Here is a 57,671-nt window from a genome sequence, read left to right on the forward strand (position 1 = left end):
TTGGTTAGGGAATGTGTCATCAGGGGCAGCGCTTTCATTTGCGGGATTTCCTGACACTAACGCTAATACCGATATACCCTACAAAATTTATACGGGCCATCTAAATAGTACACTTAGTGATGTCGTGGTTTGTAATCTCAATAACAGTCCAGCGCAAGATGCGATTGTTGGCATGTCTGGTGGCGGTCTGTATCACGTGTACGACGGTTACCCTTACCTGATGGGTGTTGAGTTTCGAATGGATGATGAAGAAGAGCCACTGCGATGGGGCCGCATACGTTGCTTCTCCATGGCTATCTTCGAAGAAATTATTGCTCAGCATGATCTTGCCTTAATGGCTCCTAGCTTCATGGCGTGCTTTTCACAGCTTAAGGATGATATCTTTAATTTCAATGCCGCAAATCCAGCCAATGTAGTAAAACTTCACAAAAAGCTGCATGAGTTTGCAGATATGCTTATAGATCTGGGATTGCCACCTCCGCATGAACTAATGACGCGCTACAACAAAAAGTTGTTAGTGGGTCATGAAACACAAGCTGCTGTATTGGATAAAGATCTGTGGGTTGCATATTTTGAGTTTATAATCGTTTGTGCCTTGATTGATGAGCAAAAAAATATTGATGAGGACTACATTAAGGATTTGGATAAGCGGCGAAGGTTTGTCTACTCTGGCAGTAATGCTCACTGGATTAGACATCTTTCGGAGATTTTGAAAGCAGCAAAGTCCACGTTGGATGAACATGGCATAATGATTATTAGCTCTCCTCAAGAGGAGGCTCCCTGTCTTCCGGACGAGGAAGACTTGGAAGAGGTTATTGACGATATTGCCTCAGCTCCTATTACAGGAACCGGTGGAAGAATTGACGATGTTCACGGCGAGGTATATAGGACTTATACGGTCGCGCATATGAAAGGGTTGCGCAATAAGTATGTGCTAAAAAAGCATCGCGAGTATGGGCATGCCCGTGCGAGCGAGCAGCTGAAAATATTCAGGGATTATTATAATGAAGTTATTAAGTAGGGCGCACGACTTTAGCTTCCTGACCTCCGAAGTCGATGGGGTCAGGTTTGAGTTGTTTGCCTCTAGCCAATCCTTCTTAACCTGTATTGTTTGTTGGTTTGAATCCTCCACGGACGTCATGATGAACTGGCAGGCAATTCAAAGCATAGTATCAGTTAGGTTTAAGCCAGAAGGAGGGCATTCAAAATGGAATGTATATTTGATTTTGATGTGCCCCGACAGCCTTAAGCTTCGGGATAAATATGTAGTTCAAAATGACCGCTACGCGGCTAGGAAGATCATTTTGGATGGGCTCGGTGAGCTACCTGACTCTCCGGATGTTGAAAAATTGGTAAACGTAGCGTTATTGGGCACGGATCTCGAGCTAGCACCAGTTTCGGATAATTCCAAAGATGACATAGAAACACCCATTACGGCAATTGTAAAAGGTGTACCCTCAGGTTCCAGTGTTGATGCGAAAGAAGCGCGCAGTGAAATGATCAACAAACTAATCGAGTTTTTGTCAGAAAATGAAAATAAAAAAAGTTGAGATCGAGGGCTTTCGCGCTTACAAGAACAAAAAAGACGGGACTTTTGATTTTACAAATGAGAGTGGTGAACCGTCGAATTTTGTTGCTATTTATGCCCCTAATGGATTCGGCAAGAGCTCTTTTTACGATGCCGTAGAATGGGCTTTTACTGATAATCTTGAGAGGTATACCAACAGTCACAATAAGAAAAATAATGAGCTGGCGGCAAAAGGAACAAAGCAACTTCAGGTTCCTCAAAAGATACTTCGAAATACAGAGGTGTTGGATGACGTGCCTACGCACGTATCTGTAATCACAACCACGAAAAAATTCGAACGAAAGCTGAAAAAGCCAAGGTCGAACTCAAGCGATCTCACTTTTAAGGCAACTAAGAAAAGTGAAGATGTAGAAGTCTACAAGAGAGTTATACTATCCCAAGACGCAATCGACCGTTTCCTTCGCGAGGCAAAACCTCAAGAAAGATATGATCTTTTCATGGTTTTTTTTGGTGGAAGTGCAGAAACACTACGCCAAGAAATGACCTTGCTAATCAATGAGAACGAATCGAAAATCCTTACGCTGGTGGCTGAGCGTTCAAGAATCGAGTCTCAGCTAAATAATCCAGTCGACTCCCGAATATTCGAAGACTTTAATACCCTTGCAGCCGCCCTTAACTCTCAAGGTGAAGGAATTGTCTTCGTTGATGAGAACTTTGATACGCATGCTGAACACCAAATACTGTTATCGATCGTCACTCGGACGCTAACGCTTAATGCTGAGCGGGCTGCGATTCAGCAACGACATGCTGCGTTATTGCTACAATTATCAGGGCTCCCTAGCTTTAAGCGTAACCTAGAGCTGTTGCCGCAGCAGAATTCGTATGTCAACAGTGTATCGAAAGGCTTGCAGGATTCAGTCAAATATCAACAGCTCACTGCAGCACATAGTCGCGGCCTTTCTGAATGGCAGTCAATTAGTGATGAGTTGAAAGTTCTGGAGGAGGTTATTGCCCAGGTTCCTTCATTTATTGCTGATGAAAAGGTTAGAGTACAATCCGTTGGTCAATTGCCTGCTTTAACCGCAGAAAAAAACCGATTAACCGCGGAGCTTAAAACGGCCGAAACATCGGTAGCTGACACCAAGAAATCAATTGTAGATCTCGATCAAAGGGCGTTGGAGCTTCAGTCATTGATCGCAACTAGTCCAGCCATTTACTCCGAAATTGCTGTCAACGAAGCCGGCCTGATTGGGCTGAAAGTGGACTTAAGTGCCAAGATCACTTCCCTCCAGCTCACTGTTGCGGAGCGGGACGCCATTGCTTTGCAACTTAACAACATCCCCACCTTGCCAATCACTGCTGATACCCTGCTGTACGGTGATACCAGCTACCTAGGCCTGCCAGATGACTTCATCGGCAAAATTCAGGTTGCTCATGAAGAATTAGCTGCATTGCGCTTGCACGACCAGTCGATTAAAACGACTCAAGTAGCTCTTACTCAGCAAATGGAAGTTGTGGAGAGCCTTGTTTCACTCGGTATCTCTTACCTCTCAAAATGGCCCAGCTCTAACTGTCCACTGTGCCGACTACCCCACCCAACATCTGATGACTTAATTGCAGCGGTCAAGAATAATGACCTGCTAACGTTAGTTGCAAAGCAGAATGCACAGGAGTTAGAGAGAATCGCGCTTCGCATCCAGTCGCTTTCAGCAGAAATTGATTCTCATGTTGCTGCAGCCCAGAAGAAACATTCAGAACACTTATCGTCGTTACGACAGAAGCTCAATGATTTTGGTTCACGGGTCACTGAGCTAGAGAATCAAAGAACACGTCTTGCAGCAAGTGTCGACACAGCTGAGCGTACGCTTAAGTCATTGAAAGCGAGGGTTTGGGATGTTGACTCGAAAGAATTGAGAAAACGCGTCGATGCGGAGTTAGCTGTTGCATCGGAGCGACGACCTTTTTTGGCGCAGCAACTGGCCTCAGTCGAACATTCGGTTACTTCGCTCCGCTCCCAAATTCAAAATCTCGAAAATCAGATCTTGGGATTAGTAAACCTGATACACGAGATAACGTACAAAACCATGTACGAAAAAGTTAAAGCCTTTATCTCCAAAGAAGCTGTTGCTGAAATCAGGACTCTTGCCTCAAGCTGCGATAGAAAAAAAGCTGAGCTAACGACAAGAATTAATGAGCTGGGTGAACAACTTGGTCAACTATTAGGCGAGTGTGACGACCTTCAAGGCATAATGAGTTCAGAAGGTAATTGGATTGATTTTGCGGTTTTAGCGTCTAATAAAAACGAAGCAGTCAGGCACCTGAATGATACTCAGTCTGCTATCACTACATTTGTTCAAACTGTTGATCGACTAGTCGGAAAGCCTCTCGGAAAAGATTCTGATCTAATCGAACGGGAGATCAATGAACTGACACCAGAGCTACTTCGTCGCGATGACGCACTGGCCGCTAAAATTCAATCATTTGATTTGCTGACGGAGCAGCTTAAGGCGTTCAAACCTTACTTTGATGGATTGAAGTTGCGAGACCAGCTAAAAGTGGTCGAGCATGATCTTTCTCTGCATCGATTAGTAGAAAGCAAGCTCACAGCTGAAAGAGAGAGCGTTATATCGAAGCTGAAGGAGAGGGTTAAAGAGTTCTTTTTTACCGACTTGATTAATGCCATTTACAGCAAAATTGATCCGCATCCTTCATTCAAAACTGTTCAGTTCGTAGTTGACTTTGAATCTTATGACAAGCCGGGATTGAATATTGTATTGCAAGATGAGAGAGGTGACATAATTTCTCCAATGCTATATTTCAGTGCTGCACAGCTCAATATTCTTAGCCTGAGCGTTTTTCTTGCTAACGCTTTACACGCGACGGACAAATCTGGAACACCTCTGGACGTGATAATGATTGATGACCCTATTCAGTCAATGGACTCCATTAATGTTCTGGCTACTATTGATTTGTTGCGAAACGTCTCGGAAAGATTTAATAAGCAAATCATTATTTCCACACATGATGAAAACTTCTTTGGTTTACTCAAGCGTAAGATTCCTACCGATGTCTTCAATTCAAAATTTTTGCAACTCGAAAGCTTTGGAGTTGTGAGTCAAGGCTAGCGAGTGGAATTGAGATGATGCTCCCCGAGCGGCTTCTTAGAAAGCAGTATTAGCCGCTATGGGTAATAAGGATGGTCTGATGAAGTTCGGTGAAGAAAGAGCAAAGAAAACAATAGAAAGACTATATTCTAATCCTAAAAATTGGAGAAGAAAGGAGTTCCGAAAAGCTTACTATGTTCTTACAGGTCAGAAACAGGTTATGTCGGAGGAGATTGCTAAGGAAATCATCAAGGCGTGTATCGATGATGACAACCTTAAAGAAAGAGTCGAATATGTTGCAGCACTACTCCTAATTACGGGCAAGTGGATATTGCCAACGGTTGTAATCCCAAGTGGAATGTCTAGCCAAATTAAGGCTAGGTACAGTAGTGGAGACTTACGCTCTTGTTCTAGCCCATTAGCATACAGAAAATAAACATTACAAATAAGGATAGGCCGCGCGTAGCCGCGACCTTAACTCCAACGTTACCCCATAGAAATTTTTATCCGAAATTCACCTGACACAGCCGACGTTCTAACGCGCCCTTGTCCAAAACCTTGCCGTTTAAGAAATTTAAATCAACAGGTTATGTCAACACCAAAAAGGTGCGCCATGGTGATTTGTGAGACGACCGTCCGCCCCATGGCCGCTTTTTGGCATCCATGCCGTCGCGGCATTTGTGGATCCTTTCACATCAGACGGGGCGGCCCTGCATCCAGACGGACTTGAACAACATCCCTGTTTAACTGCCAGTTCGCCATCTGATAGGCAGGACGCCTGAATGTCGTGCAATGCAGGGGGGCATGAGAACGACCATGGCTCTCGTTCATAAGCTCAGAAACCCTAGGTTTCTATTCACCGTGTCGGTGAGTGAATGCCATGGCAAGCCATTATGAAAGGCTTGAGCAACAGCTAAGCATACAAAGACTAAATTAACTGCTCATCCCGCTCAATTTTCATAAAAAAACCAAATAAAAAAGGCGGCAGGTGAAATTCATCCTGCCGCCCTAATCCTTGATGACTTTCTTTCTAGCCTCTAGATGGATTCTCTATGCCTTTTATATTGCTAGTAATTTCGAGGCTAATCGCTTCGCAAGACATTGCGAAACCTAAAGCCGTCTTGCCTCGATCACGCTTTCGACCTGTGTCAGTTTAGATAACACCCGCGATAAACCATCGAGATTATAAAGCTCCAGTTCCAACTCAATCGCGGCGGTCTGGTTTTTAGTATCCGATGACGAACTCATGGCCAGTACATTGGATTTTTCGGCAGCCAGCACTGAGGTTAAGTCACGCAATAAGCCGCTGCGATCGTGGGCCAATACCCGCAGACGCATCCGATAACCGCCGGAGTAATTTTCGCCCCAGACCACATCGACACCGCGCTCTGGGTGAACCCGCATTAACTCTTTAACTTGTTCACAATCAGCGCGATGCACAGAAATGCCACGGCCTTTCGTGATAAAACCTAAGATCTCATCACCGGGAACCGGCTGACAGCAACGGGCGATATGGTTAAGCAAGTTACCCACACCGTTGACTTCAACCTGACCACGGCCACTGGAGGTCGGTTTATGTTGGCCTTTCTTAACTAACTCTTCGACCGCATCTTCTTCTGACACTTCGTCGAGTCGCAGACGGCTTTGAATATGGTTAACCACTTGATGCAGACGCACATCACCGCCGCCAATGGCCGCCAGTAAGTCATCCATGCTCGCCATATTAAAGCGCTCGACCGCGATGGCCGCGTCTTTAATTTTAAGGCTCACCCGCGCGAGTTCTGACTCGAGCATTTCTTTGCCAGCGACAATATTCTTGTCTCTGTCCTGCTGCTTAAACCAATGCTGGATTTTAGAACGCGCCCGTGAAGTACGGATATAACCTAAGTTAGGGTTAAGCCAGTCGCGCTTAGGGTTGGGCTGTTTCGAGGTGATGATCTCGATACGCTCGCCCGTTTCAACCTGATAGGTGAACGGCACAATACGGCCATCGACCTTAGCACCAATACATTTATGCCCTACTTGGGAGTGAATGTAATAGGCAAAGTCGAGCACGGTTGAGCCCAGTGGCAAGTCGACGACTTCACCGCTTGGGGTGAACACATAGACTCTATCTTCAAACACTTGGCTGCGCACTTCTTCGACCAAGTTACCACTTTCGACCACGTCTTCCTGCCATTGCAGAATTTTACGCAGCCAGTTAATTTTTTCTTCGTAACCGCTTTGCTTACCGGAATGATTGCCTTCTTTGTATTTCCAATGCGCGGCCACACCCAGCTCTGCATCTTCATGCATATCTTGGGTACGAATTTGAATTTCAACGGTTTTGCCCTCAGGCCCCACCACCACGGTATGAATCGATTGATAACCGTTAGGTTTAGGGTTAGCAACATAGTCGTCAAATTCCCGTGGAATATGGTGCCAAAGCGTATGCACTACGCCTAATGCACCGTAGCAGTCCTGCAAACGCTCAGTCACGATACGCACGGCGCGCACGTCAAACAACTCATCAAATTTGAGGTGTTTGCCCTTCATCTTGCGCCAAATACTGTAGATATGTTTCGGCCGGCCGTAGACCTTAGCGCGAATGTGATCTTCATCTAATCTTTGTTGCAACTGGCTGACAAACTTGTCGATAAAGACTTCACGATCCAGTCGTTTGCCATCTAATTGCTTAGCGATGTCTTTGTAGGTATCTGGATGCAGATAGCGAAAAGAAATATCTTCCAGCTCCCACTTCAATTGGCCAATCCCTAAACGGTTGGCCAGCGGCGCATAAATATCGGCAATTTCACGGGCCAGTAGCACACGAGTTTCTTCATCGGCATTTTTCACCGCCCGTAGCAAACACACACGCTCGGCCAGCTTGATGACCACAGCGCGCACATCTTCAACCATAGCCAATAACATGCGGCGGATATTGTCGATTTGCGGCTCGGTGGAGCGGCTGTTGGGATTGATTTTTAAGGCGCCAATCGCATTCATGGTCACGACACTCGCCACTAAACGCGCCAGCGGCTCACCAAATTTTTCTTTTATGGCTTCTTCGGTCAGTAACCCAGCATCGAATACCACAAACAGAATCGCCGCTTGCAGGGTTTCAATGTCCATGTTCAGCGGTGCGAGGATTTCGATCATCTCTCGAGCACGTTCGAGCAGTTCTCTCTTCGCAGCGGGACTCTTAGCAGGCAAAGCATCAATCTGCCCAATCAGGGTGAGCAGCATCTGCGCTTCATCGACATTGCCGACATAGCGAGCCACCCAATCTTCTAACTGAAAATCGGGATCATTAAAGTGCGCTTCGCGAACAGAGACCATCTAATTTATTTCCTTATCCGTGCTCAGGGAGAAAGTGGGCACCACTTCCGCTCTCCTATCTTCAGCATTGGCGCGCACTTGTCAAACCCAACCGACGTAATAATCACATTTTTTACGTTATTCAAACGCTTTGCTTACTTTGCCAACGCAAATTACTTGGTTAATTCAAACAGTGCCATAGCTTCGATATGGTGTGTTTGTGGGAACATATCGATAAGTCCTAGCTTTTGTAGCTTGTAGCCCCGTTCTAATAAAACCGCGCTATCGCGGGCCAAGCTCGCAGGATTACACGAAACATACACGACTTTGCGCGGCTTCATTTTCTTCAGCCATTGCAAGCTTTCAAAGGCACCCGCACGGGCGGGATCGAGCAGTAATTTATCAATTTTGCCCATCCAAGGCTCAAGGGATAAATCCGCACTTAAGTCGCCGTGGTAAAAGGTCAAATTATCCAGATTGTTGGCTTTAGCATTCACGCGCGCCTGCGTCACCATCTCGGCAACCCCTTCGACGCCAATCACATCCGCGCCCATTTTCGCTAAGGGCAAACTGAAATTCCCCATGCCGCAGAACAAATCTAAAATGCGCTCGTCTGGCGCTGGCGCTAGCCAATCCATCGCTTGAGCGACCATAGCCTTGTTGATTTGGCCGTTCACTTGCACAAAGTTACCGGGAGTGAAACTTAAACTCACCGCATCCGACTGCGCATTTTCATCTAACAGCTGATACACAGGTAACACTAACTCGGTGCCAACGCCTTGGAATTGGCCTTCGTTGTCCTGCAAACAAATATGGATTTGATGCTGCTCGGCAAAGGCTGACAGCTTAGCGAGATCTTTATCGTTTAACGCCTTAGTGATCCGCAGCACGGCGAAGTGACCATTATCGGCGGCAATCAACTCAAGGTGACCTAAACTGGCTTTAGCCGACAACTGATTCAGCAACTTAGCAAAGGGGACGATCAAGTCAGATAACGGCTTAGCTAACACCTGACACTGGCTGATTGGCACCACATTGCTGCTACTGGCCGCGCGGAAACCTAAGCTTAAGTGTTTGGTATTTTTATCAAATAAAGTCGCAAGACGGGCACGGCGACGATAATGCCAACCTTCCCCCGTTAATGCGGGCGATAACGCGCCGCCTTCGGCACCGGCAAACTTCGCCATAATATCCAGCAGCGCGGCTTCTTTATGCTCACGCTGGCCCGCTAATGACATATGCTGTAAGTCGCAGCCGCCGCAGGTGTGATAGTGTGGACACTCAGGCTCGACGCGCTCAGGGCTGGGCGTATCGACTTTAATTAACTTGGCACGGGCGTAATTTTTCTTTTGCTCGGTGAGCTGTACCGTCACGGTTTCATCGGGCAACGCGCCGGGGATAAACACGACTTTACCTTGATGTTGTGCTATACCAGCCCCTAAGTGATCGAGCTGATCCACGCTCAGCGATAACTTAGCCGACAACTGTTTGGAACTATTTGGTTTTGCTTTAAAAAATTGCGCCATTTCGGCCTCTAAATCAATAAAATACTGGCAAAGACCGCCCTCTTTCTGGCAGTCTTATAAAATTATCTTAGTCTTTGTCACAGGAAACACCGCCGCTGCTATGAACCCAGTCAACAACATGACCAAATACAGCCTACGTTCTTGGGTTCTTGTACTGGCACTCGCGCCAACAATCTTGGTCGGTATCCTTCTGGGCAGCTACTTTACCATAAACCGCTTTTATGAACTCGAAGATACGCTCATTGAGCAGGGCAGTAACATCATTGAGCCGCTCGCCATCGCCAGTGAAGGGGGATTAGTCAGCAACGATCGTGAAGCCACCAAACGTTTACTCGCCGCGGCGCAGCTCAATAAATCCACCTTAGTGAAATCCATCGCCATTTTTGATATTCACAACCAACTGTTTGTCACTTCCCATTACCATAAAGACTTTGAGATCATGCGCTATAAAGAGGCGCTCGGCAATTTACAACAAACAGAAATAGAACATGTCGGCGATAGTCTCATTTTACGCACGCCCATTTTTGCCACAACGCCCACCGCAGCCCCCGCCAATATGGAGACTCACACGGAAAATGGCGAGTTATTAGGGTATATTTCCGTCATTATCAATAAGGAGCGGGCCTTACTCGAGCAGCACAGGGCCGCCGTTGCCGCTTTTATTATTGTGCTGATCGGGGTGCAATTAAACCTACTGTTCACTTTCCGCTTAGTGAAAAACGTCACCCAACCTATTACCGAAATGGTGCGTGTGGTCGCCAAAATTCGTGAGGGGAAATTAGACGCGCGTTTAGATGGCAATCTGATTGGGGAGCTGGATTTACTCAAACGCGGTATCAATGCCATGGCGGGTTCGCTGTCGGAATACCACGATGAGATGCAGCAAAATATCGATCAGGCCACTTCCGATCTGCGGGAAACCTTAGAACAGATTGAAATCCAAAACGTCGAGTTGGATTTAGCCAAGAAACGCGCCCTAGAAGCGAGCCGGATAAAATCTGAATTCTTAGCCAATATGTCCCACGAGTTACGCACACCGCTCAATGGAGTGATCGGCTTTGCTCGCCAGCTGGTAAAAACCCCCTTGCATTCGAGCCAAGTCGATTATATCAATACCATTGAGCGCAGTGCCACCAACCTGCTAGCCATCATTAACGATATCCTCGACTTTTCTAAACTCGAAGCCGGTAAAATGGTGTTAGAAAACATGCCCTTCGGTTTACGGGAAACCATAGGCGACACTATGACCTTGATCTCGGGTAGCGCCCAAGCAAAGGGCCTAGAACTGGTCGTCGATATCGCCCCCAATGTGCCCGATAGTGTCAATGGCGATGCCATGCGTGTATGTCAAATCATCAATAACTTGGTCGGCAATGCGATTAAGTTTACCGACTCGGGTAGTGTATTGGTCAAACTCGAATTACAGAGTCAATCGGACGAACAGGTCGTGCTACGCTGTGATGTCATAGACACGGGCATTGGTATCGATGAAAGTCAGCAGGACTTTTTATTTCAAGCCTTTGGCCAAGCCGATTCATCAATATCGCGCCGTTTCGGTGGCACTGGGCTCGGTCTAGTCATCACTAAACGCTTAGTCAATCAAATGGGCGGCCAAATTGGTTTTACCTCCTCCGTCGATAAGGGCTCAAATTTCTGGTTTACCCTGCCATTAGGGCTCGGTCAATTCCAGCTTGGCGACTCGCTGCCGCTTGAGAAACTCAAACATAAAACCATACTCTTTTATGAGCCTAGGGTACTGACACACTCAGTCCTCAGCCGTCAATTGCAACTCTGGGAGACCAAAGTCACCCACCATCAGCATATTCCAAGCTTACTCATCACCCTCAGCACCACCGAGGGCAACTTCGATTATATTCTGTTGAGTTGCCACGGTTTTAGTGATGCAGGCCAACTGGTTAATACCTTAAATCTAGCCAAAACAAAAACCGATTGTTTAATTGTGCTATACGATTGCCAAGAGCAAGATGCACTCAGTCAATTTATCCGCCCCAATGCCGATGTTGTGCTTTCACTTCCGGTCAGTGAACATCAACTCGCTCGCAATATGCTTTATCCACCAATGGAATACGACATAGTCGCTCCCATTGCTATTGCAGCCCCTGCCGCCCGTCAATCCTTAACGGTACTGGCAGTGGATGATAATTTTGCCAATTTAAAACTGATAGAAACCTTACTCAAGGAGCTAGTGACCACGGTTGTCGCCGTTAACAGCGGTGAAGATGCCGTAAAACAGGCGAAGAGCCGTACCTTCGATCTGATTTTTATGGATATCCAAATGCCAGGAACCGATGGAATTAGCGCCACTAAGCAAATCCGCCAAGGATCGATGAACCGCAACACACCGATTATTGCGGTGACAGCCCACGCGATAGCCGAAGAGCGCGAACTGATTTTAGGCAGTGGCATGGATGGCTATTTACCTAAACCTATAGATGAAGCCGCGCTTAAGGTAGTGATCAACCGCTGGATCACGCGGCCCAAGTTTACCCATTTTGATCTGCACACCTTAAATTGGGATCTGTGTTTAACCCAGGCCAATCATAAGTCGGACTTAGCCCTAGATATGCTAAGGATGCTCTTGGACTCACTCCCCCAAACCGTGGAGACGATTCAAACCTCACTGAATCAAAATGATCAAGCCACTATACTCAGTACCATACATAAATTACATGGCGCGAGTTGCTACTGTGGGGTGCCGACGACACAGCGTTTATGCCAAGAGATTGAATCGGCATTAAAACGTGAAACCCCAGTGGCAGATCTCGAACCGGAAATACTAGAGTTACTTGATGAGTTAACTAAGGTAGAATCGGCGGCAAAACAAGTGCTATCACAGCTATCAGCGGAAATAACAGATGACCAAGAAAACGGGCTTCTTTAAGCGTCTAAAGGCGCTAGAACTACCACAAAAACAACTCTTTGCCATTGCGCTCTGTCAACGCATGTTGCCCAACTACCAACTGTTTTCAGAGGTCTGCGAATTTGGCGATCCGGCGGTATTAAGCACTGTGTTAGAGTTACTGTGGCAATCCCAATACGACAATAAACTCAAGTTTAATATCGATGTTCATCTGCAGCGATTGGAAGACAACACGCCGGATCCCGCTGACTTTGAGGCCTATGGCGTTTATCCCGCTATGGATGCCGTCGTTGCCCTATCGACATTATTAGGCGCCATTCAAGGTAAGATTGAAGAAGATATAGTGAATATCAGTAAGTTATCCTCAAGCACTGTCGCTAACTATATTGAGGCTATCAGCGACGTCGATCTCGTCGACGACGCACTGGATGATTTCATCTTCGCCCATGAAGTCATGGAAGAAGAAAAAGCCTTACAAAATACCTTACTCGAAATTATTGAAGAAAATCCCAAGATCACCGCAGAACTCGTGAAAGGTTTACGCAAAGATATTATCGAGGCAGGTGTATCTAATATCGGCATTAGTGTTGCCTAAGTCTTAACCGCGGTAATTTCAATCTGTGTTATCTAGGGTATTTGACACTTAGATAACACCAGGTGAAGCACGCCAACTATTCTTTATCCTGCGTAAATTAGCCGATTTAGCCTATGAGAAAAATCGTTTACCAAGGCTTTATCCTCACAAACAATGAGGGCCGTACCGATACTTGGAAACTCACTATCGGTCAGCAAAGCCGCATGGGATCCCTATTTGAACTGCGCCGTCTGCTCGGTTATTACCTTGAGTTAGGCATTTTACCTGCGACAAGGGCGAGCCTTCAGGAGGTAAAACAAACCCAAAATGCCATGGGGAAAAACGCGATAAAGTCCCGTCAACACTAATATCAGCTCATCGAAAACAGTTCTGCCGCCTTTGACTGCATAAACTCAATAAAGACCCTGACCTTGAGCGGTTGTTGGCTGCGTTGATGATACAAAATAGAAATCCGCCGCTGCTCGCCTATCCATTCAGGGAGTAACACTTGTAGTCGCCCCGCTTTAATCTGCTGTTTAACAAATAATTCCGGACCATACAAAATCCCACCGTGATCTAATGTTGCCTCAATCGCACCGTGCAAATCCGTTAAGGTCAGCTTAGTCGGGCCATTAAAGTAAAAGGACTCACCATTGGGATGTTTTAGATGCCAATTAAATAAGGGCCATACCTTTATCAACTGATGGTCCTCTAAATCGTCAGGGTGTGTTAATTTGGGGGCATGGGCCAAATATTCCGGTGTTGCAAACAAGCAATAATCCAATGCCCCTAAGGTACTCGATACCCACGAAGAATCGGGCTGCGCGCCCCCTACAATCGCCACATCAATTCCCTTATCAATCAAATCGACCAACTCATTGCTTTGGGAAATATGCAGCCGAATATCGGGATAGAGACGACCAAACTCGTTCAGTGCACGGATAAAGATAATGGAAATAATCGAGATCGGGGCCGCGATGCGTAACGTGCCTTCGGGTTTATCACTTCCCACCCCACTAAGTTCATCAAATTGAGCGATAACACTCTGGTAGCGCTGAAATAATGCTAAACCTTCCTCCGTCAGTCGCAATTTACGGGTGCTGCGCATAAAAAGTTGCTTATCGAGCTTCTCTTCCAACTTCGCTAATTTGCGGCTCACGGTAGCGATGGGCATGTCTAACTCTTTCGCTGCCTGAGAAAAACTCCCCGCATTGACTAAGTGCACAAACAGGTAAATAAGCTGTAATTCACCACCTAAATCATCATTCATCTTAGTTCCTAATGCCCCTGTGCGCTGTTTTTTCAATCACAACCTTAACGCTAAGTCACTGTGTTTTTAACATAGAATTATACGACCATAGCGCAATAGCCTTACCGATAAATGGTATGCTAATTTGCAGACAGTTTTACTGCGCTAGTTCGAATAATATTAAATCAAAAGGATGAGTGAGGGACATGACTATTTTAACCCCTCTGTTTGCCGTCTTCGGGATCATGTTACTGGGTACGCTAGTACAAAAGTTGCGCCTCCTTCCCGTTGAAACAGACCAAGTGCTAAACCAATATGTGTACTATATTGCCTTCCCTGCTATCTTACTGATTGCCCTCGCACAGCAACCGATTAACGAGATTTTGCAATGGGGATTTATTGCTGGCTATAGTGTTGCAATGGTCATTATTTATCTGATCTGCCTAGGTATATCTCTTATCGCACACCCCAAAAAGCATGCCATAGCCGCGATTAGAGCCCTCAATGCAACCTTTGGTAATACCGCATTTATTGGGATCCCACTGCTCATCATCCTCTTTCCACAGCAACAAGATGCCTTAGTTGCTGCGGCGATTGCGAGCCTCTTATCCGTGTTGATGTTTGCCGTAGCCTTAGTCTCATTGGAATTGGCCACGAATACTCAGAGACAACAACATGCTGCCATCATAATGCTTATGGCCGTAGGTAAAAATCCCATCGTCATTGGCTGTTTGATTGGCGTTGGGATTTCAGCATCCGGCATTAAGCTGCCCTCGGGGCTGGCAATGATGATCCAGCAAATAGGCAATACTTCTAGTCCCTGCGCTCTCTTTGCCGTGGGTATGGTATTAGCAAAAGCGATGCGCTATCAAAAGGACAGTTCCCTTTTTAGCATGGCAAATTTTGTCGAACTCAGCGTAATAAACCTCTTTAAACTCGCAGTCCAGCCCGCTCTAGTCTTTATAATGTTGAAATGTTTTGGAGTCAGCGGCGACTATCTGGTGATGGGGGTTATTCTCAGTGCATTACCGACGGCGGCGAGCGTGTATTTGCTTGCCCAGCGCTATAATACTCAGGCATCAACCAGTGCCCAGGGCATTCTATTTGGCACCTTAGTCACTTTCTTTAGTTTGCCTATCTTAGAAAGCTTAGTAAGAACCCACGCATAATCAGTCAATTAAAAATATTACCGTCAATAATGTCGATTATTTACCCAAGTCACTTTACTGTATATAAAATCAGTATATACTGTTTATCAATACAGTGGTTTGGTATGTTTTTCGACAGGAATTCACTATGCTTTGCCAACTCAGCATTAATAACTTCGCTATCGTCCGTTTTCTTGAGCTAGATTTTCGCCCCGGCATGACCAGCATTACCGGTGAAACCGGTGCAGGCAAATCGATTGCCATCGACGCCCTTGGACTCTGTCTTGGCAATCGCGCCGATGCCAGCAGTGTTCGCCCAGGCGCCAATAAAACCGAGGTTAGCGCCCGTTTTTCCTTGGATGATATTCCACTAGCAAAACGTTGGTTAGAAGATAACGATCTTGAACTCGATGATGAGTGCATCCTACGCCGCACTATTGGTAGCGATGGCCGTTCGCGCGCCTACATTAATGGTAATCCAGTGCCGTTGACACAGCTCAAATTACTGGGTCAGTTGCTTATCGGTATTCACGGTCAACATGCCCACCATGCAATGTTAAAGAGTGAACATCAACTGACCCTGCTCGACAGTTATGCCAACCACAGATTACTTATCGATACGGTTGCCGCCAGTTTTCAACGCTGCAAGCAAATTGAGGCAGACCTAAAACAACTCGAAGCTTCTCAGCATGAACGTATTGCCCGTAAGCAATTAGTACAGTATCAAGTAGAAGAACTCGATGAGTTTGATCTTAAAGCCGATGAGTTTGATGAAATTGAGCAAGAGCACAAACGTCTGGCCAACGGCACTGAGTTGATTGATACCTGTCAGGCAAGCTTAGAGTTACTCACCGAGGGCGAAGAAAACAACATAGAATCGCTGCTCAACCGAGTCGTTTCCCTCGCCGAAGATCTGCAAAGCTACGATCCTGCATTAAGCAATATCAACATTATGTTGAATGATGCCTTAATCCAAGTACAAGAAAGTGCAGGTGAATTACAGCATTATTTAAGTAAGCTTGAACTCGATCCGACCCATTTCGCCTATTTAGAAGAACGGCTATCAAAAGCCATGCAACTGGCGCGTAAGCACCATGTCAGCCCGAATAAACTGGCCGAACATCATTTAGCATTAAAAGCAGAGCTGAGCACCTTAGACAGTGACGAAAGCAAGCTCGAAGAAATTCAATTACAGGTCGATGCCAGTAGAGCCGCTTACCTTAACAATGCACAGAAACTCAGCCAAAGCCGCGCTAGATATGCCAAAGAACTCGACAAACTAGTGACTCAGTCTATCCACGAACTGAATATGCCTAAGGGGAAATTCACTATTGATGTCAGTTTTAACCCAGAGTTAATGTCTCCTAACGGCAGCGATCATATCGAATTTATGGTCACAACAAACCCAGGGCAACCTTTGCAGCCCATTTCTAAGGTGGCGTCGGGGGGGGAATTGTCACGTATTGGCCTTGGTATACAAGTGATTACCGCTAAAAAAGTGGCAACCCCTACGCTGATTTTCGATGAGGTCGATGTAGGTATTTCTGGGCCGACTGCCGCAGTCGTTGGCCGAATGCTGCGCAGCTTAGGTGAATCAACCCAAGTACTGTGTGTAACTCACCTGCCACAAGTTGCAGGCAATGGTCATCAACATATGTTCGTCAACAAGCAAAATAAGGCAGGTAGCACCGAGACAACCATGACCCAGCTAGATAAAGAACAACGCATTCAAGAGCTTGCTCGATTATTGGGTGGCGATACTATCACGACTAATACCTTGGCTAATGCGCGGGAGTTATTGCAGTCATAGTTGGCACTATCGAGCGCAGCAGTATCCATAATACAAAAGCCAGCTCGGCAATGATGTCCATATACAAGAGTCTGTTCTGCAAGGATCTATATGATGCTCAGTAGCTTACTGGCTCCTCCCTAACACTTTGACACAGGGCAGATTAACAATATTGAATACGAATAAAATCGTATATTAAACATATTTTTAGGTATAAAGGGGAAATAACGAGTTTCCACCATAAAGTAATGATTTGAATTTAAAAGCGTTAATTTACATAGATTATTATTACCTAAATTGCAAATTTGATAGCGATATTTAATATTACTCTATTATTAGGCTTCTCCTAGACTTAATAACCCAAAGGAAGTAGGAGAAGAACATGTCCTTTCAGCATATTCTCGCCGCGATTGATGATGTCATCTCGCCTGCGGCTGTGCTTAAAAAAGCCGTTATTTTAGCCCAAAAAAGTCATGCATCCTTAACCGTCCTAAAGATTAAACGAACCCATAACTTCAACTTGAGTCTGCTTTTTCACCAGGATAACTATATTGAAAATAAAGAAAAAAAACGAAAGTCTCTGCTGACGTATCCAAATAAAGAGCATCCTATTGTCATAAAAGAATGTCAGTCTCATTCTATCCACAACGCTATCGTCAACGAATGTAAACAACAACCCTATGATCTTATTGTGGTGAGTCACAAATTCTATCCACCCTTTTTCAGTGAATTTTTAATTGCAGATGAATGGCTATTACTGCGCATGCCAGATATTCCGGTGATGTTTGTCAACCTTGTTGATTGGCATGAAAATGGACATATTTTAACGGCACTCGAACTAGATAATGAGAATGTCTCACATACGATTTTTAATGAAACCCTAATAGCAGAAAGCAAACATATAGCGAATATTCTCTCTAACGACCTCCATTTAATTAACAGCTACCTACCCGATCCATTCTATATGAGCTTTAATGCACCAGACGCTAGACTACTGATATCAGAGCGAGATAAATACCAAGAAAAGCTAACAAATGTCGCTCGATATTATAATCTCGATACCGATAATCTTCATGTCGTCGAGGGGTTACCTGAGGATACTATTTCCATGGAAGCTCAAAAACTTAATGTGAATATGCTTATTATGGGGAGTGCCGAACACAAGGGATTGTTGAGTCTATTGAAAGGAAATGCTTCTCGAAATATTATCAATCAATTGAAAACCGATCTTTATATTGTAAAACCGAAATTACAGCATTGAATAAGACGATAACCTTAACGAGAATACTATAACAATGCCTTTATCAATATTATCGTATAAAGGCATTTTATTTATCAGGCAAGGTATTCGGGGAATAAGCATGAATATGCGGCGTATTATACCCGCTATAAGAGGAACATGGCTAAGATTTGTAGACCGATAAAAGCAAAAACGCCCGCTAGCACATCATCGATCATAATCCCAAAACCGCCTTCGACTTTGGCATCGAGCCAGCGGATTGGCCAAGGCTTGATAATATCGAAAAAGCGAAATAAACCAAAACCAACGGCTAACCAAATCCACCCCGCTGGTGCCGCTATCATAGTAATAAGCAGTCCTGCGACTTCATCCCACACAATTGCGCCATGGTCATGCACCCCCATATCTTTAGCGGCTTTATCACAAATATAAACACCCGCCAATACGCTAAGCAGGGTTAACCCCAGATACCAAGTCAAGGGCAATTGTGCCATCAACAAATATAAAGGAATAGCCGCGAGTGTCCCGAAGGTACCGGGGGCTTTGGCTGCGAGTCCACTGCCAAAACCGAGTGCCAAAAAGTGGACAGGATTTTTTAATGACAGGCGAGCTAGGGCCTGATCCTTTGAAAGCCAATTCATTAAAAGTGCTCAAAACCGTGGTAAGGCGGTGTAAAAGGTTCACCATTGAGTTGTAACTTAAGCTTAGTGCCCGCGCTGATTTGCCCAACTCGGACAAATTTAGTCCCCGCATGGCTTAACGCCGTTTCTAGAGCCCCTTTTTGCGCCTCGGGGACAGTAAACAACAGTTCGTAGTCTTCTCCCCCAGTCAGTGCATACCCTAAGGCATGCTCTTCACTCACAGTATCTTTCATCGCACGGGACAAGGGAATATTCGCCACATCGACAATGGCACCAACCTGTGACGCCTTAAGGATATGACCAATATCGGAGATAAAACCATCGGAGAGATCGATAGCACTCGATGCTAATGAACGCAGAGATTGCCCTGCCAATACCCTAGGCGTAGGGCGATAATGGCGGTTGATCAGAAACTCTTTATGCTCTGCTCGCGCATGTTGATCTCCTCGAATAATATCCAGACCTAAGGCAGAATCTCCAAGCGTACCAGTGACATAGATCCAATCCCCAGCCTTAGCACCGTGGCGGGTCAACGCTTTACCCTGCGGAACTTGGCCGTGTACTGTGATATTAATGGCCCGTGGCCCACGCGTCGTGTCGCCGCCAATTAAGGCGATGCCATAATAATCGGCTGCTTCAAATAAACCTTCGCTAAAACCACTGAGCCAGGCCTCATTGACTTCTGGCAAGGTTAAGGCAAGTGTCATCCACGCAGGCTCGGCGCCCATGGCAGCTAAATCAGATAAATTGACCGCTAAGGCTTTGTAACCTAAGGCAGCAGCAGGTATATCGGGGAAGAAGTGGACATTTTCGACTAAGGTGTCACAGGAGATAGCGATCGACTTGTTTTCTGCGGGTTGCACTAAGGCGCAATCGTCACCGATACCAAGCTTCACATCACGGCGAGTGGGGCCGCGGTTGCTAAAATAACATTCAATTAATTGGAATTCTTTCACTGTACAGTTTGGCACGACTTACATCGGCCACCTTTGTTAGCAATGAAAAACGGTATCCTAGGATACCGTTTGTCTTTATTACTTACGTGCAACCAGTTTGTCGAGTAATCCATTAACAAACTTATGACTGTCATCCGCACCGAAAGCTTTAGCCAACTCGATTGCCTCGTTAATGGCAACCTTGAAGGGTACATCTTTACGGAAGGTCAGTTCATAGCTCGCTAGGCGAACTATGGCCTTTTCCACTGGCGACACCTCATCAATTGGGCGGTCCAGAAACGGGATAATCAGTTCATCCAGTTGGGCTTTCTTAGTTGCAACGCCTGCAAATAGCTCACGAAAATAAGCTACATCAACACCGTCGAGACTCTGCTCAGTTAAAAACTCATGCTCGACATCGGCAATATTATTCCCGCTTAGTTGCCATGAATAAATGGCTTGAACGGCTAAACGGCGGGCCTTGCGGCGCTCAGAAGGCTTCATTATTTTTCCTACTATTACAACTGTTGTTCAAGTTCTTGCAGAACGTTGACCATTTCAAGCAAGCTTAGGGCAGCTTCGCCGCCTTTATTACCCGCTTTAGTACCTGAACGCTCAATCGCTTGTTCAATGGTATCAGTGGTCAACACACCGAAGGCAACAGGCAGATCAAACTCAAGGGCAACTTGGGCTAGACCTTTGTTACATTCGCCTGCAACAAAATCAAAATGGGGAGTACCACCACGGATCACCGCACCTAAGGCGATAATGCCGTCGAACTTACCACTGGCAGCCACACGGCGGGCAGCTAGCGGTAACTCAACCGCACCGGGTACACGGACGACGGTGATATTGTCGTCGCTGACTTGGCCAAAACGCTTCAGCGTGTCAAGTGCACCTTCCAGCAGGCTCTCAACTAAAAAGCTGTTGAAACGCGAAATTACAATCGCAACTTTGGCATTTTTCGCTTCGATATTACCTTGAACTACGTTCATTATCTTACCTAAATTTTGCTAAAGCACCCAGCTCGGGGCGAAAAGTGGCGATATGATATCACAGCCATTTGCCCAGAGCCCTATGCAAATTATCAGAAATAGTTAATTTTACCTGACTGCAACTTCATCCCTACTTAGTGAGTGACTCAGTCGGCCAAATACTCGGTCACTTCGAGGCCAAAGCCCGAGAGTGAATGATAACGCTTAGGTGAGCTAAGCAGGCGCATTTTAGTCACGCCTAGACTGGCGAGGATTTGCGAGCCCACACCGACACGGCGTGACGTTCCCTGCCATTTGGCGCAGGCAGGCGCTTGGCCTTGGTCTTCCGCCTCGAAGGCTTTGACCTTAGCAAGGATCTCATTTGGGTGTTCTTGATTACCGAGCAACACCAACACGCCACCTTCAGCGGCAATGCGTTCCATGGCTTTTTCCAGTGGCCAGCTACGTTGCTGGTCGCGCTCTGAGTGGAGTAAATCGTTGAAAGTATTTTGCAGATGCACGCGCACCAAACAATCTTCTTTCACCTCACCTTTGACTAAGGCGAAATGCAGTTGATTGTCGATTGTGTCCCTAAAGGTCACCATATCGAACTCGCCGAAACGGGTCGGTAGTTTACATTTAGCTTCACGCACAACCGTGGTTTCTTTGGTGTTGCGATACTCAATTAATGCTGCAATGGTGCCAATTTTAACGCCATGTAATTCTGAGAAAATCTCTAAATCGGGGCGACGAGCCATAGTGCCGTCTTCATTTAAAATCTCAACAATGACCGCCGATGGTTCAAGTCCCGCAAGACGAGCTAAATCACAGCCCGCTTCGGTGTGGCCCGCACGGGTTAATACGCCGCCGTCCTGCGCCATCAAGGGGAAAATATGCCCTGGTTGCACTAAGTCCGACGCTTTAGCCTCTTTAGCCACCGCCGCTTTTACCGTCACGGCGCGGTCGTGGGCCGAAATACCGGTAGTCACGCCTTCCGCCGCTTCAATAGAAACCGTAAAGTTAGTCGAGAACTGAGCGTTGTTATTCGTGACCATCAAGGGCAAATTTAACTGCTGGCAACGGGCTTTGGTCATGGTCTGGCAAATGAGTCCACGACCGTATTTCGCCATAAAGTTGATCGCTTCTGGCGTGACCAGCTCGGCCGCCATGATCAAATCACCTTCGTTTTCTCTGTCTTCGTCATCCATCAAAATAACCATCTTACCTTGACGAATATCTTCGATGATCTCTTCTATACTGTGCAGCGCCATTGTAGGACCTTTATGATTTTGCTGTTGTTATGGAATTTTATACCTTAGCAGTACGATTGCCAGTGCTCTAACGCACAAAGCCGGCACGGGCTAACATTTCCAGGGTGACGCCAGCGCTCTTATTGTCTTTGCTATCAAAATTCATCAAGCGTTCTAGATAACGGGCGATTAAATCCACCTCAATATTAACCTTATCACCCGCTTGTAGGTCGACCAAGGTGGTTTCCCCTGCGGTATGCGGCACTATGGTCAAACGGAATCGACTGCCGTCCACTTCGTTAACCGTCAGGCTCACGCCATCAATAGTAATGGAACCTTTGTGGGCAATGTAACGCCCAAGCTCTGCGGGTGCGGCTAACCAGAACTCGATGGCTTGGCCACGGGCGTGACGCCGCTCAACCGTTGCGATACCGTCCACATGGCCGCTGACCATATGGCCACCTAAACGCGTGGTTGGAGTAACGGCCTTTTCAAGATTCACCTTAGTGCCCACTTTATAGTTGGCAAAACCGGTTAGACTCACGGTTTCGGCTGAAACATCGGCCACATAGCCATCGGCTAGCTGTTGTACCACAGTTAAGCACACCCCATTGGTGGCAATACTGTCGCCTAAGCGCACATCGCTTAAATCCAGTTTGCCGCTCGCCACCGTTAAGCGAATATCATCGCCCTTGCGTTCAAGCTTTCGCAGTGTGCCAACGGCCTCAATAATCCCAGTAAACATGGTTAACTCACTTATTCGATAAAGATGGTTTGGGCTTAAGCCTTAATGTTAAACGGGTATCCACACCCACTTTGCGCTCATCGACCAAAGTTAATGCAGGAATTTGCGCCATGGTTTGATAATCGGGTAGCTGCAGCAGATTGTGCCCTTGCCCGCCGAGGATTTTCATCGCTTGGTACAGCACTAATTCATCGGCCAATCCTGCGGCGACAAAAGCCCCCGCCAAGGTTGCACCGGCTTCCACCAGCACTTGATTACAGCTTTTACCTAGATAGCTTAATAGTGCGGCTAAGGAGATTCGACCTTCGATGGCCGGTAATTGGAGGCAAGTCACATGGGCAGGTAATCGCGCCATAAAGTCTGGCGAATAAGGCACTGTCGAAACTAATAAAATAGGGAATTCGGTCATAAACAGCGCGGCCGTGATAGGCATACGGGCGCGGCTGTCTAAAACGACCCGCAGTGGCTGTAAGACCTGCGTTTCACTCAATTGAGTGGTTAAGCTGCCAAGCTCTGGGTATCGCACATTCAGTGACGGATCATCGGCCAGTACAGTTTCAATCCCAGTGACCAGCGCGCAGGAACGTAAGCGTAATCGCTGCACATCGTGGCGGGATTCTGGGCCGGTTATCCACTTAGACACACCGTTTGATAATGCAGTTTTACCATCGAGGCTCGCGGCTAATTTTACCGTCACCCAAGGCATTCCCGATTCCATGCGCTTCATAAAGCCTAAATTTAAGGCATAGGCCTCATCGCGATGTAATCCCACATCCACTTGAATACCCGCATCCCGCAACATTTGAATGCCGCACCCGCCGACCTGTGGATTAGGATCTTCCACCGCCACCACCACACGTTTTACGCCGATATTGATCAGCGCTAAGGCGCAGGGCGGCGTGCGGCCATAATGGCTGCAGGGCTCTAGGGTGACATAGGCCGTTGCACCGCGGGCCAGTTCGCCAGCCATACGCAGTGCATGCACTTCGGCGTGGGGTTCACCCGCTTTTTGATGATAACCTTCACCGACAATGTGATTATCGTTAACGATAACGCAGCCGACGCTGGGGTTGGGCCTAGTGGTATAAAAACCTTTGCGCGCCAATTGGATAGCACGGCTCATCATTTTAATGTCGAGTACGGACCAACTTATGTTCAAGCTCATGTTCAACCTGTTGTTAAAGGTTTTAGCCTTGAGGCAGGATAAAAGGCATCTAGCCTCTCCCTTCAATTGCCCTATACAAGGTGATTATTTTTGCAATTTCGCAATCGCCTCACCAAATTCAGACACATCCTCAAAGGCGCGGTACACAGAGGCGAAACGAATATAGGCAACCTTATCGAGATTCATCAATTGCTCCATCATCAAATTACCAATCATCTCCGATGGCACTTCCCGTTCTCCCGTGGCACGTAGGGTCGACTTGATCTTACTGAGCGCCTGTTCAATTTCATCCATTGACACGGGGCGTTTCTCAACGGCGCGCAGCATGCCACCTTGGAGCTTTTCTTCATCGAAGGGTTGGCGTGTGCCATCGCGCTTAATCACTCTAGGCATGACTAACTCGGCGCCCTCAAAGGTGGTAAATCTTTCATGGCATTCGGTGCATTCCCGGCGACGGCGCACTTGATGGCCTTCCGCCACTAATCGGGAATCGATCACTTTCGTATCTGTCGCGCTGCAAAATGGACAATGCATTGAGCCTCCTGCCAGTGAATGGCGTAAAGCCGTTGGCTTTACGATGTTATCTAAGATTAACCTGTTTGGTTTAAGTCTAAGATTTTAGCAATAAAAATGGCCGCTTAATGCGGCCATGGGATTTTATCCTATTTATGGGCTGAGGTTAACCACCTGATGCTTGTTAGGCTCAGCACCACAAAAAGGCGGCTATTTACAGATTAACCGTAAACAGGGAAACGGGCGCACAGTGCCAATACTTGGCCCTTCACACGCTCAATCACAGCAGGATTGTGGGCATCGTCGAGGATGTCACAGATCCAACCAGTTAACTCTTTCGCTTCGGCTTCTTTAAAGCCGCGGCGAGTGATCGCTGGCGTACCGATACGCACACCCGAGGTCACAAAGGGTGAACGTGGGTCGTTTGGCACAGAGTTTTTATTAACAGTAATGTTGGCGCTACCTAAGGCGGCATCGGCTTCTTTACCCGTTAAGTCGCGACCAATCAGGTCAAGTAGCATTAAGTGGTTGCTGGTTCCGCCAGAGACGATTTTGTAACCGCGCTCAAGGAAGACTTCGACCATAGCTTTAGCGTTGTTAACCACTTGCTGTTGGTAAACTTTGAACTCTGGCTCTAGGGCTTCTTTGAACGCCACCGCTTTACCGGCGATAACGTGCATCAATGGGCCACCTTGACCGCCTGGGAATACCGCAGAATTCAACTTCTTGTATAAGTCTTCATCGTCAGCAGCAGACAGGATCACACCACCACGGGGACCGGCTAAGGTTTTGTGGGTCGTTGAAGTGACAACGTGTGCGTGTGGTACTGGGTTTGGATAAACGCCCGCAGCGATAAGACCGGCAACGTGCGCCATATCGACGAACAGGTAAGCACCAATTTTGTCTGCGATTTCACGCATTTTTGCCCAATCAACGATACCAGAATAGGCAGAGAAACCGCCGATCATCATCTTAGGCTTGTGTTCTACGGCCAGACGTTCCATTTCGTCGTAGTCAATTTTGCCAGACTCGTCGATACCGTAAGGAATGATGTTGTACAGTTTGCCAGAGAAGTTAACCGGTGAACCGTGGGTCAAGTGACCACCGTGGGCTAAGTTCATGCCCAGTACGGTATCACCAGGTTTTAACAATGCCATGTAAACCGCGCTGTTTGCCTGTGAACCTGAATGAGGTTGCACGTTAGCATAAGTTGCGCCAAACAGTTGTTTAGCACGTTCAATCGCTAAGGTTTCCACTACGTCCACATACTCACAACCACCGTAGTAACGCTTGCCTGGATAGCCTTCGGCGTACTTATTGGTTAACTGTGAACCTTGCGCTTCCATCACGCGTGGACTGGTGTAGTTTTCAGAAGCAATCAGCTCAATATGCTCTTCTTGACGCAGAGTTTCGTTCTGAATTGCGTTGAACAGTTCCGGATCATAATCTGCGATATTCATATCTTTTTTCAGCATTGCTTACTCCAGCTGCCAATTCTTATAGGTAGGGTTGCGCGGTATTCTACTCGGAACGCGGCCACAATCCCAGTATTTGAAACATGAAATTCCTATGGATTGTGCTTGAACTTGGCTCATTGCCGAGTTGAGTTCGGCGCGCAATCGAGTAGAATTAGCCGCATCATTAGTCACTTAAGATAGAGAAAAATGGCTCAGTTTGTTTATAGCATGCTGCGGGTGGGCAAGGTTGTTCCGCCTAAGAAGCAGATCCTTAAAGACATTTCTTTAAGCTTTTTCCCCGGCGCCAAAATTGGCGTATTAGGTCTCAACGGTTCAGGTAAATCCACCCTACTGCGCATTATGGCGGGTATTGACACCGAAATTGAAGGTGAAGCGCGCCCAATGCCGGGGTTGAAAATCGGTTACCTACCGCAGGAACCTAAACTCGATCCAACGCAAACCGTGCGTGAAGCGATTGAAGAAGCGGTCTCTGAGGCAAAAAATGCCCTGACTCGCCTCGATGCCGTTTATACCGCCTACGCCGAGCCGGATGCCGATTTCGATGCCTTAGCAAAAGAGCAAGGTGAACTCGAAGCCATTATTCAAGCCCAGGATGCCCATAACTTAGATCATATCCTTGAGCGCGCCGCCAACGCCCTGCGCCTGCCGGATTGGGATGAGAAAATCGAAGTGTTATCGGGTGGTGAACGTCGCCGCGTGGCGATTTGTCGCCTGCTGCTTGAAAAGCCTGAAATGCTGCTACTCGACGAACCGACCAACCACTTGGATGCTGAATCCGTGGCTTGGCTTGAGCACTTTCTGCAGGAATATGCCGGTACTGTGGTTGCTATTACCCACGACCGTTACTTCCTCGACAATGCCGCTGGCTGGATTTTAGAACTCGACCGCGGTGAAGGTATTCCGTGGGAAGGTAACTATTCTTCATGGCTTGAGCAGAAAGATGCCCGCTTAAAGCAGGAATCTGCCGCAGAAAGCGCCCGCCAAAAAACCATTGCTAAAGAATTGGAATGGGTTCGCCAAGGCGCGAAAGGCCGTCAGTCTAAGGGCAAGGCCCGTATGGCGCGCTTTGAAGAACTGAACACTAACGATTACCAAAAACGTAACGAAACCAACGAGCTGTTCATTCCGCCCGGACCACGTTTAGGTGACAAGGTTATCGAAGTGAATAACCTGACCAAATCCTACGGTGACCGCGTCCTGATCGACAATCTGTCGTTCTCTGTGCCTAAGGGCGCGATCGTCGGTATTATCGGTGCCAACGGCGCGGGTAAATCGACCCTGTTCCGCATGTTATCCGGCGCTGAAACCCCAGACAGCGGCAGCATTGAGCTGGGTGATACTGTGCAATTAGCATCGGTTGAGCAGTTCCGCGATTCGATGAATGATAAGAACACCATCTGGCAAGAAATTTCCGGTGGCCAAGACATCATGCGCATCAACAACATGGAAATCCCAAGCCGCGCCTATGTGGGCCGCTTCAACTTCCGTGGTGGTGATCAGCAAAAGGTCATCGGCACTCTGTCGGGTGGTGAACGTAACCGAGTGCATTTAGCCAAACTGTTGCAAGCGGGCGGTAACGTTTTATTACTCGACGAACCGACTAACGACTTAGACGTTGAAACCCTGCGCGCACTGGAGGAAGCGATTCTGGAATTCCCAGGTTGTGCTATGGTGATCTCCCACGACCGTTGGTTCCTCGACCGTATCGCGACCCACATTCTGGATTATCGCGACGAAGGCCAAGTGAACTTCTACGAAGGTAACTACACCGAATACTCGGCATGGTTGAAGAACACCTATGGCGCCGATGTGGTTGAGCCACACCGCTTGAAATATAAGCGAATGATTAAATAGAATCTAGAATCTAGAATCTAGAATCTAGAATCTAGAATCTAGAAAGTGTGTATCTGAGGAGTTTAACTCGAAAGGGTTAAGCTCCTTTTTTATTCCATTCGATTACGTGGAGCTGGCTTTGGCACTATTTCAAACTGGCACTATTTCAAACTAGCAAAATAGGCCACCAGCATATCCATCATCACCCTGAGTGCGGGCTGCATATGTTTGCGGGATTGATACACGCCATACACTCCAAGGGACTGCGGCTTAAATTCAGTTAATAAAGGCACTAACTGACCCGAGTCTAAATAGGGTTTCGCCGCCCATAGCGGCTGCATCGCAATCCCCTCACCCGCCAGCGTGGCATTGAGCACCACCATGGAATCATTGGCGCTGAAATTCCCATTCACAGGCACATTAAACGCCTGACCTTGGTTTAACGTAGGATCGGAATTCAGCGCTTGAGCCTGTTTCGCCCCTACATCGGTTTTATAAAAGCGCCACATCACATCGCCAAAATAGGAATAGGTTAAACAGTTATGCTGAGTTAAATCCTCGGGATGCAGCACGGCGGCGCGCGCGGCGAGATAACTCGGCGCGGCGCACACCACAGACTCACACTCCCCTAAGCGCCTCGCGATAAGATTGGGGTCAAGTTCATTGGTGATGCGAATGGCCAGATCAATCCGCTCTGCGATCAGATCGACGGTTTGGCTACTCACGTGGATATTCACACTCGCCTGCGGATAACTGGCTAGGTATTGGCGCACCACGGGCGCTAAAATCTGATGTGCCATAAATTGTGAGCAGCTAATGCGCAGTAATCCCCGCGGGACCGCCACACCAGCATGGCTGACCGCCGGCACTTCATTAGCCAGTTCGAGCAATCTGTGGCAATAATCCAGTACTTGCTCACCCGCTGGCGTTAAGCTGAGGCTGCGCGTCGAGCGATGCAGCAGCCGAGCGCCAGACCATTCTTCCATTTCACTCAAGTAACGGGTCACCATAGAGCGTGACATATCTAAGGCATTGGCGGCGCTGATCATGCTGCCACGCTCAACAATCGCCACAAACACCTTAGCCGCTTCGAGTCTGTCCATTACTTATCTCCACTCACGTTCAACCACTCACTTGTAATCACTCAAAGGCTCATTCACATACTTTCGTACTTTCATAACTAGGAGTGCAAGAGTGCATGCAGTCATTCATCCGATTTATGCAACAAATATGGGCAATTGTACGCATTTATCCAGTGATTTTTGCAACTTATACTTTACTCACTTTTGCAACAACTGCAAAGCAACGACTTAAATCTTGAATATAAGTGAGCCCCAAATGAACACATCGAGCTATGCAATACGTAACATACTGAAAGCCACCTTTAAGGCTTCGTCTAACATCAACCTAGCTGCCACTCTGCTGCTTGCGGGGCTTAGCGTGGGACTTGGCGCGGTCAATGCTGCGCCATTGCAAGTGAGTCATTTTAATCCCGGCGAAAACAGCATCTTTGCCGTGTCATCGAGCTTTATCAGCGGCGAACACGAAATGATGTTAGTCGATGCACAATTTCAAAATAACGATGCCCAAACCTTGGTTGATACCATCAAGGTCAGCGGTAAAAAGCTGACTCAGGTGTATATCAGTCATAGCGATCCTGACTTTTATTTCGGTTTAGCCGTGATTAAAAAGAATTTCCCCGATGCACAAATTGTCGCGACTCAAACCACAGTCGATGCGATTAAAGCCTCAATGGAAGGCAAGCTCGCCTACTGGGGGCCGATTTTAAAGGACAATGCGCCAAGGGAATTAGTGTTACCTAAGGCCGTTCACAGCGACACTTTCACTATCGACGGTGAGCAAGTGATTGTCGAAGGTTTTAATGACAAACGCCCTAAACACACTTTCCTGTGGGTACCCTCGGCAAAAACCATCACAGGTGGCGTAGAAGTATTTGATAACACGCATGTTTGGATGGCAGACACTCAAACTGCCGCAGAGCGTCAGGAATGGTTAGCCCATTTAGATGCGATGGAAAAACTGCTGCCGACCACAGTGATCCCAGGGCACTACTTAGGCGAAGCGCGATTTGATACCCGTGCCATCGGTTTTACCCGTGAATATGTAAAGGCCTTTGAAATCGCAGCAAAAGCATCGAAAGATTCGGCCGAATTAATCCAAAAGATGCTGGCGCTATACCCACAAATGCCAGCCGATGCCGGGCTTGAGATCAGCGCCAAAGTCATCATGGGCGAAATGAGCTGGCCGATGTAAGCCCTACACATTTTGTAGATATAGGCACGTCAGCAATTCCTTGTCTCTAACACTGTACCAACCTAACTATTTTAATCGATGATCTCAAAGGGCTTAACTCACTAATTTAGCGACTTAAGCCAAAAGGTTTAACTATGACTAATCCAACAACTCATTTTGATAAAACGACCAACAGCACTTCGGAAACCAAAGTGCGCACCCTGCACGCCATTATCGACCCTTTATGTGGTTGGTGTTATGCCGCAGCACCACTGCTCGACGCCGCAGCCAAAGCTGGTTTTACCATTCAGCTCCACGGCGGCGGTATGCTCACAGGTTCTAGACGCAAACAAATTGATGCTAACTGGCGCGACTATGTGATGCCCCACGATCTGCGCATTGCCGAGTTAACCGGACAGCCTTTTGGGGAAAGCTACTTCGATGGTCTGCTGCGCGATACCACTATCGTGCTCGACTCGGCGCCACCCATTAAAGCCATGCTCGCGGTCGATACTATGGGTGGCGACGCTTTAGCCTATCTACACTCAGTGCAACTCGCCCACTACCGCGATGGTCACTGCGCCAGTGATGAAGGCAATCTCGCAAGGTTAGCCGTTGAACTTGGGCTCGACCCTATAAGCTTTGCACAGCATTATGCCCAAGGAGATGACAAGCTGTATAAGCATATCCTTGGATCCAGAGCATTACTGAATCTGATTGGTGCCCAAGGCTTCCCCACGATGGCAATGGAGACAGAGGATGGCAAAATAACCGCCATTAATATCAACCGCTACTACGGCCAACCCGCGCAATGGGTAAGCTACCTTAAAACACAATTTACCGGGACAATGGCTATACTCAATCCAAATGCGACTCACTAAAATGCTGGGGTGTATATGGAGACAACCTTACCTCTGATAGCGAGCTTAATACTACTGCTATTAAGCTATATTCCTGACGCTTTTGCGGGCCGTGAACTTCACTTAGTCGCCACTAACTACCCTCCTTTTTATGCCGATGCCTTACCCGAACAAGGGGGCGTTGCCCAAGTTGTGAAGGAGGCCTTTAAGCGTCAAGGGTACGATGCCAGCCTCAAGTTTTATCCCTTCGCCCGCGCGGCGCTCTTAGTCAGGACAGGCCAAGCCGATGGTATAGTTGGACTCTGGTATCGTAAGGAACGCGAACAATGGGCGCAGTATTCTGCGCCAATCCAACCCGTACAAATCGTATTTTATAAGCGTAAAGACCATTCCCTCAGTTTTAGCCAACTGTCCGATCTCAAACCCTATACTATCGGCATTGGCCGCGGTTATGCCAATCCACCGGAGATCTTCGCTGCAGGGCTCACGACCGAAGAAGGTAATTCAGATGAAATGAATCTTAAAAAGTTATTTCTAAAACGTATCGATTTAGTCTTGATTGGCAATAACTTAGCTAGATACTTAATCAAAAAAGGCCCCGCTGAGTATGCCAATGTTTTCGAACCAGTAGGCCAACCCATAGCGACAGAGATCTTTCACTTAGGCGTATCCTTAGCCGTAGCAGATCATCAGCAATTAGTGGCCGATTTTAATCAAGGCCTTGAAAGCATGAAAAACGATGGCCGCTTATCCACTATCTTGAGTCAATATCCACAGATAGAACTGACACAGGCGCCCGCAGAGAAAACCCGCACTGAAGTGCATCCTTAATATCCCGCCGTAAATCATTGCGCCTAAATATGCTACACCGCAGGGTATATTCATCCTTCAGCTATTCTAAGCCGCGATTTAGAGGTCACTTAGCGCAAAATCCCCTGTGCTCCATCTAGCAAAAACACAATTTCTTTCACTTTCGAGTGCTTAACTTTACAAATTTTTACCCTATTGGCATAGGTTGTTCACTAGAATAGCGCCATTAGTAGTATCGCCCTCTTAACTGCCTTTGTGCGAGATAATCATTCCAATGAAAAAAACCATTATTGCCATTGCCTTAATAGCGGTGATAGCCACAGCCGTAAGCTTTAGTTATGCCATTCAAGCGGCTAAACCCGAAAATGCCCCACATCTGATGCGCACCGTTCCCGTGGTCACGGGGACTGTGGTCGAACATCCACTGACGCAATCTATCGCATTAATTGGCAAACTGGCGGCCGAGCGCGCCGTGGTGATCGCGCCACAGGTAACGGGTAAAATTAAACACATCGCAGTGACCTCCAACCAAGCGGTTAAAAAGGGTCAATTACTTATCGAACTCGATGATATGAAGGCCCAGGCTGCCGTTACCGAAGCCAATGCCTTCTTAAACGATGAAAGACGTAAACTCAAAGAATTTGAAAAGCTTATTAGCCGTAACGCCATCACCCAAACCGAGATTGACGCCCAAAAGGCCAGTGTCGATATCGCTCAGGCACGGTTAGCTTCTGCCCAGGCGGATTTACATTACCATTCACTCATTGCCCCTTTTGCAGGTAAGACAGGGCTAATCAATTTTAGTGAAGGTAAAATGGTCAGCATGGGTACAGAGCTGATGACCTTAGATGATTTGTCCAGTATGAGACTAGACCTGCAAGTCCCCGAACATTTTCTGTCACAGCTGAGTATCGGCATGCCAGTGTCCGCCAGCAGCCGCGCCTGGCCGGGGGAGCTTTTTAACGGTAAAGTGGTCGCAATCGATCCCCGCGTCAATGAAGAGACCTTAAACCTTAAGATCCGCGTTCAGTTTGATAATCCTAAAAACCGCTTAAAACCGGGGATGATGATGTCATCCACCATCACCTTTCCGCCAATTATTGCGCCGATTGTGCCAGTACAGGCCTTAGAATATTCAGGCACTAAACGCTATGTCTACGTGGTGGGTCCCGATCATATCGCCCAGCGTACCGAGGTGATCTTGGGCGCTCGCGTGGGTGATCAAGTACTTATCGATAGCGGTTTAAAGATTGGTGATAAAGTCGTCGTGCAGGGGCTAGTAAATATGCGCGACGGTTTGAAAATCAATGAAGTGTCCCTCGATACCCAGCAAACGGGCACGAATTCCAACGACGTTTCTGATCTGAAAGCAACGGAGACCAAATAATGTGGTTATCCGATGTTTCAGTTAAGCGCCCCGTCGTCGCGATCGTTTTAAGCTTATTGCTGTGCGTCTTTGGCTTAGTGTCTTTCACTAAACTCTCGGTGCGGGAAATGCCCGATGTCGAGAGCCCAGTGGTGACTGTAAGTACTAGCTATTCTGGCGCCTCGGCCGCCATTATGGAAAGCCAAATCACTAAGACCCTCGAAGATGAATTAACGGGGATCAGTGGTATCGATGAGATCACCTCAACGACTCGCAATGGTAGTTCACGGATCACAGTGAAATTCCTCCTCGGCTGGGACTTAACCGAAGGCGTGAGTGATGTGCGTGACGCCGTGGCCCGTGGTCAACGCCGTTTACCCGAAGATGCAAACGACCCCGTCGTTTCTAAGGATAATGGTTCGGGTGAGCCTTCTGTCTATGTTAATTTAAGCTCAACCGTGATGGACAGGACTCAACTCACAGATTACGCCCAGCGGGTATTAGAGGACAGATTTAGCCTTATCAGTGGCGTAAGTTCCATCAGCATCTCAGGTGGTCTGTACAAGGTCATGTACGTCAAACTTAGGCCCGAGCAGATGGCGGGACGCAATGTCACAGTCACGGATATCACCAATGCATTGCGTAAGGAAAACGTCGAAACCCCAGGCGGCCAAGTGCGTAACGACACCACTGTGATGTCGGTGCGCACTAAGAGACTCTATTACACCCCGAAAGATTTCGACTATTTAGTGGTACGTACCGCCAGCGATGGCACACCTATCTATTTAAAAGATGTGGCCGATGTGGCCGTCGGCGCCCAGAACGAAAACTCCACCTTTAAGAGTGACGGCATAGTTAACTTAAGTTTGGGGGTGATCACCCAATCCGATGCCAACCCTCTGGTGGTTGCACAGGAAGTGCATAAAGAAGTTGATCGTGTACAAGACTTCCTGCCCGAAGGCACTAACCTAGTGGTCGACTTCGATTCTACCGTCTTTATCGACCGCTCGATCAACGAGGTGTATAGCACGCTTTATGTGACGGGCGCCTTAGTGGTACTGGTGCTGTATATCTTTATCGGTCAAGCGCGGGCGACACTCATCCCTGCGGTAACCGTTCCGGTATCGTTAATCTCGGCATTTATTGCCGCCAATATGCTAGGTTATTCGATTAACCTACTGACATTAATGGCGTTAATCCTCTCCATTGGTCTAGTCGTCGACGATGCTATTGTGGTGGTCGAGAACATATTCCACCATATCGAAAAAGGGGAAGAACCTTTACTCGCCGCCTATAAAGGCACTCGCGAAGTCGGTTTTGCGGTAGTGGCCACCACGGCCGTATTAGTCATGGTATTCCTGCCGATTTCCTTTATGGAGGGTATGGTTGGCCTCTTGTTTACCGAGTTCTCCGTGATGCTAGCGGTATCGGTACTATTCTCGTCCTTAGTGGCACTGACACTCACCCCTGTACTGAGCAGCAAACTGCTGAAAGCTAACGTCAAACCGAATCGCTTTAACCGTTGGGTCGACTGCGGTTTTGCCCGCATGGAAAGCGTCTATCGCGTCGCCGTGACTCGGGCGATTAAACTCCGTTTACTCGCGCCCTTAGTTATCCTTGCCTGCGTGGGCGGTAGTGTATGGTTAATGCAACAAGTACCATCACAACTTGCTCCGCAGGAGGACCGCGGCGTGCTCTACGCCTTTATTAAAGGTGCCGAAGGCACGAGTTACAATCGTATGACGGCCAATATGGACATAGTCGAAGACCGACTGATGCCATTGCTGGGTCAAGGTGTGCTGCGCTCCTTCAGCGTGCAAGCCCCAGCTTTTGGTGGTCGCGCTGGCGATCAAACGGGCTTTGTAATCATGCAATTAGAGGACTGGGAAAATAGAAATGTCACGGCGCAGCAGGCCCTTGGCATGATCAGTTCGGCCTTAAAAGATATCCCCGATGTGATGGTTCGCCCTATGATGCCGGGCTTTAGGGGGCAATCGAGCGAACCAGTACAATTTGTGCTTGGCGGCTCGGACTATACCGAACTGTTTAAATGGGCACAGGTATTAAAAGAAGAAGCCAATGCCAGCCCACTGATGGAAGGTGCGGACTTAGACTATGCCGAAACAACCCCAGAGCTTATCGTCTCCGTCGATAAAGAGCGTGCGGCAGAACTGGGCATCAGTGTCGATGAAGTCTCGCAAACCTTAGAGGTGATGCTGGGCGGGCGTAAGGAAACCACCTATGTGGATCGCGGCGAAGAGTACGATGTGTATTTACGGGGTGACGAAAACAGCTTTAACAACGTCGGTGACTTAAGCCAGATCTACATGCGTTCCGCCAAGGGGGAGTTAGTGACGCTTGATACCGTTACCCATATTGAAGAAGTCGCCTCGGCACAAAAACTCAGCCATACCAATAAGCAAAAATCCATCACCCTCAAAGCGAACCTCAGTGAGGGCTATACCTTAGGTGAAGCACTTAAGTTCCTGGATAATAAAGCCATTGAACTATTACCTAAGGATATTTCCATTGGTTACACCGGCGAATCTAAAGACTTTAAAGAAAACCAAAGCAGCATTTTAATAGTATTCGGCTTAGCACTGCTGGTCGCCTACCTAGTATTAGCAGCTCAATTTGAGAGTTTTATCAACCCTCTGGTGGTGATGTTCACTGTGCCTATGGGGGTATTTGGCGGCTTCCTCGGCTTGCTTGTCACTAGCCAAGGGATCAACATCTACAGCCAAATAGGCATGATCATGTTGATTGGCATGGTGACCAAAAACGGTATCTTGATTGTCGAGTTTGCCAACCAACTGCGTGACCGCGGTTTTGAACTCGATAAGGCGATTATCGATGCCTCGACTCGCCGCTTACGCCCAATTTTGATGACGGCCTTCACCACCTTAGTCGGGGCGATTCCACTGATTTTCTCGACGGGCGCAGGCTCAGAAAGTCGTATCGCTGTGGGTACTGTGGTGTTCTTCGGTATGGCATTCGCCACCTTTGTGACCCTGTTCGTGATCCCCGCCATGTACCGTTTAATTTCGGCCGCCACCCATTCACCGGGTTACGTTGAAGCGAAACTCGAAGCGGCCATTAAAGCCCAGGAGTTAGCGGCACAAGAGGCCGCCAAATAGCAGGAACAAACGGCAAAAGCCTAATTTATCGCAGTGATGGAAAACGGCGTGAAATAATGCTTTTACTTAAATCATAAAAGCTAAGGGATTATCCCTTGGCTTTTTCATTTATGTTTGAGAAGAGTTCCCCCTCCGCACTGTGCAACTGAGTCCTATACATAACAGTGCCGCGAAGGTGATGACGACCCCGAGATGGTTAATTATGCCCGCGCCGCCCAAACCTAGTCCCAACAGAATGTAATAAAACAACCCAAAGAGCGCACCAGCAGAGCCCGCATAAGCGCGATAGTTTGCCAGTGCCGAACTCAGGATATTGGGGATAGCAATACCGTAAGCAATCACAATCAATAACATAGGCGCCAAAAAGTAGATGGGGTTCCATCCCGTCCAACCGACTTGCACCCAAGAGATGCCCGCCCCACCCATGAGTGCAATAAGGCTCGCGAGCCGAACCAAGCTAGCACTGGAATTCCCTTGGCCCAACAGCACTTTATTGAGATAGCTCCCCAGAAAAGCCCCAAATCCTAACAATAAGCCACTGGCACCAAAGGCCAAAGTCGATAGCCCCTGCGCCTCAAACATAAAGGGCGCGAGCGAGAAGTAGCTAAACCACATCAAATTAAACATGGCCACCAGCAAGGTGCTTTTTAAAATATGCCCATCTGTGAGCATCTTTATCGCCAATTCGATAAGTGCAATTTTTTGCGAGAAAGCGGGTTTCGTTTCGGGTAAGGCATTAACCGATAACCACAGCAACAGCATTGCCGATAGCATTAAGGCGATAAAGACCCCGGGATAACCCCAATAGGCACTGAGAACACTGCCCAATAGCAATCCGATAACAGGGCTAATTCCAAGTGACATGCCCATTATCGAAAAGACTTTAGCTAACTCGTCGCCACTGTAACTGTCACGCATCATAGTTTGAGTGATGACTGACCCCACAGCCGCCCCAAAGGACGATACTACGCGTGCCAGTAACAACAGGCTAAAATCGCTCACCATCAAGGCTAACGCTGAGCCAATGGCATAACATACTAATCCCGCGAGCATAGCTTTGCGGCGACCAATAATGTCGGCTAAGCGGCCCCAGCAAAATACGCCGATAGCAAAGGCAATAAAGTACACAGATAAGGTTTGCGATGCGCCAGCAATCGACACTGCAAAGTGTTCTGCAATATTAGGCAACGCTGGGCTATAGATAGTTTCCATAATTTGCGGAAACATCATTAACAGCACAGCGAGCCCTAAAGGGGGTTTTATATTCATGATTTTTAGTCCATTTCAGCACTCCAACAAATGAGTTGGTTTACCGAAATGTCACTCCATACTTGTCAAAGATGGCGCAGTATAGATAAAATCCAAATGTGACAATTAACAACACTTAGACAAAAAACATCAAAAATAGGACAAGATGGCCTTTATTCAACCCGAACAGCTATTTAATCCAGATCTGCTGGATAATCTGGTTATTGGCATTGCCGCCGATATGGGCGAACACGATTCGGGAATACATCACCACAGAAAGGCACAACTGCTTTATGCTCCAACAGGATGCATGACATTCACCCTAACCCAGACTCAAGTGGTATTACCGCCGACGCGAGCCGCTTGGCTACCAGCTGGCGTTAAGCACAGCGTCACCATGCGTAATGTCGTCGCCTATCGCTCACTCTACTTTGAGCCAGAAACCGTCAGCTCATTGCCCGATAAAGTCACTATTTTCCATGTCAATCCGCTACTCAAAGCCTTAATCGACACTATGTCGTTTTGGCCTTGGGACAAACCAAGAAGCACTCAACACAATGCCTTTTTGCTGCTCTGCGAAGAATTGGGCAATGCCACGGAAGAAAATCTGGCTTTACCCCTCCCACAGGATAAACGTTTAACAACCTGGCTAGCGCAACTGCAGCAAGATCAAAAACCGCCAGCCAACCTTAAGGATATGGCAGTAGAAATCGGAGCCAGTGAACGCACAATTAGTCGCATTTTTAGCGCACAAACGGGAATGGCTTATCAAGCCTGGCGCCAGCAATGGCGTTTACTCTCGGCCATTGAACAATTAGCAACGGGAACCTCGGTGGCGCAGGTGGGCTTTAATTTACAATTTTCCAGCGACAGTGCCTTTATCAGCTTTTTTAAGCAATATACCGGCACTACTCCGGCACAATATTTCAAATAAGTACTGGCTCGACTGACTTACAATCATCGAATCGAGCCTTGCCTCATATGCACTTTCATGACGCTAGCTGCGACGTTAAGCTTTCACCGCTGGCGTGGCAGAAGACTTAAACCAAGCAAGCGGTTTTTGGCGGCGCGTTAACATGTTTCCGAGCGCGACCAGCAAGAGTCCCACGCTTGAATACCAAGTCCACTGATAATCCTCAAACACACTCGATACACTTAACGCCACCACAGGGGTAATCACCAACAGATACGCAGCGGCATTAGCGCCAATTCGCTCAACCAAGATCAAATAAGCGGTAAAGCCAACCACAGAGGCGATAACGGCTAAGTAGAACAAGCTGCCAAGATAGCGGGTTGTCAGCGGTAAACTAAAGCTTAAATCTTTAAACCAGATGATGAGCAGTAACGCCGCACTGCCATAGCACATGGCATACGCTGTTGAGGTAAAGGGCGACACATTATCGCGCGAGTTGCGCATACTGATCATGTTACCAATCGAGAAAAACCAAGTACCTAACAGCGAAAACAGTAAGCCCCACACTAAGGTTGGTGACCACTGAGTCGCGAGCAAATCGGCGCCAAAGAGCAAGAGAATGCCACCCAGACCGACACTGACTCCTAACCAAAAGTTGCGGCTGGTGGGCGTGCCGTAAAAAATGCGACCATGTATCGCATTAAAAATGGGTGCAGTGGCCATAATTACCGCCGTTAAACCGCTGGCGATATAATGGGTTGCGGAATAAAACGCGATAAAATTTAAACAAAATAGACACACGCCTTGCAGTAACAACCAAGGATGCTGCCTAAGTTTTACCGCTTGCAGCTTGTTAAAGGCAAAGCCGATGGCGAACATCAAGAGACTCGCAATCGCAAAACGATAAAAAATCGAGACTTCGGTCGCCACCTCACCGTGCTGCCACTTAATGGCAATCCACGAAAAACCCCACACAAAAATCATCAGCAAATACATCACAGCAGCCATAATGAGCCCCCTACACCTTCATAAAATGCTTAATGAGGCGAACTATACAAGGATGGCTTTCGTCCTTATGCCACTATCTTGTTGGTCATAACACGATATTGCGGTTTTAATCGCGAGCGAGCGTTGAGCCACACCCATAAGTGCGATAATTTGGACAGACAAAACCCTTAGCCAGTGAGATCACAAGGCCCCATGGAGCCCAAATACGTCAGTTTTGATAAATCCGCTAAAACCTGTATTCGCAAGCAAGCGATTACGGAGGAGTTATCTTGGGCCCATTATCAAAATGCGGGCGAGCGTTTGTATTACCAAAACGATGCACAACACACGCTGAGCATGTATCTGGATGGCGGCTACGAAACCCACAGAACCGATATCAAGGCCGACTATGGCGCGCCCAGCAAGTTTTGCCTTATGCCCCAAGGCTGCCAAAGCCATTGGCAACTGGGACAACCGCAGCAATTTATGCATCTGTATTTTAGCGATGAACATCTGAAGAAATTGGCCGTGCGAGTCTTCGATAAAGATCCACGCCAAGTGCGTTTACCCGAGTTAACCTTTGTCGATAACCCGACGTTAGAAGCACTATTTCGGCATCAAGTTGCCGGGCTCAATTGGCAGACCAGTGATAACCATCTAATGATGGAACAGGTCACCGACACTGTGCTGGTGACGTTACTGCAAAGCTCAGGCTTTAATTTGTCCGTGGGGCCAATTAAGGGCGGGTTAGCACCTAAAGTGGCCAAAGCGATCAAAGAGTTTATTTATTGCCATTCACATCGGCAGATTTACTTGTCTGAGCTGGCCGAGATTGCCCAGCTTAGTGAGTACCATTTTTGCCGCATGTTTAAATGCCAATTTGCGATGACACCGCAGGAGTATTTGCTGCAAGTGCGCATCGAAAAGGTCAAACAAAGCTTGAATCATTCAACGCAATCCTTGACCGATATCGCCCTTAATAATGGTTTTGCCAACCAAAGCCATATGGGGCGTTACTTTAAAAAACTCAGCGGCATGTCACCGGGCGAATATCAGAAATATCATAGAGGCTAACCCGCATTAGAGTCCCGTCGCCTGCTATAGTGGCACTCTTTATCTAGCCGTTGAGAAATGTCTTGAAAAAAATCGCTTTATTTGTCGATGTACAAAACATCTATTACACCTGCCGCGAGGCCTATGGTCGCCAATTTAATTACCGTAAATTATGGCAACACTTAGGTTATGAGGGAGACATAGTGTTAGCTGTGGCCTATGCCATCCACAGGGGTGACGATGGGCAGTTAAAATTCCAGGACGCGTTAAAGCACATAGGCTTTGAAGTGAAGTTAAAACCTTTTATTCAGCGCAGCGATGGCTCGGCCAAGGGCGACTGGGATGTGGGGATCACTATCGATATTATGGAAGCGGCGAGTGAAGTGGATACTGTGATCTTGTTGTCTGGTGATGGCGATTTCGATTTATTGCTACAAAAAATCCATCAAAAATATGGCGTTGAAACCCAAGTCTATGGCGTCCCTACCCTGACAGCGAAATCCTTAAGGGATGCAGCGTCTCAATTTCATCCCATCGATGAGGCGTTACTGCTTTAAGTGAACGCAGTAAGTGCATAGCCAGCAGATGACTTAACACTTATAAAGCAAAAAGGCCTGTTTATACAGGCCTTTAACTGGATCGCTTTATATCTGAATCCTATGTATTTGCATGCTGTTGACCTGTAGTAATATCCACCAACGGCTCGACATTTTTACCGCCCCGCTTTGCTAAGGCATAGTAGAACAACGGCGTTAGGATAAGACCAAATACAGTCACCCCAATCATACCGGCGAATACCGCCACGCCCATGGCTTGGCGCATCTCGGCGCCCGCACCAGTGGAGAACACCATAGGCACCACTCCCATAATAAAGGCGATAGATGTCATCAAGATAGGTCGTAAACGTAATCTTGCCGCCTCTAATATCGCCTCCATAGGCGCCATACCGTGATCTTGTTTCTCCTTTGCGAACTCGACAATCAGAATCGCGTTTTTAGTCGCGAGCCCCACCAACACTATCAGGCCAATCTGGGTGAAGATGTTGTTGTCGCCACCATAAATCAGCACCCCACTGAGGGCTGAAAGTAAGGTCATTGGAATGATTAAGATAATCGCCAATGGCAGGCTTAAGCTCTCATACTGGGCGGCTAACACCATAAACACTAAGATGATCACCAGCGGGAAGACTAACAAGCCCGTGTTGCCCGCTAAGATTTGCTGATAAGTCAGCTCAGTCCACTCGTAGGTCATACCGTTTGGCAGCGTCTCGGCGAGGATTTTCTCAATCGCTGCCTGCGCTTGGCCGGTACTGACTCCAGGGGCTGGACCACCGTTGATTTCAGCGGTCGTGAAACCGTTATAGTGCATCACCCTGTCTGGGCCTGAACTTTGGCTGACGTTGATAAACGAACCTAGCGGGATCATGTCACCATTTAGATTGGGCACCTTCAGCTGACTTATCTGCTGCGGGCTTTGACGGAACGCCTCATCGGCTTGCATATTCACCTGATAAGTTCGACCGAAACGATTGAAATCGTTGACATAGGTCGAGCCCATATAGGTTTGTAATGTCTGGAAGATTTGATCGAGCGACACTGCCTGCTGTTTCGCTTTAGTTCGATCTATATCCAGTTCAAGTTGTGGCACGTTCACCTGATAGCTGGAGAAGATCCCCGCTAATTGTGGATCGGCCCACGCCTTGTACATCACTTGTTGGGTCACCTGATACAAGGCCTCATAACCAAGGTTGGCTCTGTCTTGAATTTGCAGACGGAACCCTCCTATAGTGCCGAGGCCTTGCACAGGTGGCGGCGGGAAGATGGCAATAAACGCGTCTTGAATACCGGCAAATTGCTGATTCAATTGTCCTGCAATGGCATTCGCCGACAGTTCAGGACTGGTACGCGAGTCAAAATCATCGAGCGCGACAAACACGACGCCTGAGTTAGGACTGTTAGTAAAACCGTTGATGCTAAGGCCAGGGAAGGCAATCGAGTGCGCCACACCCGGGTGATTAAGGGCAATCTCAGACATCTTTTTGATAACGGTATCGGTACGTTCAAGGGACGCCGCATCGGGCAACTGGGCAAAAGCCACTAAATACTGTTTATCTTGGCCGGGCACATAACCCGTTGGAGTATTGGCAAATTGCACACCCGTTAGCGCTACCATGCCTAAATATACTAGGCCGATAATGCCGCCAAAACGGATCACTTTGCGCACTAACCAACCATAGCCATCGGAAGCGCGGCTAAATAAGCGGTTAAAAGGCGTGAACAACCAAGCACCGAACAACTTGTCCATTAGACGGGTTAAAGCATCCTTCGGCGCATCATGGCTCTTGAGCAATAATGCGGACAATGCTGGACTCAAAGTGAGTGAGTTAATCGCCGAGATAAAGGTCGAAATAGTGATAGTCAAGGCAAACTGTTTATAGAACTGCCCGGTTAAACCGCTCATAAAGGCCGTTGGAATAAACACCGCCGCCAGCACTAAGGTGGTTGCCACAATTGGGCCGGTCACTTCTTTCATCGCCTTTTGCGTTGCCGCAATGGGGCTTAAACCTGCGGCAATATTACGCTCGACGTTTTCGACCACCACAATCGCATCATCCACCACGATACCGATGGCGAGCACGAGTCCGAATAACGACAGGGCGTTGAGCGAGAAGCCGAGCAGATGCATAAAGGCAAAGGTACCAACCAAAGATACAGGCACTGCCACCAGCGGAATAATCGAGGCGCGCCAGGTTTGCAAAAACAGCACCACCACTAACACCACCAGCAACACCGCCTCGAGCAAGGTTTTTACCACAGCCTCAATCGAACCGCGCACGAAGACCGTTGGGTCGTAAACGATTTCGTATTCTAGCCCTTCGGGGAAAGACTGAGACAATTCCGCCATTTTGGCACGCACATCGTCGGAAATTTGAATCGCATTCGAACCCGATGCTTGGAATACTGGAATCGCCACCGCATCTTTGTTATCCAGCAGTGAACGCAGCGCATAACTCGTCGCGCCCAGTTCGATACGAGCCACATCCTTCAAACGATTCACTTCACCGTTTTGGCCAACTTTGACAATGATATCTTCAAATTCAGATAATTCAGTTAAACGGCCTTTCACGTTGATCAAGAGTTGAAAGTCAGCATTGCCACTGGGCTGGGCACCTAAACTGCCCGCTGCCGCCTGTTGGTTTTGCTCACGCACGGCGGCAATAATATCCGCTGGCGATAAACCCAGCGCCGAGACTTTATTCGGGTCGAGCCAAATTCGCAGGCTATACTCGCCAGCGCCAAACAAGCGCACCGCGCCGACGCCATTAATCCGCGCGAGTTCGTCTTTCACGTTTAGCGCCGCATAGTTAGACAGATACAACATGTCATAACGGTTATCCGGTGACAGTAAATGCACCACCATAGTCAAGTCCGGCGATGACTTTTCGGTGACTATGCCTAGGCGTTGTACTTCCTGCGGCAGACGCGGCATAGCGCGATCGACACGGCTCTGCACTTGGGTTTGTGCCCTGTCTACATCGGTGCCAATCGCAAAGGTAATGGTTAAGGTCATGCGCCCATCGGACGTCGCCTGGGATGACATATACAACATGTCTTCGACGCCGTTGATTTCCTGCTCCAGCGGCGAGGCCACAGTTTCGGCAATCACCTTAGGGTTAGCGCCGGGATAGTTAGCGGTCACAACCACAGTCGGCGGTACAACTTCAGGATATTCTGTAATAGGCAACTGCCAAACGGCAATCGCCCCTGTGATAAAAAACAGCAGTGAGAGTACGGCTGCAAATATCGGTCTCTTAATGAAAAACTGCGACAACATAGTGTTTTGTTCCTTAACCGCGGCTAGCCGTTTCGACCGCTTGCGCCGTCAAATGATCTTGGTTTTTATCGAGCATTAACTGGGCTTGACGTAATGCTTCGAGCTTGTCGCTGTCGACCATGTCCACCATGTTTGGCTCAATTTGCATCCTTGGGCGCACGCGCTGCATGCCGTTGACGACAATCTTGTCCTCGGCTCCTAAACCTTGAGTGACGATACGCAGTCCTTGGACTTTCTCACCTAAGGTCACGCCGCGATATTCGACTAAACCATCGGTACCCACCACCAACACAAACTTATTGTTTAGATCTGTGCCAACGGCTTTATCGTCGATCAAGATACCCTCATAGGCGCCGCTGCCTGCGGTGCGCAGGCGGGCAAACAAACCTGGTAATAAGTTATTGTCTTCATTGTTAAAAGTAGCTCTAACTCGAATGGTGCCGGTCTGTTTATCCATCGCATTATCGACAAAATCGACTATGCCGATATGCTGATAATCACGCTCATCGGCTAAGGCCATGTACACGGGATTATCCCCTGCTCGCGGGTCGTTACGTTTCTTTTCGGCCGTTAATTTCACGTATTTAAGATAGGTTTGCTCATCCACATCGAAATAGGCATACATGCTGGCGGTAGACACTAAGCTGGTCAGCACACTCTGTCCTGCAGTCACATAGTTACCGGTGGTGACATTGGCATAGGAGACGCGGCCATCAATCGGCGCCCGCACTTGGGTATAATCCAAATCGAGTTCGGCCCGCAGCAATGCCGCTTTTACCGACGCCACAGCCGCTGTGGTTTGGCGTTTATTCGACTCACGGGTGTCGAGTAATTCTGCTGACACCGCTTTTTGGGCAAATAACTTACGGGCACGCTCTAGATCGTTAGTGGCCAGTTGCTCGGCAGAAAGCGCGCTAGCAAGATCTGCTTTTAACCGGGCCACTTCCACCTCAAATACGCTCGGATCGATGCGGAATAACACCTCGCCTTTTTTCACTAAGGCGCCTTCTTTAAAATTCACCGACTCGATATACCCCGATACCCGAGGCACTAAGGTCACACTCTCTGGCGCCTGTAAACGGCCGGTAAATTCATCCCATTCGGTAACTCGCTCGTGCAATACTTGGGCGACATCCACTTTAGGCGCACTCGGCCCAGGCCCCTGCTGCGCGGTTTGCTCACCACAAGCGGAAAGGACGACTGCGGCAATGGCCGTTAACATCATGGTTCGTAAGGGGTTGTGGCTCATCATATTCGTGTCCTCAAAGTGGTGTGTATTTTGTGCAGCCCTAATAAATACCGACTGGTAAAAAATATTCTGTACTGGACGGTAATATATAGCGTAAAATGACTCTGTCAACAAATTTATGTACCGATTGGTATTAAATTAAAAGCGCGCACTAACCTTCACTTTGCAATGCGCCCTTAGGCGGAAAGCCACAAGTTTGATCTTCAACGCATTTTTATGAATATTGAGGCGAACACTGACTGACACGGATTGAATGCTGAACTTAGGTGATAGCTTGAATGACTAAGTAGCCAAATCCCCTTAGTCGATCATCAGTCAGCAAGTGTGGCTGGACACGGGCTAAACCCATGTCTATCCTAGGGGCAATTGAGAATTGAGGAGCCTAATGATGTCAACCGTCACCCAGACGCCCTGTGTAGGTCGCCCACGTGCCTTCGACACTGACGATGCATTAGCCAAAGCCTTAGAAGTCTTCTGGCGCAAAGGTTTTGAAGGTACATCGTTAACCGATTTAACCCAAGCTATGGGCATTAATAAGCCAAGCCTTTATGCCGCCTTCGGCAATAAAGAACAGTTATTTCTCAAAGCGATAGAATTATATGAACAACGCCCCTGTGCGTTTTTCTATCCCGCGCTTGAGCAGAAAACCGCCTATCTGGTGGTCGAGTCAATGCTGCTCGGGGCTGCGAGCTCTTTGGTGGATAAAAGCCATCCACAGGGATGTTTGATTGTTCAAGGGGCATTAACCTGCAGTGAAGCAGGGCAAGCGATTAAAGACACCTTAATTAATCGTCGCCGCGACGGTGAAATCGCCCTGTGCGAACGACTGCAACGCGCCAAAGATGAAGGTGATTTGCCCGCTGATGCCGATCCCTTGCTGCTTGCCCGTTATGTCGGCACTGTATTACAAGGCATGGCTGTACAAGCAACCAGTGGGATTTGTCCGGATGAATTGCGCAAAGTGGCTGAACTGGTGTTAGCGAATTTTCCAAAAAGTAACCGCTAATTTATCCACTTAATTAAATACCCCCTGTTAAGTCATCGCCTAACAGGGGGTTATTTTTTGGGGAGACTATTTGGGGGAGATTCACTATCAATCGTTAGTCATTAACCCTATGGGTCACGAGTGTTGGTTGTAAAAGATTGTCATGTACAGGGCAACGATTGCACACAGTATCTAAAAATTCACGCTTCTGCTCCTCTGAAAGATCGGCATCGATACTGGCGTTGAGTGCAATGTGTTTAAAACCGACCGGATCTTCGGAAGGCTGACCTAATAAGCCTGCGGAATTCATGATGGCACGGACATGCACATCAAACTGACGTAGTTCAATATGACGTTCCCTTGCAACCATTTTCGCGATGGCAGAAATACAGCCTCCCAGCGAGAATAGGAATGTCTCCAAGGGATTAGCCCCCTCGTTGGTGGCACTCGGTTGATCTATCACTAAAAGATGCTCTCGAACCTGCGCGGTGACTTTCCAACCACTTGCCATATGGGTGGTAACTTCGACAACTTTTTCAGCCATTGAATAATGCTCCATTAGTTTTTTTTCAATCAGATTATTCTAATAGTTGATTTGGCAAAAATCACGGAGAAAGATCACAGTCTGCTGGAGTTTATTATGCTATCGAGCATATTTAAGCTCCCATAAAATAATTAGCCTAGCGACAGAGACTTATGCTATAAACGCCATATATCAAGGTAGGTATAAACGGACGCCAAATGCGTGTAGGGACTCAAGCAATTATAAAAATGCCCCAATTATTTTATTTACCCCGGTCATTTTTGCTTGGTGTTATTCTGTTATTCCTGTTGACGGGTTCCCCCCTTACCTCTGCCCAAGAAAGTCTCCCCCTCGCTAGCACAGTTCCCCAACAGGCGATCACTCTGGCGGCGGAGGATAGCTGGCCTCCCTTCGCTAATCAGTACGGGCAAGGTATTTCCCACCGTTTAATCCAAGCCGCCTTTAAACAGTCGCATATTGAAGTGAATAGCTTAGTCGTGCCCTATTCCCGTGCATTAATGATGGCGGAAAAAGGCACTGTAGACGGTGTTTTTAATGTGACACGCGAGGCGAGTACTGAGCAGCGTTTTGTGTTTGGTACGACGCCCTTATTTATTGCTACAGCCTCTTTTTACCATAAAAAAGAACAGACTATAAAAGCGGGTAATAAATGGGAGCTGCCTAAGGGCACAGTCGTTGGGGTGATAAAAAGCTACGAGTATGGCGATGAGTTCCCCCTATTAGTCAAACAAAGGCAGCTCAACCTAGTACAAGTCGCCACACAACAGCAGTTAATTAATTTATTGCTGATAGGACGCATAGATACCGCATTAATGTTCGACCTCGTCGCTAAAGAAAATTTACAGAAGATGGGGGTGAACGATGAAGTCGTTCCCGCCTTTAGCAATCACAGCAGCAATATTTACCTCGCGTTTTCCAAGGCAAATCCCAAATCAGTTCTGCTCGCTCAGGCACTGGATAAAGGATTATTGCAACTCAAAAGTGATGGGCAATACCAAAAACTCTTCGCCACTGGGCAGTAAGATATATACTCAAGCTACTTGAAGGCATATTCGCTATTTAAGACTGTTGAGAGCGGATAATCTCTTGATTTACCCAGTATAAAAGCTGTTTTATCGCCTTAGAAAGAATTTGGTTTTGCCGCACTATATAGCCCAAACTTGTGCTTGGAAATTGCGGCAGAGGCGTCACCTTAGTCGTCAAGTTAGCCTTAGTGTAAATCGAAAACTCGGGCACAATCGCAACCCCAAATCCGGCTTCAGCCCAATCAATTTGCGCATCAACACTGCCCACCTCCATGATCCTGTAACTGGGCAGGTTTAAGGATGGGAGCGCAGGATCCAATAACTCACGGGTACGGGTATCGTGGCCGAGTAAAATCAACGTTGGTTGCTCGGCAATCGGCGTGTCTGCTGACAATTTAGCCTGCTGCCAAAGTTCAAGATTATCCCCAAGGGCACACCATTTAATTTGCTGTAATTCAGTAAAATGCAGCGGTTGGCTCTCCTTCTGCGCGATCACAAAGCCTAAATCCGCCTCGGCATTGGTCACTAACTCCGAAGCCTGCGAAGAAGTAGTATTAAGTAGTGAAAAGTCAATTCCCGGAAACTCCGCTTTAAATAGCTGGAACGGTTGGATCAACAATAACCGCGAAATAATATCACTCGCCGCGATGGTCAAGGTGCCTTGGCTAAGATCGTTAATGGCATTCAGATCCGCCTGGCAAATTTGCAATTCCATCAGGGTCTTTTGGCTGCTCTCTAACAGACGAAATCCCGCCTGCGTCAATCGAAAGGGATTACGTTCAATCAACTTCACCCGAGTCGTTTGCTCTAACTGCTTAATGTGTAAACTCACATTAGGCTGTGTCATATGCAATGCCGCCGCAGCCTTACCAAAATGCTTATGTTCAGCGAGGGCGACAAAGGTTTTTAACCAATGAAGATCGAGCATAGTGCACCCCAAGACAATAAAAATGTATTAATTATGGGATAATGATATATGAAATTCTTATCAGCACGATAACTATAATTAATTTCTCTTATTTCTATTGGAGGTCTAGCATAACCGCTTAATCAATGTGGAGATGATGCTATGCCGTCTATCGTGGTTGTGGGTGCAAATTGGGGTGATGAAGGCAAAGGCCGCATCGTGGATTATTTAGCCGCGGATGCCGCTGCCAGTATTCGCTTTCAAGGTGGTAACAACGCAGGCCATACGGTAGTCAACGACTATGGCACCTTTAAATTACACCAATTACCGAGTGGCATTTTCAACCCTAACTGCATTGCAGTATTGGGCCCAGGCATGGTCATCAGCCCAGAAAAACTCAGCGTTGAAATTGCTGAAGTTGAAGCGACAGGTGTTGAAGTCAAATTATGCATTTCTGACCGCGCAACTCTGTGCTTACCGCTACATGCATTAGAAGATACCTTAGAAGAACAACGTCTTGGCGATTTAGCCTATGGTTCAACCCGTCAAGGGATTGCGCCAGCCTATGGCGATCGCGTGATGAAAAAAGGCATTTTAGTCGGCTGGTTAAACCAACCCGAAGTGCTGCAAGAACGCATTCAATTTATGCTCGACTGGAAGTTGCCACAATTAAAGGCTCTTTATCCAAGCTGCGATTTTAATCAAACCGCCGCCGAGATGACCGCATGGTTATTAGAAGTGACTGCGCCTTGGCGCCCCTTTATTTGTAATGTGACTGAGCCATTAAAAGCATTACAAAAACAAGATGCAAACCTATTGTTTGAAGCACAATTAGGCGCTGGCCGCGACTTAGTCTACGGCGAATATCCTTATACCACCTCTTCAAACGTGACTGCGGCTTACGCGGGTATCGGCAGTGGTTTACCCGCACTGCGCCCAGAGCGTGTGATTGCCGTGGCGAAAGCCTTTAGCTCCTCTGTGGGTACGGGCACGTTAGTGACTGCGATGGAAGAGCAAGATGCGTTTCGTGAAAACGCCAACGAGTTTGGTGCAACCACGGGTCGTCCACGGGATATGGGTTACTTCGACGCCGTTGCCACCCGTAATGGTGTCGAGCTGCAAGCGGCAACTGAAATTGCCCTGACTAAGATTGATTGTCTATCGGGCATGAAAGATCTGAAAATCTGTGTTGCCTATGCTGGTGAGCACACTGAGAACCCCATTTGGCCACAAACCGCCGCATTGAGCCCAGTGTATGAGCAAATGCCAAGTTGGAGCGAAGATATTACTGGTTGTCGCACCTTCGAAAGCCTGCCCGTGGCCGCGCAGCAATATGTTGAACGTATTGAGGCCCTAATGGGTGTGCGCGTCAGCATGGTGTCCGTTGGACCCGAGCGTGATCAAATGATCATCCGTTAACGCATCGATTACCCTACAAAAAAGCCATATTCGCTAAAACGAATATGGCTTTTTACTTTGTGCTGTCGATGCAATTTCCCCCCAATATGCAGGATTTAGCCTGCATATTGGGTTTTGTTTAGCCCCATAAACCGCTAGACTGCGCTCAAACAAAACCAGTCCATATCGAAAACACCATGCCGCAATTTAGCCCGACTTATGCTTTCCCAGTGCAAATCTACTATGAAGATACCGATTTTTCCGGCGTGGTTTATCACCCTAACTTTTTGAAATACTTTGAGCGCGCCCGCGAGCATGTGATTGGTGCCGAGCGTTTAAGTGCCCTGTGGCAACAAAATCAACTGGGGTTTGCCGTATATCGCAGTGAAATGGTATGCCACGAGGGGGTGGAATTTGCCGATATTATCGATGTGCGCACTAAGTTTTACTTTGAGAGTAAGTACCGGACTGTGTGGCAACAGGAAATTTGGCGACCACAGGGCAAAAAACCTGCCGTCACAGCCACTATCGAAATGGTGTGTATGAATCAAGCCCGCCAGCTAGCCCCAATGCCTGCAGAGTTAATTGCTGTCCTCAGTAGCGGATTTGAACTGAACCAATAAGCATCCAAGTAAATCTAAAAACGCGGCTGTAACTGAGCCCAGTTCATTTCCAGTTCTGCGGCTCTCATGGGTTTAGCGTAATGCATCCCCTGCAGAGTATCTGCGCCCATTTCCACTAAAATATCACGTATTTCAGGGGTTTCTACACCTTCGACAGTCACATCATACCCGAGCTTTTTCGCTATATTGATACTAGCCTCGAGAATGTATTCCGCCGATTTATTCTGCTCAAGATCCCTTAAAAAAGCCTTATCAATTTTGACCTCATTGGCGGGCAAATGTTTTAAATACGCGAGGGACGAATGGCCAGTGCCAAAGTCATCGATAGCGAGTTTAATCCCCAGCTTGCGAATTTCCTCTAAGGTTTCCACTGCCTTATTAAGATCCGCCATCAAGGCACTTTCGGTGATTTCGATCATTAAACATTCTGGGGGCAATTGATAATGGGCAAGACGCGCCGCCAACTCCTGGGGCAAGGTTTCACTGTCAAGATCCCGTGTCGATAGATTGATCGCAACACAAAGCCTCATCCCCATGGCCCGCCATTCTACCTGCTGAGCTAACACCTGCTCCAACGCCCAGCGGCTCACTAAATCAATCATGCCTGCGTATTCGGCCAAGGGAATAAACTCACTAGGGGAAATGAATCCCAAGGTTTCGTGATCCCAGCGTATTAATGCTTCAACTTGGGTGCACTGCCCCGTCTTTACATCCTGCTTAGGCTGATACACCATATACAAGTGATTACGCTGTAAGCCTTTGGGTAAGCTGTCAATAATCTGTAGTTCCCGCAGTTGCCTAATATCATCATTCTCACTGTAATAGGCGATGGCACTGCGTGTCACGCGCGCTTTGTTAAGGGCAAGATCGAGCCTGCGTAGCATATTGCTGGTATCGGCATGGTGCTGCTCTAACTGTACGCACCCCACCTGAACTCGCACACTCACGGGTGTGTCTTTTATCCTAAAGGGCACCTGTAGGCGACCACGTAGCTGCAATAATTGTTCTTCCGATAAGCTCTGCTCATAGTACAGAAAAAACTCATCGCCATTTAAACGCGCAATGAGTCTAGGGGCGACATTGAGGTTGGTTAACCGTTCGGCAAATTGCTTGAGCAAGATATCACCAAACACAAAGCCGAAAAGATCATTGACGTAGCGAAACCGATAGATGTCGAGCAACACCATAGTACCTTGGGTGAGCGGCATCATTGAGGCTAAGGTGCGTTTCAGCCCGAGGCGGTTGCTCAGCCCCGTCAGTTTATCCTTACCCGTTCCCGCGGGTAAGACGGCTAACATCTCGTTTAATGAGTGATAGAGAGGAGCAAACTCCTGCGGGACTATGGGGATATTCAGGGGCTGACGTTCAATCTTTTGCTGGTCAAGCTGCGGGCAAAGCTGTACTAAAAATCGTTGTTGTTGTCGCAAAGAGCGATATTTTTCTAACAAAATGTACAGCACACCTATCAAGATGATAAACAGGGCTAACCCAATAAATCCCAACATAATCATACCTAGGCCTCAATCTTACCGCATAAGCTTATTTCCGATGGCGACTCTGCGAGAGTCATCATTTGAGTTCCATTTAGGCCGACTATTGGTAACTTTCTCTAATAGAATGGAATTTATCCATAAACTCATCACTGGCTAAATCGCTAGCCGATACAGGCAATCCCCGCTCAACAAATACATCTAGACGCTGCTCTAACTCTGTGCCAGCCCGCAATTCTCCCGAATAAAATGCCGCGGCGCGGATAAAATCTAAGTAAGTCACTTGCTCGGGCAAATAAGGAAGATCCGCCCAACGCTCGACCACTTCCATCACTTCGGGGGCAAAATCCCAACTCTTTAATACGGCCCGCCCTAATGGCCCCTGCATTTTACGCACTAACGCACGCAGTTGATCTATGCTAGTAAACAACTCAGGATGCGCTTCAGCCTCGGTTAATACGGGCAAAGCCCCGATGTTATGTACCAGCCCAGCCAAGGTTAAGGTATCGAAGTTTAACCCACTGCCATGGCGACGCTTATTGTACATCTGCAATATGGCACAAGCCGCCGCAGTAACATCGATGGAGGTACGCCATACTTCATCCATCACTTCCCATACCATTTCATTGGTGGAAATAAATAACTGTTCCATCGCCACTGACGTGGCAATGCTCTTGATCTGAATGAGTCCAATACGTGAAACGGCGCTGTTAATGCTCTCAGCGGGAATACCGCGACTATATAAAGCACTGTTGGCAACCTTAATGATCCGAGCAGAAATCGCCGCATCTTGGCCAATCACTTCCGCCACTTGTTTAAGACTGGCTTCGGGGCGTCCCACGACTTCCTGCACCCGCATTGCCACTTCGGGTAAGGTTGGCAATACTAAGGCATCATCTTTTAGTTTTTTTAATAAGCCGACTAACAGTAGATGTTCGGTAGACATCTTAGCTCCCATCAATCTATCAACATGAACATTGGATAGTTGGAGTATATCAGTTGGCCGTGATAAGAAGGGTAGAAAAAGCAGTAGAGGTTAATAATTTGTATGATTGCGTTATCAATTTCGGCCATAGGGCCGTTTTCTCATCTTATATTCGCAAAGTGTGAAGTACCGCTAAAGTTAGCTGCCGCTATTTGCATAACCCTACTTTCATTGTGTAAAATCCCGCCCCCGCGCACTGCGCCTTTATAGACCAACTAATTCGAGAGTTATTATGTTTAAACCAGAGCTATTATCTCCCGCAGGGACGCTGAAAAACATGCGCTACGCCTTTGCCTATGGCGCAGATGCCGTGTATGCCGGTCAGCCGAGATATAGCCTAAGGGTACGTAACAATGACTTCAAAATGGAAAACCTTGCCACAGGGATTGAAGAAGCCCATGCGCTCGGTAAAAAGCTGTATGTGGTGAGCAATATCGCGCCCCATAATGCCAAACTTAAAACCTATATCAAGGACATGGAGCCCGTAGTGGCGATGAAGCCAGACGCACTGATCATGTCCGATCCGGGTTTAATCATGATGGTGCGTGAAGCGTTTCCCGATCAGGTAGTGCATTTATCCGTACAGGCCAATGCCATCAACTGGGCCTCGGTCAAGTTTTGGCAAACCCAAGGGATCAAGCGCGTGATCCTGTCCCGCGAACTGTCCTTAGATGAAATCGAAGAAATTCGTCAGCGCTGCCCAGATATTGAACTCGAAGTCTTTGTGCATGGCGCCCTGTGCATGGCTTATTCAGGCCGTTGTTTACTCTCGGGTTATATCAATAAACGCGATCCAAACCAAGGCACTTGTACTAATGCTTGTCGCTGGAAATACGATGTACACGAAGCGCAGCAAAACGACAGCGGCGACATCATTGCCATGCCTAATGCAGTACAAATCGAAACTCCGACGACTTTAGGTGCGGGTGCGCCCACGGATCAAATCTTCCTACTGCAGGAAGCCAATCGTCCCGGCGAATACATGCCAGCCTTTGAGGATGAGCACGGCACTTATATCATGAACTCTAAGGACTTACGTGCGATTCAACACGTTGAGCGCCTGACAAAAATGGGCATAGACTCACTTAAAATTGAAGGCCGCACTAAGTCTTTTTATTATGTCGCCCGCACCGCACAGTTGTATCGCCGCGCGATTGAAGATGCGTCATCGGGTAAAGATTTCGATCGCAGTCTGATGAACCAGCTAGAGGGACTCGCCCACCGTGGTTATACCGAAGGCTTTTTGCGTCGCCATGTGCATGATGAATATCAAAATTATGACTATGGCTACTCAGTCAGTGACACCCAACAATTTGTGGGTGAACTGACGGGCAAACGCAACCTGGCGGGATTGGCAGAAATCGAAGTGAAGAATAAGTTTTCCGTTGGCGACAGTGTCGAGCTGATGACGCCGCAGGGTAATATCAGTCTGACGATTGAACAACTCGAAAATCGTAAGTCAGAAGCGGTTGAAGCGGGCTTAGGTTCGGGGCACACTGTGTATCTACCCGTGCCAAAAGAAGTCGATTTGAGCCACGGTATTTTGCTACGTAACCTGTCCCAGGGTCAGGATACTCGCAATCCACATGAACTAGGTTAAGGTATGGCATTACTGATCGACGATAGCTGCATCAACTGCGACATGTGTGAGCCTGAGTGTCCCAATCAGGCGATCACTATGGGCGAGGAGATCTATGAAATCGACCCAGACCGCTGTACCGAGTGCGTGGGTCATTACGACAAACCGACCTGCGTGTCTGTCTGCCCTATTGATTGCATCGACCCCGATCCAAATCGCGTCGAATCCAACGACGAACTGTTAGTGAAATTTGCCGTGCTAACGCAAAAAGCTTAATCACATCACCGGACCGAGTGGCAATACAGCCTCTCGGTCAAATTCACCCCATACCCGCCTAAAGCGATCACAACACTTGCATATAAACAGTATGCAACACCATTTAAGCGCATAAATCCGGGCATTCATTACCAGCTTCATAAAAACACTACTTTAGACTGATTTTGGTTTAGAGCTGTCAGCCAAAAAACTGACCGACGGTATTTATTACGTCTTCGCAACCTATAGCTCAAGACATAATGTCGCTTGATAAATCACCATTTTTACAAATGCTGTCACTTTAATGGACTGAGAGTTATTATTTTGACACTTATTTGTACAGTTCAATAATCATCCCAGTAAAAACTCACTCAAGCCCAAATTGTAAATAAAGTGTTACATTTTAGCTTTATGAATTAGGCAAGCCTTAAGCATTAAACTGGGCAGGTTGAAAATACCTTCTACATTGGATTATGTCTCGAAGTCCGTGGAGACATAAAAAGAAAATGGAGTTCAACATGCATAAGAAACATTTAATAGCAGTCGCGGTCGCAACTGGACTTGCTTACTTCCCTGTTAACGCTAATGAATACCAAGCGAATATGGTAAGTGTCCCACAATCTAAAGCCATCAAAGATACTTACATCGTGGTATTCAATACCCCAAGTGTTCTTAATCTCAGTAATAACAATGCCATATCTGACTTTGCTACTCAGCAGGCCGAGAGTTTAGTCAATCAATATGATGTCAGAGTGATGAAAAACTTTGGCAGCGCCCTTAATGGCGTATTAGTTAATGCAAGCCCCCAACAGATTAAAGCCTTGCGTAGCGATCCTAAGGTGAAATACATAGAACAAGATCAAGTGATGTCAGTAACGCCCATGATGGAAGCCAATGCGGACCAACCGAGTCCGACCTGGGGCATAGACAGAATCGATCAGCGCAACTTGCCATTGGATAGCAACTATCACACGGATTACGATGGCTCGGGTGTGACCGCCTTTGTTATCGATACTGGCGTGCTAAATACACACAATGAGTTCGGCGGCCGCGCAAGCAGTGGCTATGACTTTATCGATAATGATTACGATGCGACTGACTGTAACGGTCACGGTACCCATGTGGCGGGGACGATTGGCGGTTCAACCTACGGTGTCGCGAAAAACGTCAATGTAGTGGGTGTCAGAGTGCTCAACTGTTCAGGTTCTGGCAGTAACTCTGGCGTGATTGCAGGGATAAACTGGGTGAAAAACAATGCTTCTGGTCCCGCCGTCGCGAACATGAGTTTAGGTGGCGGCGCCTCCCAAGCCACAGATGATGCCGTCAATGCCGCCGTAGCTGCGGGGATCACCTTCGTCGTCGCGGCCGGCAATGATAATAGTAACGCCTGTAATTACTCTCCAGCCCGCGCGGCGGATGCCATCACAGTCGGTTCAACCACTAGTAACGATTCCCGCTCGAGTTTTTCTAACTACGGGACCTGTTTAGATATTTATGCCCCCGGTTCGAGCATTACTTCCTCTTGGTATACCTCAAATTCGGCCACTAATACCATTAGTGGCACCTCAATGGCTTCCCCCCATGTAGCAGGCGTCGCGGCATTATACTTAGATGAAAATCCTAACCTCTCCCCCACACAGGTGACTAGCTTACTCGCGACGCGCGCCACTGCGGGCAAAGTCACAGATGCTAAGACAGGCTCACCCAATAAGTTACTGTTTTCACTTGCAAGCGATGATGGTGGTTGCGGTAATAATTGCCCCGTCGACGAGACTCCGCTGCAAAACAATCTGGGTATCGCGATCAGTGGAGCCACAGGTTCAGAGGCTTATTACTATATTGATGTCCCCGCAAATGCGGCCAGTTTAGGCATCAACCTCGCGGGGGGCTCTGGCGATGCGGATATTTATGTGAGCCAAGGACAAAAACCGACGACGACCAGCTATCAATGTCGTCCATATCAAAATGGTAACAATGAGAGCTGTAATTTCACCGCGCCTGCAGCGGGTCGTTGGTATGTGATGGTCCAAGGCTATAGTAGCTATGCCAATGCACAACTCACCGCAAGTTACAATCTTGGCAGTGGTGGTGGCTGTACCGATGCAAACTGCTTAACCAATGGCATACCTGTCACGAATTTGAGCGGAGCAACGGCAACTGAAGCCCTGTATAAAATTGTCGTCCCAGCCAATAGTCAACTCAATATTGCGACCAGTGGCGGCACTGGAGACGTGGATCTGTATGTCAAAGCAGGTACAGTCCCAACAACCACCAGCTATGATTGCCGTCCCTATAAAAAC

At 47.6% G+C, this 57,671-nt stretch carries 47 protein-coding genes (2 of these 47 cut by a window edge); 26 read left to right on the forward strand and 21 right to left on the reverse strand.

The features are described from left to right. The 4 genes from COW15_RS03280 to COW15_RS03295 all read left to right on the forward strand — a co-directional run. Positions 1 to 1,021, forward strand: the 3' portion of a protein-coding gene (locus COW15_RS03280) for an ABC-three component system protein (RefSeq protein ID WP_293629944.1). 242 nt of this gene lie to the left of the window's left edge; 1,021 of the gene's 1,263 nt are visible here — the last part of the coding sequence; its start codon lies beyond the left edge, outside the window; it ends in the stop codon at positions 1,019 to 1,021. Next, positions 1,005 to 1,550: an ABC-three component system middle component 1 gene (locus tag COW15_RS03285; protein WP_293629946.1), complete on the forward strand. Its 546-nt coding sequence runs from the start codon at positions 1,005 to 1,007 to the stop codon at positions 1,548 to 1,550. The genes COW15_RS03280 and COW15_RS03285 overlap by 17 nt, the downstream gene beginning before the upstream one ends. Continuing rightward, complete coding sequence (locus COW15_RS03290; RefSeq protein WP_293629947.1) at positions 1,531 to 4,653, forward strand: AAA family ATPase; 3,123 nt, start codon at positions 1,531 to 1,533, stop codon at positions 4,651 to 4,653. Before COW15_RS03285 ends, COW15_RS03290 begins: the two co-directional genes overlap by 20 nt. Positions 4,654 to 4,732: 79 nt before the next feature. After that, a complete protein-coding gene (locus tag COW15_RS03295; protein ID WP_293629948.1) occupies positions 4,733 to 5,068 on the forward strand; it encodes a hypothetical protein in 336 nt (111 codons plus the stop codon). Between the two features lie 674 nt (positions 5,069 to 5,742). On the opposite strand, the gene relA is transcribed toward COW15_RS03295, so the two are convergent. Together relA and rlmD are read right to left on the reverse strand one after the other, a co-directional pair. Next, complete coding sequence (relA, locus tag COW15_RS03300; protein ID WP_293629950.1) at positions 5,743 to 7,950, reverse strand: GTP diphosphokinase; 2,208 nt, start codon at positions 7,948 to 7,950, stop codon at positions 5,743 to 5,745. Positions 7,951 to 8,102: 152 nt separating this feature from the next. Next, the gene (gene rlmD, locus COW15_RS03305; protein ID WP_293629952.1) at positions 8,103 to 9,455 is read right to left on the reverse strand and encodes a 23S rRNA (uracil(1939)-C(5))-methyltransferase RlmD; all 1,353 of its coding nucleotides are present in this window, start codon (positions 9,453 to 9,455) and stop codon (positions 8,103 to 8,105) included. A gap of 100 nt (positions 9,456 to 9,555) precedes the next feature. Between rlmD and barA the strand changes: the two genes are divergently transcribed. From barA to COW15_RS03320, 3 genes are all read left to right on the forward strand, one after another. After that, positions 9,556 to 12,357 (forward strand): two-component sensor histidine kinase BarA, encoded by a 2,802-nt coding sequence (barA, locus tag COW15_RS03310; RefSeq protein ID WP_293629954.1) that lies wholly within the window; start codon positions 9,556 to 9,558, stop codon positions 12,355 to 12,357. Beyond that, on the forward strand, positions 12,332 to 12,931 hold the full coding sequence (locus tag COW15_RS03315) for a YjaG family protein (protein WP_198780701.1): 600 nt from the start codon (positions 12,332 to 12,334) through the stop codon (positions 12,929 to 12,931). The genes barA and COW15_RS03315 overlap by 26 nt, the downstream gene beginning before the upstream one ends. Before the next feature lie 113 nt (positions 12,932 to 13,044). Next, positions 13,045 to 13,278 (forward strand): hypothetical protein, encoded by a 234-nt coding sequence (locus COW15_RS03320; protein WP_293629956.1) that lies wholly within the window; start codon positions 13,045 to 13,047, stop codon positions 13,276 to 13,278. Between the two features lie 2 nt (positions 13,279 to 13,280). Here the strand turns inward: COW15_RS03320 and lldR are convergent, their stop codons facing one another. Next, positions 13,281 to 14,180, reverse strand: coding sequence for a LysR family transcriptional regulator LldR (lldR, locus tag COW15_RS03325; RefSeq protein WP_293629957.1), 900 nt, complete (start codon positions 14,178 to 14,180; stop codon positions 13,281 to 13,283). Between the two features lie 185 nt (positions 14,181 to 14,365). On the opposite strand from lldR, the gene COW15_RS03330 reads away from it, so the two are divergent. The 3 genes from COW15_RS03330 to COW15_RS03340 all read left to right on the forward strand — a co-directional run bounded on the left by COW15_RS03330 (position 14,366) and on the right by COW15_RS03340 (position 18,357). Further along, positions 14,366 to 15,328 (forward strand): AEC family transporter, encoded by a 963-nt coding sequence (locus COW15_RS03330; RefSeq protein ID WP_293629958.1) that lies wholly within the window; start codon positions 14,366 to 14,368, stop codon positions 15,326 to 15,328. Positions 15,329 to 15,455: 127 nt separating this feature from the next. Further along, the gene (recN, locus tag COW15_RS03335; protein WP_293629959.1) at positions 15,456 to 17,117 is read left to right on the forward strand and encodes a DNA repair protein RecN; all 1,662 of its coding nucleotides are present in this window, start codon (positions 15,456 to 15,458) and stop codon (positions 17,115 to 17,117) included. Positions 17,118 to 17,478: 361 nt separating this feature from the next. Further along, the gene (locus COW15_RS03340; protein ID WP_293629960.1) at positions 17,479 to 18,357 is read left to right on the forward strand and encodes a universal stress protein; all 879 of its coding nucleotides are present in this window, start codon (positions 17,479 to 17,481) and stop codon (positions 18,355 to 18,357) included. A gap of 125 nt (positions 18,358 to 18,482) precedes the next feature. Here COW15_RS03340 and COW15_RS03345 read toward each other — a convergent pair whose 3' ends face one another. From COW15_RS03345 to glyA, 9 genes are all read right to left on the reverse strand, one after another. Continuing rightward, the gene (locus COW15_RS03345; protein WP_293629961.1) at positions 18,483 to 18,977 is read right to left on the reverse strand and encodes a phosphatidylglycerophosphatase A; all 495 of its coding nucleotides are present in this window, start codon (positions 18,975 to 18,977) and stop codon (positions 18,483 to 18,485) included. After that, positions 18,977 to 19,933 (reverse strand): thiamine-phosphate kinase, encoded by a 957-nt coding sequence (thiL, locus tag COW15_RS03350; protein ID WP_293630050.1) that lies wholly within the window; start codon positions 19,931 to 19,933, stop codon positions 18,977 to 18,979. The genes COW15_RS03345 and thiL overlap by 1 nt, the downstream gene beginning before the upstream one ends. A gap of 78 nt (positions 19,934 to 20,011) precedes the next feature. Further along, positions 20,012 to 20,416: a transcription antitermination factor NusB gene (nusB, locus tag COW15_RS03355; RefSeq protein ID WP_007646165.1), complete on the reverse strand. Its 405-nt coding sequence runs from the start codon at positions 20,414 to 20,416 to the stop codon at positions 20,012 to 20,014. Positions 20,417 to 20,430: 14 nt separating this feature from the next. Further along, positions 20,431 to 20,907, reverse strand: coding sequence for a 6,7-dimethyl-8-ribityllumazine synthase (gene ribE, locus COW15_RS03360; RefSeq protein WP_198780709.1), 477 nt, complete (start codon positions 20,905 to 20,907; stop codon positions 20,431 to 20,433). 146 nt (positions 20,908 to 21,053) lie between these two features. Further along, the gene (gene ribBA / locus COW15_RS03365) at positions 21,054 to 22,157 is read right to left on the reverse strand and encodes a bifunctional 3,4-dihydroxy-2-butanone-4-phosphate synthase/GTP cyclohydrolase II (protein WP_293629966.1); all 1,104 of its coding nucleotides are present in this window, start codon (positions 22,155 to 22,157) and stop codon (positions 21,054 to 21,056) included. Positions 22,158 to 22,224: 67 nt separating this feature from the next. Next, positions 22,225 to 22,881 carry a riboflavin synthase gene (locus COW15_RS03370; protein WP_293629968.1) on the reverse strand — a complete coding sequence of 219 codons (657 nt, stop codon included), beginning with the start codon at positions 22,879 to 22,881 and terminating at the stop codon, positions 22,225 to 22,227. Between the two features lie 7 nt (positions 22,882 to 22,888). Next, a complete protein-coding gene (gene ribD, locus COW15_RS03375; protein ID WP_293629970.1) occupies positions 22,889 to 24,046 on the reverse strand; it encodes a bifunctional diaminohydroxyphosphoribosylaminopyrimidine deaminase/5-amino-6-(5-phosphoribosylamino)uracil reductase RibD in 1,158 nt (385 codons plus the stop codon). 84 nt (positions 24,047 to 24,130) lie between these two features. Then, positions 24,131 to 24,580 (reverse strand): transcriptional regulator NrdR, encoded by a 450-nt coding sequence (gene nrdR, locus COW15_RS03380; RefSeq protein WP_007646151.1) that lies wholly within the window; start codon positions 24,578 to 24,580, stop codon positions 24,131 to 24,133. A 200-nt stretch (positions 24,581 to 24,780) separates the two neighbouring features. Continuing rightward, entirely contained in the window at positions 24,781 to 26,034 is a 1,254-nt protein-coding gene (gene glyA, locus COW15_RS03385) for a serine hydroxymethyltransferase (RefSeq protein ID WP_293629971.1), read from the reverse strand. A gap of 189 nt (positions 26,035 to 26,223) precedes the next feature. Between glyA and ettA the strand changes: the two genes are divergently transcribed. After that, a complete protein-coding gene (gene ettA, locus COW15_RS03390) occupies positions 26,224 to 27,891 on the forward strand; it encodes an energy-dependent translational throttle protein EttA (RefSeq protein WP_293629972.1) in 1,668 nt (555 codons plus the stop codon). A gap of 140 nt (positions 27,892 to 28,031) precedes the next feature. Here the strand turns inward: ettA and COW15_RS03395 are convergent, their stop codons facing one another. Continuing rightward, positions 28,032 to 28,973 carry a LysR family transcriptional regulator gene (locus COW15_RS03395; protein ID WP_293629974.1) on the reverse strand — a complete coding sequence of 314 codons (942 nt, stop codon included), beginning with the start codon at positions 28,971 to 28,973 and terminating at the stop codon, positions 28,032 to 28,034. Positions 28,974 to 29,208: 235 nt separating this feature from the next. On the opposite strand from COW15_RS03395, the gene COW15_RS03400 reads away from it, so the two are divergent. The 5 genes from COW15_RS03400 to COW15_RS03420 all read left to right on the forward strand — a co-directional run bounded on the left by COW15_RS03400 (position 29,209) and on the right by COW15_RS03420 (position 36,296). Continuing rightward, on the forward strand, positions 29,209 to 30,144 hold the full coding sequence (locus COW15_RS03400) for an MBL fold metallo-hydrolase (RefSeq protein ID WP_293629976.1): 936 nt from the start codon (positions 29,209 to 29,211) through the stop codon (positions 30,142 to 30,144). Between the two features lie 134 nt (positions 30,145 to 30,278). Beyond that, positions 30,279 to 31,004 (forward strand): DsbA family protein, encoded by a 726-nt coding sequence (locus tag COW15_RS03405; protein ID WP_293629978.1) that lies wholly within the window; start codon positions 30,279 to 30,281, stop codon positions 31,002 to 31,004. Positions 31,005 to 31,019: 15 nt separating this feature from the next. Next, positions 31,020 to 31,814 carry a transporter substrate-binding domain-containing protein gene (locus COW15_RS03410; protein WP_293629980.1) on the forward strand — a complete coding sequence of 265 codons (795 nt, stop codon included), beginning with the start codon at positions 31,020 to 31,022 and terminating at the stop codon, positions 31,812 to 31,814. Between the two features lie 253 nt (positions 31,815 to 32,067). After that, positions 32,068 to 33,180, forward strand: coding sequence for an efflux RND transporter periplasmic adaptor subunit (locus COW15_RS03415; protein WP_293629982.1), 1,113 nt, complete (start codon positions 32,068 to 32,070; stop codon positions 33,178 to 33,180). Then, on the forward strand, positions 33,180 to 36,296 hold the full coding sequence (locus COW15_RS03420) for a multidrug efflux RND transporter permease subunit (protein ID WP_293629983.1): 3,117 nt from the start codon (positions 33,180 to 33,182) through the stop codon (positions 36,294 to 36,296). Before COW15_RS03415 ends, COW15_RS03420 begins: the two co-directional genes overlap by 1 nt. Positions 36,297 to 36,404: 108 nt before the next feature. Here the strand turns inward: COW15_RS03420 and COW15_RS03425 are convergent, their stop codons facing one another. Further along, a complete protein-coding gene (locus tag COW15_RS03425; RefSeq protein WP_293629984.1) occupies positions 36,405 to 37,565 on the reverse strand; it encodes a multidrug effflux MFS transporter in 1,161 nt (386 codons plus the stop codon). 145 nt (positions 37,566 to 37,710) lie between these two features. On the opposite strand from COW15_RS03425, the gene COW15_RS03430 reads away from it, so the two are divergent. Continuing rightward, positions 37,711 to 38,478, forward strand: a complete 768-nt coding sequence (locus COW15_RS03430) for a helix-turn-helix transcriptional regulator (protein ID WP_293629986.1) — start codon at positions 37,711 to 37,713, stop codon at positions 38,476 to 38,478. 75 nt (positions 38,479 to 38,553) lie between these two features. On the opposite strand, the gene COW15_RS03435 is transcribed toward COW15_RS03430, so the two are convergent. Further along, positions 38,554 to 39,465 (reverse strand): DMT family transporter, encoded by a 912-nt coding sequence (locus COW15_RS03435; RefSeq protein WP_293629988.1) that lies wholly within the window; start codon positions 39,463 to 39,465, stop codon positions 38,554 to 38,556. A gap of 192 nt (positions 39,466 to 39,657) precedes the next feature. On the opposite strand from COW15_RS03435, the gene COW15_RS03440 reads away from it, so the two are divergent. Both COW15_RS03440 and COW15_RS03445 read left to right on the forward strand, forming a co-directional pair. Further along, the gene (locus COW15_RS03440; RefSeq protein ID WP_293629990.1) at positions 39,658 to 40,518 is read left to right on the forward strand and encodes an AraC family transcriptional regulator; all 861 of its coding nucleotides are present in this window, start codon (positions 39,658 to 39,660) and stop codon (positions 40,516 to 40,518) included. Positions 40,519 to 40,580: 62 nt separating this feature from the next. Then, positions 40,581 to 41,054 carry an NYN domain-containing protein gene (locus COW15_RS03445; protein ID WP_198780723.1) on the forward strand — a complete coding sequence of 158 codons (474 nt, stop codon included), beginning with the start codon at positions 40,581 to 40,583 and terminating at the stop codon, positions 41,052 to 41,054. Between the two features lie 100 nt (positions 41,055 to 41,154). Here the strand turns inward: COW15_RS03445 and COW15_RS03450 are convergent, their stop codons facing one another. Both COW15_RS03450 and COW15_RS03455 read right to left on the reverse strand, forming a co-directional pair. Further along, entirely contained in the window at positions 41,155 to 44,331 is a 3,177-nt protein-coding gene (locus COW15_RS03450) for a multidrug efflux RND transporter permease subunit (protein ID WP_293629992.1), read from the reverse strand. 13 nt (positions 44,332 to 44,344) lie between these two features. Next, entirely contained in the window at positions 44,345 to 45,583 is a 1,239-nt protein-coding gene (locus tag COW15_RS03455) for an efflux RND transporter periplasmic adaptor subunit (RefSeq protein WP_293629994.1), read from the reverse strand. A 382-nt stretch (positions 45,584 to 45,965) separates the two neighbouring features. Here COW15_RS03455 and COW15_RS03460 point away from each other — a divergent pair, with 382 nt between their 5' ends. After that, positions 45,966 to 46,586, forward strand: coding sequence for a TetR/AcrR family transcriptional regulator (locus tag COW15_RS03460; protein ID WP_293629995.1), 621 nt, complete (start codon positions 45,966 to 45,968; stop codon positions 46,584 to 46,586). Positions 46,587 to 46,680: 94 nt separating this feature from the next. Here COW15_RS03460 and COW15_RS03465 read toward each other — a convergent pair whose 3' ends face one another. Beyond that, the gene (locus COW15_RS03465) at positions 46,681 to 47,109 is read right to left on the reverse strand and encodes an OsmC family protein (RefSeq protein WP_293629996.1); all 429 of its coding nucleotides are present in this window, start codon (positions 47,107 to 47,109) and stop codon (positions 46,681 to 46,683) included. Between the two features lie 197 nt (positions 47,110 to 47,306). Between COW15_RS03465 and COW15_RS03470 the strand changes: the two genes are divergently transcribed. Next, positions 47,307 to 48,131 (forward strand): transporter substrate-binding domain-containing protein, encoded by an 825-nt coding sequence (locus COW15_RS03470; protein WP_293629997.1) that lies wholly within the window; start codon positions 47,307 to 47,309, stop codon positions 48,129 to 48,131. Positions 48,132 to 48,168: 37 nt separating this feature from the next. Here COW15_RS03470 and COW15_RS03475 read toward each other — a convergent pair whose 3' ends face one another. Beyond that, positions 48,169 to 49,062: a LysR family transcriptional regulator gene (locus COW15_RS03475; RefSeq protein WP_293629998.1), complete on the reverse strand. Its 894-nt coding sequence runs from the start codon at positions 49,060 to 49,062 to the stop codon at positions 48,169 to 48,171. 141 nt (positions 49,063 to 49,203) lie between these two features. Between COW15_RS03475 and COW15_RS03480 the strand changes: the two genes are divergently transcribed. Then, entirely contained in the window at positions 49,204 to 50,460 is a 1,257-nt protein-coding gene (locus tag COW15_RS03480) for an adenylosuccinate synthase (protein WP_293629999.1), read from the forward strand. A gap of 176 nt (positions 50,461 to 50,636) precedes the next feature. Continuing rightward, a complete protein-coding gene (locus COW15_RS03485) occupies positions 50,637 to 51,062 on the forward strand; it encodes a thioesterase family protein (protein WP_293630000.1) in 426 nt (141 codons plus the stop codon). 14 nt (positions 51,063 to 51,076) lie between these two features. Here the strand turns inward: COW15_RS03485 and COW15_RS03490 are convergent, their stop codons facing one another. Both COW15_RS03490 and COW15_RS03495 read right to left on the reverse strand, forming a co-directional pair. Beyond that, positions 51,077 to 52,573 carry an EAL domain-containing protein gene (locus COW15_RS03490; RefSeq protein WP_363699754.1) on the reverse strand — a complete coding sequence of 499 codons (1,497 nt, stop codon included), beginning with the start codon at positions 52,571 to 52,573 and terminating at the stop codon, positions 51,077 to 51,079. Between the two features lie 82 nt (positions 52,574 to 52,655). Continuing rightward, entirely contained in the window at positions 52,656 to 53,498 is an 843-nt protein-coding gene (locus tag COW15_RS03495) for an HDOD domain-containing protein (RefSeq protein ID WP_293630004.1), read from the reverse strand. Positions 53,499 to 53,769: 271 nt separating this feature from the next. Here COW15_RS03495 and yegQ point away from each other — a divergent pair, with 271 nt between their 5' ends. The 3 genes from yegQ to COW15_RS03510 form a co-directional block, all read left to right on the forward strand. After that, a complete protein-coding gene (gene yegQ, locus COW15_RS03500; RefSeq protein WP_293630005.1) occupies positions 53,770 to 55,137 on the forward strand; it encodes a tRNA 5-hydroxyuridine modification protein YegQ in 1,368 nt (455 codons plus the stop codon). 3 nt (positions 55,138 to 55,140) lie between these two features. Then, complete coding sequence (locus COW15_RS03505; protein WP_006082676.1) at positions 55,141 to 55,392, forward strand: YfhL family 4Fe-4S dicluster ferredoxin; 252 nt, start codon at positions 55,141 to 55,143, stop codon at positions 55,390 to 55,392. Positions 55,393 to 55,889: 497 nt separating this feature from the next. After that, positions 55,890 to 57,671: the 5' portion of a S8 family peptidase gene (locus COW15_RS03510; protein WP_293630036.1), read on the forward strand. The gene runs 108 nt beyond the window's last position; the window shows 1,782 of its 1,890 coding nt (coding positions 1–1,782); the start codon lies at positions 55,890 to 55,892; the stop codon falls past the right edge of the window.

This window comes from Shewanella sp. CG12_big_fil_rev_8_21_14_0_65_47_15 (genome assembly GCF_002783505.1).
Lineage (GTDB): Bacteria > Pseudomonadota > Gammaproteobacteria > Enterobacterales > Shewanellaceae > Shewanella.

Coding starts and splice junctions, on each gene's coding strand:
- COW15_RS03285 (WP_293629946.1), top strand. CDS start 1,005: ATGAAGTTATTAAGTAGGGCGCACGACTTTAGCTTCCTGACCTCCGAA.
- COW15_RS03290 (WP_293629947.1), top strand. CDS start 1,531: ATGAAAATAAAAAAAGTTGAGATCGAGGGCTTTCGCGCTTACAAGAAC.
- COW15_RS03295 (WP_293629948.1), top strand. CDS start 4,733: ATGAAGTTCGGTGAAGAAAGAGCAAAGAAAACAATAGAAAGACTATAT.
- relA (WP_293629950.1), bottom strand. CDS start 7,950: ATGGTCTCTGTTCGCGAAGCGCACTTTAATGATCCCGATTTTCAGTTA.
- rlmD (WP_293629952.1), bottom strand. CDS start 9,455: ATGGCGCAATTTTTTAAAGCAAAACCAAATAGTTCCAAACAGTTGTCG.
- barA (WP_293629954.1), top strand. CDS start 9,556: ATGAACCCAGTCAACAACATGACCAAATACAGCCTACGTTCTTGGGTT.
- COW15_RS03315 (WP_198780701.1), top strand. CDS start 12,332: ATGACCAAGAAAACGGGCTTCTTTAAGCGTCTAAAGGCGCTAGAACTA.
- COW15_RS03320 (WP_293629956.1), top strand. CDS start 13,045: ATGAGAAAAATCGTTTACCAAGGCTTTATCCTCACAAACAATGAGGGC.
- lldR (WP_293629957.1), bottom strand. CDS start 14,180: ATGAATGATGATTTAGGTGGTGAATTACAGCTTATTTACCTGTTTGTG.
- COW15_RS03330 (WP_293629958.1), top strand. CDS start 14,366: ATGACTATTTTAACCCCTCTGTTTGCCGTCTTCGGGATCATGTTACTG.
- recN (WP_293629959.1), top strand. CDS start 15,456: ATGCTTTGCCAACTCAGCATTAATAACTTCGCTATCGTCCGTTTTCTT.
- COW15_RS03340 (WP_293629960.1), top strand. CDS start 17,479: ATGTCCTTTCAGCATATTCTCGCCGCGATTGATGATGTCATCTCGCCT.
- COW15_RS03345 (WP_293629961.1), bottom strand. CDS start 18,977: ATGAATTGGCTTTCAAAGGATCAGGCCCTAGCTCGCCTGTCATTAAAA.
- nusB (WP_007646165.1), bottom strand. CDS start 20,416: ATGAAGCCTTCTGAGCGCCGCAAGGCCCGCCGTTTAGCCGTTCAAGCC.
- ribE (WP_198780709.1), bottom strand. CDS start 20,907: ATGAACGTAGTTCAAGGTAATATCGAAGCGAAAAATGCCAAAGTTGCG.
- ribBA (WP_293629966.1), bottom strand. CDS start 22,157: ATGGCGCTGCACAGTATAGAAGAGATCATCGAAGATATTCGTCAAGGT.
- COW15_RS03370 (WP_293629968.1), bottom strand. CDS start 22,881: ATGTTTACTGGGATTATTGAGGCCGTTGGCACACTGCGAAAGCTTGAA.
- ribD (WP_293629970.1), bottom strand. CDS start 24,046: ATGAGCTTGAACATAAGTTGGTCCGTACTCGACATTAAAATGATGAGC.
- nrdR (WP_007646151.1), bottom strand. CDS start 24,580: ATGCATTGTCCATTTTGCAGCGCGACAGATACGAAAGTGATCGATTCC.
- glyA (WP_293629971.1), bottom strand. CDS start 26,034: ATGCTGAAAAAAGATATGAATATCGCAGATTATGATCCGGAACTGTTC.
- ettA (WP_293629972.1), top strand. CDS start 26,224: ATGGCTCAGTTTGTTTATAGCATGCTGCGGGTGGGCAAGGTTGTTCCG.
- COW15_RS03395 (WP_293629974.1), bottom strand. CDS start 28,973: ATGGACAGACTCGAAGCGGCTAAGGTGTTTGTGGCGATTGTTGAGCGT.
- COW15_RS03400 (WP_293629976.1), top strand. CDS start 29,209: ATGAACACATCGAGCTATGCAATACGTAACATACTGAAAGCCACCTTT.
- COW15_RS03405 (WP_293629978.1), top strand. CDS start 30,279: ATGACTAATCCAACAACTCATTTTGATAAAACGACCAACAGCACTTCG.
- COW15_RS03410 (WP_293629980.1), top strand. CDS start 31,020: ATGGAGACAACCTTACCTCTGATAGCGAGCTTAATACTACTGCTATTA.
- COW15_RS03415 (WP_293629982.1), top strand. CDS start 32,068: ATGAAAAAAACCATTATTGCCATTGCCTTAATAGCGGTGATAGCCACA.
- COW15_RS03420 (WP_293629983.1), top strand. CDS start 33,180: ATGTGGTTATCCGATGTTTCAGTTAAGCGCCCCGTCGTCGCGATCGTT.
- COW15_RS03425 (WP_293629984.1), bottom strand. CDS start 37,565: ATGAATATAAAACCCCCTTTAGGGCTCGCTGTGCTGTTAATGATGTTT.
- COW15_RS03430 (WP_293629986.1), top strand. CDS start 37,711: ATGGCCTTTATTCAACCCGAACAGCTATTTAATCCAGATCTGCTGGAT.
- COW15_RS03435 (WP_293629988.1), bottom strand. CDS start 39,465: ATGGCTGCTGTGATGTATTTGCTGATGATTTTTGTGTGGGGTTTTTCG.
- COW15_RS03440 (WP_293629990.1), top strand. CDS start 39,658: ATGGAGCCCAAATACGTCAGTTTTGATAAATCCGCTAAAACCTGTATT.
- COW15_RS03450 (WP_293629992.1), bottom strand. CDS start 44,331: ATGTTGTCGCAGTTTTTCATTAAGAGACCGATATTTGCAGCCGTACTC.
- COW15_RS03455 (WP_293629994.1), bottom strand. CDS start 45,583: ATGATGAGCCACAACCCCTTACGAACCATGATGTTAACGGCCATTGCC.
- COW15_RS03460 (WP_293629995.1), top strand. CDS start 45,966: ATGATGTCAACCGTCACCCAGACGCCCTGTGTAGGTCGCCCACGTGCC.
- COW15_RS03465 (WP_293629996.1), bottom strand. CDS start 47,109: ATGGCTGAAAAAGTTGTCGAAGTTACCACCCATATGGCAAGTGGTTGG.
- COW15_RS03470 (WP_293629997.1), top strand. CDS start 47,307: ATGCGTGTAGGGACTCAAGCAATTATAAAAATGCCCCAATTATTTTAT.
- COW15_RS03475 (WP_293629998.1), bottom strand. CDS start 49,062: ATGCTCGATCTTCATTGGTTAAAAACCTTTGTCGCCCTCGCTGAACAT.
- COW15_RS03480 (WP_293629999.1), top strand. CDS start 49,204: ATGCCGTCTATCGTGGTTGTGGGTGCAAATTGGGGTGATGAAGGCAAA.
- COW15_RS03485 (WP_293630000.1), top strand. CDS start 50,637: ATGCCGCAATTTAGCCCGACTTATGCTTTCCCAGTGCAAATCTACTAT.
- COW15_RS03490 (WP_363699754.1), bottom strand. CDS start 52,573: ATGATTATGTTGGGATTTATTGGGTTAGCCCTGTTTATCATCTTGATA.
- COW15_RS03495 (WP_293630004.1), bottom strand. CDS start 53,498: ATGTCTACCGAACATCTACTGTTAGTCGGCTTATTAAAAAAACTAAAA.
- yegQ (WP_293630005.1), top strand. CDS start 53,770: ATGTTTAAACCAGAGCTATTATCTCCCGCAGGGACGCTGAAAAACATG.
- COW15_RS03505 (WP_006082676.1), top strand. CDS start 55,141: ATGGCATTACTGATCGACGATAGCTGCATCAACTGCGACATGTGTGAG.